A 55,909-nucleotide genomic window follows, 5' to 3' on the forward strand; every position below is an offset into this window, starting at 1 on the left:
CGGTAGTGCGATTGATGACCGTGATGACGGAGATGAACCCCTCGTCGCCGAGGATACGGCGGTCCTTGAGGTCGGCGTCGGTGATTTCGCCGACGCTTGATCCGTCAACGTACACGAAGCCCACTTCGACCTGGCCGACTAGCTCGGCCTTGTGGTCCCTCAGGTCGATGACGCTGCCGTTGTCGCCTTGGATGACACGGTCTGCAGAGATTCCGGACTCAATCGCCAGCTTTCCATTGGCAATGAGGTGCCGGGTCTCGCCGTGGACAGGCATGGCATTGAGCGGCTTGAGGATGTTGTAGCAGTACAACAGTTCGCCCGCTGCCGCGTGACCGGAAACATGGACCTTGGCGTTGCCCTTGTGGACGACGTCGGCTCCGAGCTTGAGCAGGCCGTTGATGACCCGGAAAACTGCGTTCTCGTTACCTGGGATCAGGCTCGAAGCGAGGATCACGGTGTCGCCCTCGCCGACGAGGACCCGGTGGTCGCCGGCGGCCATGCGCGAGAGTGCGGCCATGGGCTCGCCCTGGGAACCTGTAGACATGAGCACCACGCGGTGGTCAGGCAATTCCTCGATGTTCTTGATGTCCACCAGGATTCCCGGCGGGACGTCCAGGTATCCGAGCTTGGCGGCGATGGCCATGTTCCGGACCATCGACCGTCCCACGAAGGCGACGCTGCGGCCATGGGCCGCGGCGGCGTCGAGGACCTGCTGGACGCGGTGCACGTGCGAGGAAAAGGATGCGACGATGATGCGTTTCCTGGCCTGCCCAAACACGCGGTCGAGGGTGGGGCCAATTTCCTTCTCAGCCGTGGTGAAGCCGGGAACGTCGGCATTGGTGGAGTCTGCCATGAACAGGTCCACTCCTTCTTCGCCAAGCCGGGCAAAGTGGCGCAGGTCCGTGATCCGGCCGTCCAGGGGCAGCTGATCCATCTTGAAGTCGCCGGTATGCAGGACAGTGCCGCCCGCAGTGCGGATGAACACTGCCAAGGCGTCAGGAATGGAGTGGTTAACGGCCACGAACTCGCATTCGAACGGACCGAACTGTTCCACCTGCCCCTCTGTGACAGTGAGGGTGTACGGCTTGATGCGGTGCTCCTGGAGCTTCGCTTCAACCAGGGCAAGCGTCAGCTGGGAACCCACCAGCGGCAGGTCGGGGCGCAGCCGGAGGAGGTACGGCACTGCGCCGATGTGGTCCTCGTGTCCATGGGTCAGGACGATGGCGACGACGTCGTCCAACCGGTCCTCGATGTATGAGAAATCGGGCAGGATGAGATCAACGCCAGGCTGGGTCTCCTCAGGGAAGAGGACACCGCAGTCCACGACGAGCAGCTTGCCGTCGATCTCGAAGACGGCCATGTTGCGGCCGATCTCCCCCAGCCCTCCTAACGGCACGATCCGAAGGGTGCCTTTGGGCAGTTTCGGCGGAGTGACAAGTCCGGCAAGGGCGGTTTGGGTCATAGTGCGCTACTTTCCGGCGGATCCTTCTAGACAGTGAAGTCCATTCCGGCTTCCGCCAAGTCCTCGCGGATGGTTGCGATCTCGGCGTCGTCCGGCTCCACGAGGGGCAAACGGACAACCGAGTTGGGCAGGACTCCCTGCCATTTAAGAATCTGCTTGGCCGCGACGGCACCCTGGACACGGGTCATGGTGGCGCGGACTACCGGCTCCAGTTCGAAGTTGATCTTGCGGGCCGTTCCGAGGTCATTGGCATTGACGGCGTCGATGAGTCCGCGGAAACTGCGGGTTGCCACATGTGTGGTGACGCCTACCAGCCCGACCGCGCCGAGGGCCATCCACTGCAACGTCAGTCCGTCGTCGCCCGAATAGAACAGGAGATCGGTTTCGGCCATGACACGCGTGGCGGCGGCGAAATCTGCCTTGGCGTCCTTCACCGCGACAATGTTCGGGTGGTCAGCCAGGCGGATCATGGTTTCGGGGGCGATCTGGATGGAGGAGCGGCCCGGAATGTCGTACAGCATTACGGGGACGTCGGTGGACGAGGCGATCGTCTCGAAGTGCGCCCGGACGCCGGCCTGGCTGGGCTTGTTGTAGTAGGGGGTGACAATCAACAGGCCGTCAACGCCGAGTTCCGCGGCCCGCTGGGAAAGGTGCACCGAATGCGCGGTGTCGTTGGTTCCGGTTCCGGCGATGATTGCCGCACGGCCGCCGACGGCTTCCTTTACGGCGCGGAACATCCCGAGGTTTTCCTCATCGGTGAGGGTGGACGTCTCACCGGTAGTGCCGGTGACCACCAGGCCGTCACAGCCGTCATCCACCAGTTTGCTCGCCAGCTCCGCCGCCTGCTTATAGTCCACTTTGCCGTCCGTCGTGAACGGCGTGACCATCGCGGTCAGGAGCGTGCCAAAAGCAGGATTGTTCGAGGGAGTGTCAGCCATAGGAAAAACGTTACCTTGTCACCTGCTTGTTAGGACAATGGCAAGCGGGTGATTGTCGTCAAATTTGCGTCGCTTGGCTAGTTCCTTACTGACAGTTCCGCCACCACCATTCCCCGTCCGGTTCCGCCTACCCTGGCGATCCTTCGCCCATTCGGATCCCAGATTCCGCTGAGCCCGCAGGACCGGCCGAGCGTAGTGTCACCGGCGAGGTTCGCGAGAATGCTGTACATGGCATGGTCCATGGATCGCCCTGCCAAATGGAGCTCGAGCCGCTGCTCCTGGCCTTCGACGTACAGCGCCGACACAGCGTAGACGTCCGCACCGAGCCTGGCCGCTTCCACGGCATGGGCGGGGTGGGCGGCATCTGAGCATATGGCGAAGGCTATCTTCCATCCGTGGAGCTTCAGAAGCGCCGGCCCGTCGCCTGCCACGAAGAGCTCCTTTTCCTGTCCGTGCAGGTGCGTTTTATACACCGGTGTGACGTGCCCATCCGGATGAACGGCCAGGGAGGCAAGGCGTGGATTGCCTTGCGGATCGCGCCAGGGGGCACCGACGACGGCAGTGATGCCTGTGCGTCGGCAGATTTCGTGCAGGTCCGTGAGCCGGGCGTCCTCCGCCGACAGCCACTCGCCTGGCCCCTCGAGAAGCCGCAGGTCATAGCCGGTCAAGGAGAGTTCGGGAAACAGGACCAGTGATGCGCCGTGGGAGTCGGCGTCCTCGATGCACCGGACATGCTCGACGGCATTGGCAGCCACACCGCCGTCAAGCGCGTTGTACTGAACGGCTGCAACTGTCAGGACGGGGGCGACATACGGCTGGAGGGCGATCATCAAGCCATACTATGCAGGCCTGCCCCCGGGGAGGCGCCCCGGCGAACAGTACAGCTCAACGGCCGCTTCCCGCAGCCTTCCGGCCCACTCCTCCAGGCGCTGCGCAGCTCGAACATACTCAAACAGCTCCAGCGGCGTCAGTGCCTCGAGCTCCGTCTCCCCCAGCCGCCTGGCAAGTTCGGCCCCCGGCGGCTCCTCAGCCAGCGCGGGGCCCTCCCGCTGCCACTCGATATCTTCAGCAGGCTTGCCGGCCACCAACTGCCGGAAGAGATAATCCACCACCCCGGGACTCATCGCCTTCATAGGTCCATGCATGCCCGCCGGTGTTTGCTGCGGCGTACGAACGTGGGCCGCGCGAACATGCGCCGCGTAAACAGCTGGCGGTATGTGTCCTGATCCATTCTCCATCCCTTCATAATATTCGAACACATATTCGAAGACAACAGCAGGACAACAGGAGGACAGGAGCACAGCATGCCCACAGCTATCTGTGAGAACATCGGCTCATGACCTCCCCCGGCACGGCAGCAACCCGCCGATCCCCTGCCCTGCGTGAAGGCTCACAAAGGCTGACAGGCATCGATGCCGCACGGGGACTCGCACTACTGGGCATGATGGCAACCCACCTCATGGCAACGTTTGGGAGGGACCTCCTACTGACGCCCACCTGGGTGGGCCTTGCGTTTTCGGGAAGGGCAGCGGCGTTATTCGCCGTCCTGGCTGGCGTAGGACTAGCGTTGTCGACCGGACGGGAACAGCCGCGGACCGGCCCGGAGCTTTCGGCGGCCCGCAGGGGCATCGCGGCGAGAGCCCTCGTGATCGCGCTTGTGGGCCTGCTGCTGGGCGGCCTGGAAGTGAACATTGCCGTTATCCTGGTCCACTACGCTGTGCTGTTCCTCTGTGTGCTGCCGTTCATCGGCATTGGTGTTCGGGCGCTGTGCGCATGGGCGGCAGGCTGGGTGCTGCTTTCGCCCCTCCTGGCCTACCTCGTGCGTCCCTGGCTCCTCGAAACAGGAACGCCCCTGCGCCTGGGGCACAACCCGAACCTTGAGGATTTCCAGACTCCCGGAAAACTAGTGGCGGACCTGTTCTTCACTGGCTATTACCCGGTTTTCCAGTGGTTGTCGTATTTGCTGATTGGCCTGGTGATCGGCAGGCTCGCCCTGACGGCGTCGGCCGTGCAGCTCATCCTCCTGGCCGGCGGGATGGTTGTAGCCGCTGGCGCCAAAATCCTTGGCACGCTGGCCCTCGATGAGTGGGGAGGCAGGGAGGCGCTTCATGCCATCCAGGAAGATCCCTCATTTCCGCTGGACAGCCTGCTGCAGGTCAACCTGACAGGCGTCGAGCAGTCCGGATCGGGGTGGTGGCTTGCAACCAGCGCGCCGCACTCTGGCACCACACTGGACCTGCTTCACACGTCAGGAGTCGCCGCCGCCGTCATTGGGCTGTGCCTGCTGATCGCGCGGCTAGGCGAATGGCTCAACCTGAACCTGCTGCTGCCGTTCAGCGGACCGGGCGCCATGACCCTGTCCCTGTATTCGGCCCATGTCTGGCTGGTGGCTGCGATGTACGGGCAGCCCCTGCCGATCGGCTGGACTGAGGAAGGAATGTACCTCGCCCAGGCCCTGCCTGCAGTCGGAATTGGCATCCTGTTCGCCGTCCTGGGCTGGCGAGGTCCTCTAGAACAGCTGGCGCACTCTGCGTCGCAGCTTGCCCGCTACCGGCGCGTCGGCGTCGGCTGAGAGCGGAACAGGCGAACGGCGTCACGCATTGAGGCCCGGGCACGCTTACGGTCCCCGGAAGCGTCGTAGGCGCAGCTGAGGCGGAACCAGCTTCTCCAGTCTTCGGGGGCTGCCTCGGCTTCAATCCGGTATTTGTCGAATTCGGCGTCGGCGGCTTCCCGAACGATGCGGCCGCCGGGCGTGCGCGGCAGGGTATCCTCCGGCAGGCCCCCCTCGGCCTCCAGGACTTTGGCCATTTGCTCGGTCCGGGCGCCGAACAGCAGCTCCCGGATGAGCGCCCATGCGCCGATGACGGGCAGGACGAGGTAGGCGGCGCCGATGGCCTTGGCCACCGGCTCGGGGTCGCCGAGAAGCAGCACCGAACGCTGGAAGGACACCACAAGGTACAGCACCAGGAGCAGCGTCACAGCGCCCACCCAGATTTTGGTCCGGTTCTTTTTCAGGCCGGTCCAGAATTTTCCCATGGCCGTCAGATCCCGAGGTCCAGGTAGCCGTCGAGTCCGACGGTGAGGCCGGGGTGTGAGGCGACGTTTCGCAGGCCCAGCAGGACGCCGGGCATGAAGGAGGCGCGGTCGAAGGAGTCGTGCCGGAAGGTCAACTGCTCTCCGGGACCGCCCAAGAGGACCTCTTGGTGGGCCACAAGGCCGCGAAGGCGCACGCTGTGCACCCGAACGCCGTCGACGTCGCAGCCTCGAGCCCCGGCAAGGGACTTTTCCGTGGCGTCCGGGCTTGCGGGCATGCCCGCCTCCTGCCGTACGGCTGAAATCAGCTGCGCCGTCCGTACTGCCGTGCCCGAGGGAGCGTCCACCTTGCTGGGGTGGTGCAGTTCGATGATCTCGACCGATTCAAAGTACTTGGAGGCCTTGGCGGCGAAGGCGGAGGCGAGAACCGACCCCAGGGCGAAGTTGGGGGCGATGAGGACTCCGGTACCGGGGTTTGCGGCGAGGGTGGCCTCCAGCGAGGAGAGGCGTGCTGCATCCCAGCCCGTAGTGCCCACTACCGAGTGGATGCCATGTTCGACGGCGAACCGGACGTTGTCTTCAGTGCTGTCCGGAACAGTAAGGTCAACAATGTAGCGGGCGCCGGCGTCGAGGAGTCCTTCAAGGGAATCGCCGCGGCCAAGGGCGGCCACAAGCTTCATGTCTGCGGCAGCTTCCACAGCCTTGACGGCCTCGCTTCCCATGCGCCCGTTGGCGCCCAGCACTGCCACTGCAAGTTGTTCGGTCATGCCGTTAACCCTACCGCCGGGCCGGACCCGGGCCGGAACCGGGTCATCGGATGACGGCACCAGGACGAAAGTCACGGATGACGCGCAGCGCCTACTCCCCTGCGCCCACCCATTCGACCGTGCCGTCGCTGAAGAACTGTTCCTTCCAGATGGGCACCTCCGCCTTGATGAGGTCCACAAGTTCGGCGCAGACAGCGAAGGCCTGGCCGCGATGGGCGGCTGACACTGCGCAGACCAGCGCGGGATCGCCAATTTCGAGCATGCCGATGCGGTGGGCGGCCCAGATCCTTACCGGCTGGCTGGCCTCGCCGGAGTGCTCGTTCACCAGCCGGGTGACGACGTCGCTCATCACCTGGTGTGCGGTGGGGTGGGCGCTGTAGCTGAGCCGGTCCACTGCCTTTCCGGCGTCATGGTTGCGGACGACGCCGCTGAAGCTGACAACGGCGCCCGCCGTCTCGGATTCGACGGCTGCTATGGCCTGGTCGACAGAGATGGGTTCAGCGCTGAGCACTGCGCTGACCACCTCGAAATCGGTTCTAGTGCCCATGGCTTCCTTCCAGTTGCTCGCAGAGGTGCCCGATCACGGGATCCAGGACCGACAAGCCATCCATGACGCCTTTCGGTGACCCCGGCAGGTTGATGATGAAGGTTTTGCCGGATGCCCCGGCGTGGCCGCGGCTCAGCATGGCCAATGGTGTCTTGGCCGAGCCATGCCGCCGAATACCTTCCATGATCCCCGGTATTTCGCGGTCCAGGAGTGGTAGGGTCATTTCCGGCGTGCGGTCATCGGGACTCAGTCCGGTCCCGCCGCTGGTAATCACGACGGCGGGTTCCTGCGTCAGGAACGCACGGATGGCCGCTCCCACAGGTTCCCCGTCCGGCACCACCATGACGGGGAACGTTTCGTAGCCATGTTCGGTGAGCCAGTCCACGATCACCGGCCCGGTCTCGTCCTGATAGATCCCGGCCGCGGCCCGCGTAGAGGCGATGACGACGCCGGCCTTCCGGGGACTATGGGAGTGGGGTTCGCAGCCGGTCAATGCCTGTCGCCTTCGCCCAGGCTCCAGTCGCCACTCTTGCCGCCGCTCTTCGCGAGCACTTGCACGTCGTTGATAACGGCGTGCTTGTCCACGGCCTTGATCATGTCGTACACGCTCAGGGCGGCCACGGAAGCAGCGGTCAGGGCTTCCATCTCGACGCCGGTCACGCCCTTGGTCTTCACCGTGGCAAGGATTTCGACGGAGTCTGCGTCCACCCGAAAGTCGATGGTGACTTTGGACAGTGGCAGCGGGTGGCACAGCGGAATCAGCTCGGGAGTCTTCTTTGCGGCCATGATCCCGGCAACGCGCGCGACGGCCAGGGCATCGCCCTTCGGCAGCTCGCCGGAACCCAGGAGCGCCAGGACTTCGCGAGTGCTGCGTACAGTGGCGGTGGCCGTGGCTTCACGGGTAGTCACCGCCTTGCTCGAAACATCGACCATCTGGGCGGTACCGTCCTGGCGCAGGTGCGTGAGTCCACCCAGGGCTTTCTCGGAATTGTTCACAACATCCATACTTCCACTTCCGCGCCCGCAGGGAGGTCCGTGACGCCTTCCGGAACCTGAACGAAGGCGTTGGATCGTGCCAAGGCGTGCATCAGATGGGAACCTGCCCCGCCCTCAAGCTGGACAATGCCATCCGTCCGGAGCGTGGCCCGCCGCACTTGGTGCTTGCCGGCCGGCGAGGTCAGTGCCTCGGCCAGCCGTGCCCGGACTACGGGCCGGGGCGCAGGCGCTCCGAACAGGGCCCCGAGCGCCGGGCGCAGGAACATTTCAAAGGACACCAGGCAGCTGACGGGGTTGCCCGGAAAGCCAAGGAAGGGCAACCCGTCAAAGGTCCCGATGCCCTGGGGTCCGCCCGGCTGCATGGCGACGGACAGGAATTCAATGGCCTGGCCGTCCATGGCCTGGCGCACCACTTCATAGGCGCCTTTGCTGACGCCACCGGTGGTCACTACAAGGTCCGCGCTGTCCATCCTGCCGCGTACAAGTTCGAGGAAGACGTCGGGTTCGTCGCCCGAGATGTCCAGCCGCCGGACCTCCAGCCCCGCCTGGCGCATGGCCGCTTCAAGGAGCGTGCCGTTCGAGTCATAGATTTTGCCGGGGCCAAGGGGGTTTCCCGGCGGCACCACTTCGTCTCCGGTTGTCAGCAGCAGAACCCGCAGCGGCCTGTAGACCTCGACCTCGGTGAGGCCGAGGGCTGCCAGCAGTCCCAGCTGCCCTGGACCCAGCGCAGTTCCGGCCTCAAGCGCGACCGTACCTTCTGCAATGTCGCTCCCGGTGCGCCGCACGTAATCCCCTGCGTCTGTCTTCGGGAGCATCACGGACGACCTGGACTGAGGTGGCGGGAAGGCCGCGGGTACGGCCCGCTCCACAGGGACGACGGCGTCGGAACCCTTCGGAATCATGGCTCCAGTCATGATCGGGGCCGCCGTGCCGGGCTCGAGTGGCTGCGGGGCTGCACCGGCCGGCACCGGCGCGACGACGCGAAGGACTCCCCCGCCATGGGAGAGTTCCTTGCTGCGGACTGCGAAGCCGTCCATCTGTGAATTATCAAAGGGCGGCAGGCTGATGGGCGCTACGACGTCGACGGCGAGGGCGAGGCCCAGCGCATCCAGGAGCGGCAGCATCGTGGTCCTTGACGGCCCGCGAAGGTTCGACAGCAGGTCCTCCACTGCCTGGCGGTGGGCGGCTACGGATCGGGCCACGGTGTTCCTTCCGGCTTGGTTGCGCTCGGTCCCAGCCTAGTGTCAGTTCACCCTGACGCTGATCGTGTGGAATCCGGTGGCCCCGTCGGGAGCCACGGGACGACGTGTTTCGTCCTGGGCGGTGCCAGAGGAGTCGGTCGCGCGAACCTGGATTTCGTGTTCGCCAGGGGACAGATCGAGACCGAGCTGCCACTGGTACCACGTGTCTACCGAAATCCCCGGCGCCAGGTCCGCTTCCTGCCACGGCCCACGATCAACGCGCAGCTCGACGCGCCTGATCCCCGTATGCTGCGCCCAGGCCACTCCGCCAAACTGCACCCGTCCCGCGGGAACCGTCCGCCCAGGCCGCGGTACGTCGATGCGCGACTGGGTTTTGATTGGCCCCCGCTCGCTCCAACCCCTCGGAGTCCAATAAGCCGTGTCGTCAGCAAATCGCGTCACTTTGAGGGCAGTGAGCCATTTGGTGGCCGACACGAAGCCATACAGCCCCGGCACAACCAGTCGGACCGGAAAACCGTGCTCAAGCGGCAGCGCTTCCCCGTTCATGCCAACGGCAAGGATTGCATCCCTTTCGTCAGTAAGCGCCTCAAGCGGAGTGCTGGCAGTCCAGCCGTCGCTGCTGGTGGACAGCACCATGTCTGCGCCCGCCTGCGGCCCCGCCATGGCCAGGAGTTCCCGGACGGGCCACCCCAGCCACAGGGCGCTGCCGATCAGGTCCCCGCCCACTTCGTTGGAGACGCAAGCGATGGTGATGTGGCGCTCGATCATGGGCCTGGAAAGGAGCGTGTCAAAATCGATCTCGATTTCCCGGTCCACCAGTCCGGTGACCTTGAGCTTCCAGTCCGCAGGGTCCAGCGCCGGTACGGTCAAGGCGGTGTCGATCCGGTAGAAATCCCGATTGGACGTGACGAGGTCCGGCATGCCGTCAACGTCCACATCCGCACCGTCGGGAATAGGCGTTGCTGGCGATTCGGGCCGAGGCAGAGCCAGGTTGTCCCTGTAGGCGGCGACGGCGGAGGCCCCCCGGCGAACGAGCGCGGTAATGGCGCCGCCCACGCCAACGGCGAGCGCGCTTCCAGCCATGAGGCGCAGGAATCCACGCCTGGCAGGCAGCTTCGCTGCATCCGGGTTGTCCGGATTCCATTCGCCGAGACGGCGCATGAACAGCCGCAGCAGGAGCATGGAAAGCCCGACGGCGACGATCGGCGCCAATGCCGCCGCGTAGCTCGACTGGGCCCGCGTAAGCACGGCCGTGAGCCCGACAATTCCAGCGACAGCCATGAGTGTCATTCCCGCCGCGGCACGGCGGTACTCCAGGATTCCGGCGACCGCAGCCAGGACGGCAATAACCAGGCCGATACCGACAACCAGGGCAATCTTGTCCGCGGTGCCGAAGGCGGCGATGGCCCAGTCCTTGAGCCAGGGCGGGACCAAGTCGATGATTGCTCCGCCCACTCCGGTAACGGGCGAAACCGACGGGCTGAACAGTCCTGCCACCAACTCGCCGGCTACCGTGCCGGTGGCCGTCGCCGCGACGCCGGCAGTCGCTGCCCAGCCGGTGGTCCTGTTCATCATCCTGCTGGTAAGCCTGTTTGACACCCCATTTGACGTGCCGTTCGCCATCCTCGTCATGGCGCACCTGCCGGGAGCCTGAGCGTGAACTTGCAGCCGCCGTCGACGTTTTCCACGGCAACCGTACCCGCGTGGGCTTTGAGGATGCCGGCCACCATGCTCAGCCCCACTCCCGCCCCGCTGTAGCGGCGCGTTTCGTGACGCGCTTCCTCGTCCGCTGCGTCGGCCAGCTCAGTGCCTCCGCGTGTCCTCGCCGGGTCCTTTTGCCATCCAGTTTCGAAGATATGCGGCAGGTCCTCCTGGGGGATGCCGCCGCAGCCGTCCTGCACTGCTACCACCGCATCACTGTCTTCCCGGCCCACCGCGATGTGCACTGTCGTCCCCGGCCGACTGTAGACGACGGCGTTCAACAGTACGTTGCGGACGGCGCGGCCCAGGCTGGGACCATCGGCCACGGCCATGCACTCCCGCGTGCCGCCGCCGTCGAGGCTGATGTTCCGGCGTTCTGCCAGGGGCATGAGGTCGGCAATGGCGTCGCTCGCGAGATCGTACAGATCTACGGGCTCGGAGCGGAGGCGCAATGTTCCGGCCTGAATCTTGGACAGTTCCAGGAGGTCATTGACCATGCCCGCCATCTGGTCCGTTTGCCCGATGAGCTTCCGGTAGGAGCCGGGCACGTCCGAAACCATTCCGTCCTCCAGGGCTTCAGCCACCGCGCGAATGCTGGCCAGGGGCGTCCGGAGGTCGTGCGAGATCCAGGACACCAGCTCCCGGCGGGCGGTTTCGATGGCAGCCTCACGACGTCGCGATTCGGCAAGGCTCTTGCTGCTCGCCTCGAGTTCCTCCGCGAGTTTCGCCAGCTCGGAATTCATCCCGCGGGTTATCTGGCCGCTCGCCTCCCCCTGGCCGATAGCCTCACCGTGTCCGAGGCGCCTGGCGACGGACACGAGGGAAGCGGCGTTTCGGGAAACCCCGGCGCCGAGGATCAGGGAGATGGCGACGGCGACCACCGAGGCGATCGCCAGGATGTACCACATCACTTCCAGGTCCCGGGCGGAGATGAACATAGCGTTGAAGGCGCTGACCATTCCGGCCACCAGGACAGCGACCGTGGCGAGGACAACCAGGCACACCTGGACGAGGATCGAGGCACCACTCAGGGCCCGCAGCGCCGCCAGGGTAAGCACCCCGATAACCAGCGCCCACAAGAGCACCCAACCGACGATTGTGAAGAGTTCAGCGCTCTGCATGGCGGACCGTGTCCTTATCGCCGGATGGTTCGGCTACGTTCGCTTCAACGTCAGTGTCGAAGCGATATCCGACGCCCCACACGGTCTTCAACAGCTGCGGCCTCGTAGGATTGTCCTCGATCTTCTCCCGCAACCGCCTCACGTGTACGGTCACCGTGGAGAGATCACCAAAATCCCAGCCCCACACGGCCTTGATCAGCTCTTCCCGGCTGAAGACCTGGTTTGGCCGCCTCAGCAGGAAGGCCAGGAGGTCGAACTCGCGGAGGGTAAGCGTCAGTGGCTTGCCGTTGTGGATGACGGTTCGCGAGGCCGGATCGAGCGCGAAGCCTGCCAGCTCCACTGGCGGCTCGGGTGAAAATTCCCGGATGCTCCTGCGCAGCACGGACTTGACCCGCAGCACCAGTTCTCGTGGTGAGAACGGCTTGGTGACATAGTCGTCGGCCCCGGTTTCGAGGCCCAGGATCCTGTCGTCCTCCGTGCCGAGGGCGGTGACCATGATGACGGGTACGGCCATGGTTCGCCGGATCCGCCGGCACACCTCCACGCCGTCCAGTCCGGGCAGCATCCGGTCCAGGATGATCAGGTCGGGGTTCCGGGAAGCGGCCAACTGCAGCGCCGTGAAGCCGTCCCTGGCCAGGTCCACCTGGAACCCCGCCTGCAGCAGGTAATCGCGGACGACGTCGGCGATGGTCTGTTCGTCCTCGACCAGGAGGATCCGGCGGTTGCCGGGCTCAGCAGGAGCGGGAACGGGCTGCGTGTTCACACCTTCAGCATAGGTTCGCCGCCCCCGCCCGGCACCAGTTCCGCCGCCGTCGTCGCCATCCGTAGGGAATCCGTAATAACTGGCCGGCAACTCCAGTAACCGGCGAACAATTTTGGCCGATTGGCGTAGCCTGAATTCATGAGTGTTCAGCTAGGCATGCCACAGCTCCCTGTGGGCGCCGGCACCGGTTCAGGCCCGCTGGTGCCTCCACCGAGGCCTGCCGGAACGCCGGTGGGACTTTGGGACCGCTACGGTCGGCGTGCAACAGATATGCGGTTGTCCCTGACGGACAAGTGCAATCTTCGCTGCACCTACTGCATGCCGGCAGAAGGCCTCGAATGGCTCGCCAAGCAGGCCGTTATGACTGGTGACGAGATCATCCGGATCGTTCGAATCGGCGTCGCCGAACTGGGCGTGCGGGAGCTTCGGCTCACTGGCGGAGAACCCCTTGTCCGGGCGGACCTCGTGGACATCATTGCCGGTATCCGAGGCGAACACCCCGATCTTCCGATCTCCATTACCACCAACGGCATTGGCCTGGACAAGAAGGCTGCGCCGCTCAAGGCTGCTGGCCTGACCCGGATCAATGTTTCCCTGGATTCGCTGCATGAAGAGACCTTCGCCAAGCTCACCCGCAGGCCCTTCCTGGACCGTGTCCTGGCCGGCGTCGATGCCGCCTGGGCTGCGGGCCTGGGGCCTGTGAAGCTCAATGCCGTGCTCATGCGCGGCATCAACGACGAGGAGTCACCGGACCTGCTCGCGTGGGCGCTAGACCGCGGCTATGAACTCCGCTTCATCGAGCAGATGCCCCTCGACGCCGACCACGGCTGGACCCGCCGGAACATGATCACCGCTGCCGAGATTCGCGGGCTCCTGTCGCGGGACTTTGTCCTCGGACCGGATCCGAGGGCCCGCGACGGCGCCCCGGCAGAGCGTTTCCAGGTGCGCCGCCGCGACCCGAAGACAAGCGAAGCCGCCGGACCCGTGCTGGGAACGGTGGGGATCATCGCCTCCGTGACAGAACCCTTCTGCTCGGATTGTCGCCGCACACGGATCACTGCGGAGGGCAAGATCATGAGCTGCCTGTTCTCCCGGGAGGAGTTCGACCTCCTGGGGCTGCTGCGCCAGGGCGCCTCGGACGAGGAGCTGGCAGAACGCTGGCAGGATGCCATGTGGGCCAAGCCCAAGGCGCATGGCATGGACCATACAGGACTGGGAGCGCCGGACTTCGTCCAGCCCGACCGCAGCATGAGCGCCATCGGAGGCTAACCCTTGCTTGTACGTTACTTCGCTGCCGCACGCTCCGCCGCCGGAGTGGAAGAGGAAAACTACGCCTTGCCGGACGGAACGAGCCTGGCCGAATTGCTTGACTCAGTCCTCGCCGTGGAGCGGCCCGCTCCTCCCGCCGGTACCCCGCCGCTGGCACGGATCATCTCCCGCAGCAGCTTCCTGCGGAACGAGGTGGCGGTGAGGGATCGGTCCGCTGGCCTCAAGACCGATGACGTCGTGGATGTGCTGCCGCCCTTCGCCGGCGGATAACTCCCTGGCTTTTTCCGGCTGAGACTCTGCCTGCGCTCGCCTATTGCCCTAGGCTCGCCTATGCCCTAGGCTCGCCTAGACCGTACGCCCGCCTGCAGGTAGACCGGAGGACCGGGCTGAAGGCCCGGGCCTCTCCGAGCCGTAGTTCGGTAGTGTGCGTCAGGACGTCATCCTCCACCCGGAACGTGTGCCGCGCTATGCCCCTGTCCGCCTGGCGCTCGACTGTCAACGTGCCCTTGTGCCATGTGCCCCGGGACGGCACTTCCGGCGTCCCGCCCAGGCTGTCGACGTAGTACCACAGGGTGCCGCCACGCCCGGGGTCCGCGCTGAAGATCCCGTGGCCCTCAAAGTGGGAACCGTCCTCCTCAACGTGCCGGTAGCTCTGGACGACGGCATGGCCTCCCGCCACAGCCGTGAACGTCATCTCGGCCTCGGCCGTGCGCGCCGGGCCCAAGTGCGAGTCCACCAGCTCTGTATGTCCTACCCAGTGGCCCAGGAAGGCCTCGAGCGCCTGCCGGGCAGTTGCTTTCGGCGGCGCAGTGATTTTCGGCTGCCCTTCCATGGCATCATCATCTGCCTGCCCGGCAGGGGTGTCTAGGCCAGCCTGGTGGCAGGCTGGCCTAGACAGCAGCGGCGGCGGCTAAAGCCCGAACGTCTCGGTTTCCTCGAAGGGGCCGACGACGGTCACGGTGCGTGGTGCCGCGGCCAGCTCACGGGCAAGTTCCTGCACCTCGTCCACGGTGACGGCCTTGATCTGGCGAAGGGTTTCGTCGATGTCCTGGAATTCCCCGGACACGAGTTCGGCCCTGCCCAGCCTGGACATGCGCGAGCCGGTGTCCTCCAGGGCCAGCACGATCCCGCCGCACAACTGGCCGACGGCCTTCCGGAGTTCCTCGTCCGTGATGCCGTGGGCGGCGAGCTTGTCCAGCTCCACGCCCAGCAGTTCCAGGACCTGGCGCACCTTAGTCGGGGTGCACCCGGCGTACATTCCGAAGTAGCCGGCATCCGCATACGAGGACGCGAACGAGTACGTGGAGTAGACAAGGCCTCGCTTTTCCCGGATCTCCTGGAACAGGCGGGAGGACATGCCCCCGCCCAGGACCGCGTTGAGGACGCTCATCACGTAGCGCCGCTCGTCAGTCGCCACAATCGTAGGACAGCCCATGATGATGTTGGCCTGCTCCACGGGTCGGGTCACTACATGCAGGCCCGCTGTGCCGGTGATGTCAGCGCGGACTGTCGAGCGCCGCCCCACGGGGGCGGCATCCTCGGTCAGCTCCCAGCCGGCGTTCCGAAGCGCGTCCAGGACAAGGTGGCAGACGACGTCGTGATCCAGTCCCCCGGCAGCGGTAATCACCAGCTCCTCCGGCCGGTAGTACCTCTGGTAGTGTTCCCAGACCGAGTCCCGCGGCACTGCCCTGATGGCTTCAGGGGTTCCGCCGATGGGCCGTCCGAGGGGGTGCTGCCCCAGTACGGCGGCCACGAAGTTCTCGTGGGCAACGTCAGTTGGATCATCGCTGTCCATGGCGATTTCCTCGAGGATGACGTCGCGTTCCTGCTCAAGTTCGGCGGGATCGAGGACGGCTCCGGTGATCATGTCAGCAATGACGTCGATCGCCATGGGCAGGTCCGTGTCCAGTACCCGCGCGAAGTAGCACGTGCTCTCCTTGGCGGTAGCCGCGTTGGATTCGCCGCCCACTTCGTCGAATGCGGAAGCGATCTCCAGCGCAGTACGCCGCCTGGTCCCCTTGAAGAGCAGATGCTCCAGGAAGTGCGTGGAACCATGCTGTCCGGGGGCCTCGTCCCGCGAGCCCACTGCAACCCAGAATCCGACGGTCGCGGATCGCTGCCCTGGCATTTCCTCGGTCAGCACCCTAACGCCGCCAGGCAGGACGGATCGGCGGACGACGGAGCCGCCTTCCGCTCCATGGATGAGTTGGCCACCGGGCAGGGTCTGCACCAACGGCAGGGGTACGACAGTCATCTAGGCCTTCCGATTTTGGGAAAATTCAGCGCGAAATCTGCCTGCCATGCTATCAGCGGACAGCTTTGTTAAAGCCCGGCGGGGCCGGTGGAAAACCCACCGGCCCCGCCGTTATTGCAGTTGTTGAGGCTACTCTGCCGAGTCCTCGGACGCAGCTTCCTCGGATGCTGCCTCTTCGGGAGCGGCTTCCTCGGCTACTACCGGGGCCAGGGACAGCTTGCCACGGTCGTCGATCTTGGTGATCTCGACCTGCAGCTTCTGGCCAACCGAGACGACGTCGTCGACGTTGTCCACGCGCTTGCCGTTGGCCAGCTTGCGCAGTTCGGAGATGTGCAGGAGGCCGTCCTTGCCCGGGGTGAGGGAAACGAAGGCGCCGAACGTGGTGGTCTTCACAACCGTGCCCAGGTAGCGCTCGCCGATTTCCGGAACCTGTGGGTTCGCGATCGCGTTGATGGCCGAGCGTGCTGCGTCAGCAGAAGGGCCATCAGTAGCGCCAATGTAGACTGTGCCGTCGTCCTCGATGGAGATGTCGGCTCCCGTGTCTTCCTGGATCTGGTTGATCATCTTGCCCTTGGGGCCGATGACCTCGCCGATCTTGTCCACGGGGATCTTCACGGCAATGACGCGGGGAGCGAACTCGGAGAGCTCGTCCGGAGTGTCGATTGCCGCGTTGATGACGTCCAGGATGTGCAAGCGGGCTTCGCGGGCCTGCTTCAGGGCCGCGGCCAGCACGGAGGCCGGGATGCCGTCGAGCTTGGTGTCCAGCTGGATGGCCGTGACGAACTCGGAGGTACCGGCAACCTTGAAGTCCATGTCACCGAAGGCATCTTCAGCGCCAAGGATGTCGGTCAGGGCGGCGTAGCGGGTCTGGCCGTCGACTTCGTCGGAGACGAGGCCCATGGCGATGCCGGCTACGGCAGCCTTCAGCGGCACGCCTGCGTTGAGCAGGGACAGGGTGGAGGCGCAGACGGAACCCATCGACGTCGAACCGTTGGAGCTGAGGGCCTCGGACACCTGGCGGATGGCGTACGGGAACTCCTCGCGGGACGGCAGCACCGGCACCAGGGCGCGCTCGGCCAGGGCACCGTGGCCGATTTCGCGGCGCTTGGGGGAACCGACGCGGCCGGTCTCACCAGTGGAGTACGGCGGGAAGTTGTAGTTGTGCATGTAGCGCTTGGTCTTCTCCGGCGAGAGGGAGTCGATCTGCTGCTCCATCTTGAGCATGTTCAACGTGGTGACACCCATGATCTGGGTTTCACCACGCTCGAAGATGGCGGAACCGTGAACGCGGGGAAGGACCTCGACCTCGGCGGTGAGCTGACGGATGTCCGTCAGGCCTCGGCCGTCGATGCGGACCTGGTCCTTGAGGATGCGCTGGCGCACTACGTGCTTGGTGACCGAACGGAAAGCTGCGGACAGCTCCTTTTCGCGGCCCTCAAACTGGGCGGCGAGGGAGGAGATGACTTCATCCTTCAACGCGTCCGAAGCGTCATTGCGCTCCTGCTTGTCGGCGATCTGGAACACCGCGGTGAGCTTGTCGGCAGCGGCCGCTTCCACGGCTGCGTAGACGTCGTCTTCGTAGTCAAGGAAGATCGGGAATTCAACTGTCGGCTTTGCGGCGCGGGCGGCAAGGTCGGCCTGTGCTTCGCAAAGTGCCTTGATGAACGGCTTGGCGGCCTCGAGGCCCTCGGACACGATCTCCTCGGTGGGAGCGGTGGCACCCTGTTCCTTGATGAGGTTCCAGGAGTTGTCCGTGGCTTCGGCTTCCACCATCATGATGGCGACGTCGTCACCGGCGACCCTTCCGGCAACAACCATGTCGAACACGGCGTTCTCAAGCTGGGAGTGCTTGGGGAAGGCAACCCACTGCGAACCCTGCTCGTCGGCGATGAGGGCAACGCGGACGCCGCCGATCGGGCCGGAGAACGGCAGGCCGGACAGCTGGGTGGAGATGGAGGACGCATTGATGGCGACGACGTCGTACAGCTCGTCCGGGTTGATGGCGAGGACAGTCACGACGATCTGGACCTCGTTGCGCAGGCCCTTGACGAAGGCCGGACGCAGCGGACGGTCCATAAGGCGGCAGGCCAGGATGGCCTCGGTGGACGGGCGGCCTTCGCGGCGGAAGAACGAGCCCGGGATGCGGCCGGCTGCGTACATGCGCTCTTCGACGTCGACCGTCAGCGGGAAGAAGTCAAAGCCTTCGCGCGGCTGCTTGCCCGCGGTGGTTGCCGACAGCAGTGCCGTGTCGTCGTCGATGTAAACCATCGCGGCGCCGGCTGCCTGCTTGGCAAGGCGGCCGGTTTCGAAGCGGATGACCCGCTTGCCGAAGCGGCCGTTGTCAATGATGGCTTCTGAGAACTGGATTTCGGGACCCTCCATGAGAGTCACCTCCGTTTCCTGATTGCGGAAGTCCTCCGCATCAACCCAGGCCTTCGTCTGTTCCGGCCTGTACGGCACCCGGTCATCGATCGAGACCCTCGGGCATGCCTTCGTCGCCGAAGCCTGCTCCCGGGGATCACTACCGAGGACCGCGAATGCGTGATGCGGTTGATCTTCCTGATTTAGTTTTTAGAAGTAGGCGGCCCGGTCCGCGAGGGAACGGGCCGCCCGAAGTCAAACTAGCGGCGCAGGCCGAGGCGCTCGATGAGCGAACGGTAGCGGGCGATGTCAGTCTTCTTGAGGTAGGTCAGCATGCGCTTGCGACGACCGACCATGGCCAGAAGGCCACGCTGGGTGTGGAAGTCGTGCTTGTGCTCCTTCATGTGCTCAGTCAGATCCTTGATCCGCTGAGTCAGGACCGCAATCTGAACCTCGGGGGAACCGGTGTCGCCCTCGGAGGTTGCGTATTCCTTGATGATGGACTGCTTGACAGCGGCTTCAAGTGCCACATGAACTCCTAGAGTTGTGCCGTGCGTCCCGATCAGCACTTCGCTGCCGGGTATGACTACGAACAGGGAGCTTTCTGCAAAGCCCCAACGTAGAGCAGGTCCAGCCACCACGGACTGCAGCCGGAACCACCGACCAGTTTACCGTCAGTGCTGTGATGTTGTCGAAACGGCGCTCTGCCGAATTAACCCTCGACGGAAAGGCGCTGAAGCAGCTGCTCCCTGATGGCGGCTACGCCATGCAGCACTTCGCTGAAGCTCGTGCTCAGCGGTGACAGGCCGATCCTGATGCCGTGTGGGGCGCGGAAATCTGGAATCACATCCAGATCCCACAAAGCTGCCGTTACGTCCCGGAAGGACGGGTGGTTGAGCGTGACATGGCTCCCTCGCAGCTCCGGGTTCCGTGGCGTCGCGGGTTCGACGCCGAGAGGCGCCAGCAGTGCGTCGTGCAGTTCGAAGGCAAACTCGGTGAGCTTGGTGGCTTTGGCGCGGATGGGGCCCATGCCGGCTTCTTCGATGAGGTCCAGCGTGCCCTTCATGGCGATCATTCCGAAGATTGCCGGAGTGCCGCTCAGGAATCGCCGGATTCCCTCGGCGGGTTCGTAGCCCGGGCACATTTCGAAAGCATCCCGCCGTCCCATCCAGCCCCAGATCGGCTGGTGAAGATCGGGCAGGTGGCGGCGGTTGACGTAGGCGAACGCCGGGGAGCCGGGTCCGCCGTTCAGGTATTTGTAGGTGCATCCTGCGGCGAAGTCTACGTCGCATTCGTCAACCGCCAGCTCCACCGATCCCGCGGAATGGCACAGGTCCCACACCATGAGGGCGCCGGCCTCGTGGGCGGCGGCGGTAATGCCCCGCATATCCGCCAGGTAGCCCGAGCGGTAGGCCACATGACTAAGGAGTACGACGGCGGTGGCGGGGCCCGCGGCCTCCCTCACCTGCCCTTCTGTCACCCCGGAGGCAGGATCGGCGTCGATCCAGCGGAGCGTGAGCCTGAGCTCCTCGGCGATGCCCTCGACTAGATAGCGGTCGGTCGGGAAGTTGTCGGTATCAAGCAGGATTTCGGTCCGTCGGGGATCCTTCACGGCGGCCAGCGCGGCCCTCACGATCTTGTAGAGAACCACGGTTGTCGAATCGGCAATAACGGTCTGGCCGGCCGCGGCGCCCAGCACCGCCCTACCCAGCTGGCCTCCGATAGCCTCCGGCAGTTCAAGCCATTCTTCGTCCCAGCCACGAATCAGGCGTCCGCCCCAGGCCTCATGGATGAAGCGGTTGATCTCCTCTGCTGTGCGCTTGAGTGGCCGCCCGAGGGAGTTGCCGTCGAGATAGCCCAACGGGGTGTCTGTTCCCACGAACAGTTCCCGGTACCCTGCCAGGGGATCATTGGCATCCAGTTCGCGGGCGCGGGCGGCAAAGTCCGGAAGGTCCGGGAGGCCGGCAAGGTTCGGAAACTTGGAACCGGGAGCGGAGGTGGTCATTTGCCGATCTCCGTCCGCACGGCAAACAATTCGGGGAAGAACGTCAGCTCCAGTGCCTTTTGCAGGAACGCGGCGCCCGTGGAGCCGCCTGTACCGGTTTTCATCCCGATGGTGCGCTGTACGGTCCTCAAATGCCGGAACCGCCAGAGCTGGAAGTTGTCTTCCAGGTCCACGAGTTCCTCGCAGGCCTCGTAGGCTCCCCAGTTGTCGGCGGCGTTTTCATAGATGTCCTTGAACAGCGGCACGAGTTCCGGAGTGAACTCATGGGCGAGCGTAACGTCCCGCTCCAGCACCGCCGCGGGTACCGCATGTCCATGGCGGCTGAGGTAGGCAAGGAATTCGTCATAGATGCTCGGGGCATGGAGGACCTCGTCGAGCAGGGCGTAGGCCTCAGGATCGGAGTGGAATACCTGCAGCATGCCGCTGTTCTTGTTTCCCAGGACGAACTCAACGGCGCGGTATTGGCTTGATTGGAAGCCTGAGGAATTTCCCAGGAATCCGCGGAACTGGGCGTATTCGGTGGGAGTCAGGGTAGCCAGCACAGACCATTGTTCCGTGAGGGTCTTCTGGATGTGCTTGACCCGGGCGATCCCCTTCAGGGCGGCCCCCAGGTCATCCTCCCGCAGCCAGATGGCAGCGCTGCGCAACTCGTGCAACACGAGCTTGAGCCAGAGTTCCGTGGTCTGGTGCTGGATGATGAAGAGCAGCTCATCGTGATGCTCGGGCACGCTGACGGGCTTCTGGGCACTCAGCAAAATAGGCAACTGCAGATAGGATGCGTAGCTCATCCTTGAGCTGAAATCCTTGACGATTCCTTCGTCCAGCTTCCGGGTGTTTCTCTCGATCGACACGGTGTTGCCTTCCTCGCCTTGAAATCCCCGAATCTAGCGGCGGAGCAGGATCTCGTGCGCTTTGATGACGTCGAGGCGCATCTGTTCCACCAGCGCCTCCGGCCCACGGTAGGCGACCATGCCCCGCAACCTGGCCGTGAATTCCACTATTACTGTCTGGCCATACAGATTGAAGGCGTCAACGTCCTCTTCCGGGCGGTCGATGACGTGTGCTTCCACCTGGCGGCTCACGCCGTCAAAAGTGGGATTCGAGCCGACCGAAATTGCTGCTGGCCAGCGTGTTCCGGACTCGTCGATGAGCCAGCCGGCGTAGATGCCGTCAGCGGGTATGTACCCGGTGGCCTCGTGCGCGAGGTTCGCGGTGGGGAAGCCAAGTGCCCGTCCCCGCGCCGCACCATGCACCACTTCCCCCCGCATGCGGTGGGGACGTCCAAGCACTGCCGCAGCAGTCGCAACATCGCCCTCAGCGAGGGCCTCGCGAACCCAGGTGGATGAGCAGCGCCGGTCTCCGCCGTCGTCCGTATGCAGCGGAAAGCCTTCCGCACCGAATTCGCTGATGACCTGCACTTCGAAGCCGAGCTGTTCGCCGAGTTCCTGCATGGTGACCACATCGCCGGAATTTCCCTTGCCGAAGCGCAGGTCATGGCCGACAACTACGTGGGCAGCGTGGAGGCAGTCAACCAGGATGGCCTGGGTAAATTCCTCCGGAGTCATCCCCGCGAGCTGATGGGTGTACTTCAGGACGAGCACGGCATCAAGGCCGGTTTCCGCCAGGGCGTCCAGCTTGTCCTGCAGTCCCATGATCAGTTCGGGAGCAAATTCGGGGCGGTGCAGCTGGGCGGGGTGGGGATCGAAGGTTACTGCGACGGACTGCGCCTTGTTGCGCCTGGAAATCCGGATCACTTGTGACAGTACCTGCTGGTGTCCCCGGTGGACGCCGTCGAAATTACCGATGGTAACTACTGACGGACCGAAGTCCACGGGGACTTCAGTGGGATCGTTCCAAACGTGGACCATCAACCTCGCCTCTTGCCGCGTACGCTCTGTCAGCTCCAGGACCTTGTCCGGGCCTGGAACTCTCTAAGGTTACCCGCAAAAACCCCGGCAGCCCGACGGCGTCAGCCCACCCAGGGCTCTCTGGGTGACCGAGGCTCGTCACGTTGCAGGGACAGGCACCAGACGTTCCGCAACTCACCTCGATGTTCTGCCGCACCGCGCAGTTCGCCGTCGAAGGCGAAGCCGCATTTCCAGGCCAGTTTCCGGCTGCCCCAATTTCCTGTGATGGCGCGCCAAGCGACGTACTCAAGGTTGAGATGGTCAAAGGCGTAGTCCAGGATCAGGCGAACGGCGCGTTCGGCTGCTCCAGTGCCACGCGCCTCCGCGCCGAACGCCAGCCCGATCTCGGCCCTTCCGAAGGCAAAGGCATGCAGGTTGATGCTCCCGAGGTACTTGGATGGGGAGCCGCTTTCGGCAGCGGTCTCTGTCGTGGCCACGACCGCCCAGACCTGTTTGGTGCCGTCGCGCCACCAGCCCGGAACCACCTGGTGGATATGCCTGCGGGCCATGTCCAGCGTGTAGTCGTCCGGGACGTTGGTCCAGCGCCTGACCTCCTCGTCCCGGCACACCGCTACCAGTCCCGCCGCGTCCGACTCCTGGAAGGCACGAACCGTGACAAGGCCGTCGCTAAGCAACGGGACTACGGACCGCTGGTGCGCGGAGCCCGCCCTGGCGTGGTCGTCGTCCGGCACGCGAATGGTCATTCGTCGGTTTTAGCCGGACGCCGTCGATAAAGCCAGACGAGGCCCAGGACGGGCAGCACCAGCGGCACAAAACCGTAGCCCCGGCCAAACATCGACCAGACGGTGTCGTGCGGGAAGGCCACGGGGTCGAAAATGCTTATCGCTCCCACCACGATGACGCCGAACAGCTCCACCAGCACGGCAGCCAATGAGATCTTGAACCATGTAGCTCCGGGCTTGGCCAGTGAGACCGTTGCTACGACATAAACGAGGGCGGCGAAGGCGGAGAGGATGTGTGCCAACGGCGCTTCGGAGAACTTGGTGAGGATCTGGTACCCGGCCCGCGCGGTGGCCGAGATGGCGAACACTGCGTAGACCGCAATCAGGAGCCGGCCGGGGCCTGTGTTGCGGGTGTTACGAGTCGGCTGCGTGGTCTTGGCACTCACCTTGTGTGATTCCTTCATTTCAGTACCAGATCTGGTTCATGCGGGCGGCCATGACCAGGGCTGTGACCCCCACGGCGCCCAGGACAAAGTTGCTCCAGCGGGTGCGTTCCAGGACTGACCAGTACACCGCCGCTGGGGGCAGGAGGAGCGCCGTTGCCAGATAGCCCCAGAACTCCCAAGCTGCACCGGCAATGTGTTCACCCACGGCAACGCGCACGATCGACCCGATGAAGTACACCAACAGGACAAGTTCGACGGCGGCCACGGACAGGATGGTGACATCGTTGGGAGCCTTCTTCAGGATCCCTGCGACCACGCAAATAATCGTCGAGAGCAGGCCCACCGCAAGGATCGCGTAGAAATAGCCGTCCACGCCTAGGAGCCCTGCCCTTCGGCTTTGGCCCGGACGGCTTCAGCGGCCGGGGCCGCTTCCTTGATGGTGCCGCCGGTATCAGGCGTGAAGACCAGCACAGGCTTTGCGTGGCTCCCGGAATCGGCCAGCAGCGCCACCAGGGTTCCGTCCGGCGAGAAAGCGGCGGCCGGTTTCTCCGGCGTCGGCGCCTGCGGAGTTCCCGCCAACGGCCCGGCAGGGATACGGCGACCAAAGGAGAGTTCGGCGGTCTCCTCCTCAGTGAGTTCCCTGTTGGGCATTAGCGCCCGCGCGGCCTCCGAAATCTCAAGCACTTCAAGCTCTTCGGCGAGCTGTTCGAGGGTGCGTGCCTGCTCGAGCGTGTAAGGCCCCACCTGCGTCCGCCGTAACGCGGTCAGGTGGCCGCCGACGCCAAGAGCCTCTCCGAGGTCCCGGGCAAGGGCTCGAATATAGGTTCCGGAAGAACATTCCACGGTAACGTCGACGTCGACCACCTCGCCGTTGCGTTCCCGGCGGACCTCGTGCACATCGAAGCGGTGGATGGTGACGGGCCTGGCGGCAAGCTTCACGTCCTCCCCTGACCTGACCCGGGCATAGGAACGTTCTCCATTTACCTTGATGGCGCTAACGCTGCTGGGAACCTGGCTGATTTCGCCCTTAAGCTCCGCGACCCCATGGCGGATCTGTTGCTCGTCGATTTGTCCCGCGCTGCGACTGAGGATCACTTCGCCCTCGGCGTCATCAGTGATGGTGGACTCGCCGAGCCTGATGGTGGCCGTATACGTCTTGGACGTTCCGACGATGTACGTAAGCAGGCGGGTTGCCTTGTTGATGCCGAGCACCAGGACCCCTGTTGCCATGGGGTCGAGCGTGCCCGCATGACCGACTTTCCGTGTACTGGCAAGCCGCCGCATTCGGCCAACCACATCATGGCTGGTCCATCCCTGCGGCTTGTCAACGATCACCAGTCCAGAAAGCACGCCTCCCAGTATATCTGTGCGGCCTTCCCTCCCTGTTCGCCCCTCCGAAGGCATCCCTTGGGCCTCGGGGAGGGCTAGTATGCTGCCATGCCTGTACTAGCCCGCCACATCCACGAAGTTCCCGTGAACCAGATCCGTGAGATTACTGAGGCAGCGTGGCGGACGCCGGGCGCCATTGTGCTCAGCATCGGTGAGCCTGGTTTCCCGTTGCCGCGACATGTCCTCGAGGCAGGCATCGACTGCTTGGACAGGGACGAGACCAACTACACGCCCAACGCCGGCCTTCCGGCACTTAGGGAGGCCTTTGCCACACGCTTCCGCTCCCACAACAGCGTGGAAATGGGTCCTGAACGCGTGTATGTGGTTGCCGGGGCCCAGCAGGGCCTCCACATGGCCATGAGCCTCCTGCTCTCCCCCGGCGACGAGATCCTGATCCCGAATCCGGGCTATCCCACCTTCGCCATGACCAGTCGGCTGCTGCACGGTGTGCCAGTGCGCTACCCCCTGTACCCGGAATATGACTTCCAGCCACGAATCGAAGACGTCGAGGCCCTCATTACACCCCGGACGCGCGTGCTCATGCTGAATTCGCCGTCGAATCCCCTGGGCGCCGTGATCAGTCATGACCTGATGCGGGAACTCGTCGAGCTCGCACGACGATATGACCTGTGGATCATTTCGGACGAATGCTACGAGGCCTTCACCTTCGATGTACCTCATGTGAGCGCCGCCTCCTTCGACGCAGATGTTCCAGGCGAAGCGAGGGTCTTCACCTCCCTGACGCTCTCCAAGACGTACGGACTGACAGGACTGCGAATCGGTGCCCTGGTCTGCCCCCCGGGCTTTGAGAAGACCATGAACAACGTGATGGAATCCATCGTGTCCTGCGTTGCCTCGCCATCTCAGTACGCGGCGCTGGCCGCGTTGACCGGACCGCAGGACTATGTGCGGGAAGCCCATGCACACTATCGGTCCAATCGGGACACCGCGTCGGACATCCTGGGAGGCAAGGGCATCCCTTACCTGGGCGCCCAGGGAGCGTTCTATCTGTGGGCCGACGTTTCACACCTCACCGGAGGCGACGTCCGCAGCTGGGTCCATAGCTTCCTCGCCGATTCTGGCGTATCGTTCGCGCCCGGTACGGCGTTTGGGTCGATCGGAGAAGGCTGGATCCGGATCTCGCTGTGCGCTGAACAGCCGGCGCTCGTGGAGGGGCTGAGCAAGCTGCCTGCACGGGCTGCGCTTCTCCAGCAGGCAGGTTCCTAGCAGCTGGTTCGGTTACTAATAGTCGGTCCGTCCGGAATTGTTCCGCCACAGCTGGAACGGAATGTCCGACGTCGGAATGGCGGCCTGGCGTACGGGCAGCAGTTCCGGGCGCCTGCCTGAAAAGTACTCATAGAAGAGGGCGTCATCGAATCCTGCTGCCGCCGCTCCATGCCGATCGGCTGCGAAGTACACTTCGTCGATCCTGGCCCACAATGATGCTGCCAGACAGAGGGGGCAGGGCTCGCAGCTGGCGTAGAGTACCGAGCCACTGAGATTGAAGTTGCCCAAGTCAGCCGCTGCCCGGCGTATCGCCACCACCTCGGCATGGGCAGTGGGGTCGTTGTCCCGTGTGACGCGGTTGACTCCTGCATGGACCTGCCCGTCCGGCGTGACCACCAGCGCGCTGAAAGGTCCCCCACCGTCGGCCACGTTCTGCGCGGCCAGGCGCACCGCGATCTCCAAGTACCCTTCAGGTGATGTCTCTGCTTCTGACGCCATGTCCCGATCTTAGCCACGGCACGCGGCTTATACAGGTAATGCTGTGCGTACTTTCCCGGGGACCTGTTTCCCCCCCATTGGCCTTTGTGCCTCCCCAAATAGTAAGTAGGCTTATCTGTGCAGGCCGTAGCGAGGAAAGGACGACTCAATGAGTGAGCAAAACAAGGGCGAGGATGAGTTTGTCACTCCGGACCCTTCAACCGTGCGCGAAGACGTGCCGGGCGACGCCGGGGACGAAGGCAACGAGATCCGCTTTAGCGAAGAACAGGCGTTGATCCAGGAACAGGCCCGCGGCATCCGACCGGAGCGTCATGATGTTCCCAGCGGCGGTCCTACCCTGGACGAGGCCCGCGGAAATCTGGATATTTCCGACCCCACCGGCGCCGATGCCGCCGATGACAGCAGCGATGATCCCATGCATGGCGGCGCAATGCAGTGAGGCGCTTAGGTTGGCGCGGACGACACCATCCACTGCAAGAGAGCTCCGGCCGGGGATTTCCGAACGGAGCTCTTTTGTGCGTGGTTCATGAAGCGGCAGTTAGCTGGATTCTATGGACTCACCCCAAGGTCAGTACTAGCGTGAGTCGCGGGGGTTGAAGCACATTCCGCCACACACCAAGGTCTCGCACAGCTAATGTCCGCACCGTCACCTTGGAGCCAAAATGTTCAGGAGATCCAACCTTGCTGCGTGTGCTGCCGTAGCCGGCATGCTTCTCGCGTCCGGACCCGCAGCCCTTGCCACGTCCCCGTCGACCCCGCAACTACTGGCCGATAACCTTGTTAGTCCCTTGCATCTTGCCATCGGACGCGAAGGCACTGTCCTCGTCACCCAACAATTCGCCGGGCTGATTAGCAAAATCAACGACGACGGCAGCGCCAGTACCGTGTACGACTCCCAAGGCTGGAACGTTGCGGGGCTGCACAGAAGTGGGGATTCCCTCTACTTTGTGGAAAGCCTGGGCGCCGGTGAGGGCCGCCTAACGGATCTGGCAGGCCGGCTCAAAGTTATCGGGGACGCTACGGCGGAGGTGCCCGGCCCCATCCGCGAGATTGCTGATCTTGCGACCATCGAAATAAGCACGAATCCGGATTCGGTCAACCATTACGGCTTCGCCCCCGAAGTCGCCGCCGATTGCCTGGCCCAGGTCCCGCCGATGGTCCGACCCAGTTATGACGGCGAAGTTGACTCGCACCCGTACGCCCTCACCGTTTCCGGAGACAACGTCTTCATCGCGGATGCAGGCTCGAACACCATCCTGAAGGTCAATGAATCCACAGGTGCGGTGTCTACACTGGCCGTGCTCCCGCCGCAGCCGGTTGTCGTGACAGCAGAGGCAGCCGCTGCAGTTGGCCTGCCGCCATGCACGGTGGGCCACAGCTACGCTTTCGAGCCCGTACCCACGGACATCGAGCTTGGCCGGGACGGTTGGCTCTACGTGAGCCTGCTTCCGGGCGGCCCGGAGGATCCCTCGCTGGGAGACCGCGGCTCAATTGTCCGTGTGAATCCGGAGACCGGGGACGTGCAGACGTGGGCCGAGGAGATCCTGAGCCCGACCGGTCTTGCCATCGCGCGCAACGGCGATGTGTACGTCGCCTCCCTCTTCGGCGAAGGCATCTTCCGGTTCGATGCGAAGACACAGGATCGCTCGCTGTTCTTGCCAACGTCCATGGCCGCCGACGTCGAAATCAAGGGTTCCACACTGTACGCCACCGTGGATGCAATCAGCTTCGACCCGGCCGCGCCGCCGGCGGGCAAAGTCATCTCGGTTCCTTTGAAGGGAGACCGGGACGACGAGCACGACGACAGTAGCGACAGTTAGCCGCTAGCGGCGACGGCGGCTACTTGTTGCTGTCCTCTTCAATGTCGCCGTCGCCGCCGAGGTCAAGGTCCTCTTCGTCGAAGTCGTCCTCGTCAATCTCGGACCCTTCGATCCCAGCATGCGGCGAGTCGGACTTGTACGGGTCAGCTTCCCCCGCAGGTTGGGCATTGGCCGCAAGAGCGGCCACCTCTGCATCACGCTGTTTCGCGACGCGAAGAAGCTCTTCCAGGTTCGAGGCATTGACGGGGATCTGGTCCGCCACAAACTCAAGGGTGGGGGTCAGGCGCACCGTGATATTGCGGCCGACTTCCTGCCGAAGCACGCCCTTGGCCTTCTCAAGTGCCTTGGCGGCATCCGTCTGGGCAACGCCGTCACCAAACACGGTGTAGTAGACAGTCGCGTGCTGCAGGTCGTTGGTAACGCGGGCATCGGTAACAGTGATGGCCTCAACCCGCGGATCCTTGACCCGCCGACCCAACGCCTCGGCAACGACAACCTTAATTCGCTGCGCCAACTTGGCAGCCCGTGCGGGATCAGCCATGACATCCTCCTGGATAACAAATTAGAAAAATGGGGGCGCTAACGTGCTCAGCAACGTCAGCGCGTAGCGATTGAGGGGGCCCGGGAGTGGCATTGGGGCTGCCGGAGACGGACGGCCACGATCGTAGATCGTTGCCGTCCGTCATAGGGGCGGGGCCCCCTCAATCGCGAAGTGTGGTGCAGGGCCGCCGGAAAAATCCAACGGCCCCGCCAGAGCTGCCAGCCCTACGTTAGACGCGCGGCTTTTCGCGCATCTCGAAGGTCTCGATGATGTCGCCTTCGGTGAGGTCGTTGTAGGACCCCAGGCCGATACCGCACTCGAAGCCTTCGCGGACTTCGGTGGCATCGTCCTTGAACCGCTTGAGCGAGTCGACGGTGAGGTTTTCACCGATGACCTTGCTGTCGCGCATGACGCGGGCCTTGGCGTTACGGCGGATGATGCCGGACCGAACGATGGAACCAGCAATGTTGCCGAACTTGGAGGAACGGAACACTTCACGGACCTCGGCGGTGCCCAGCTGGACTTCCTCGTACTCCGGCTTGAGCATGCCCTTGAGGGCCAGCTCGATGTCATCGATTGCTGCGTAGATGACGGAGTAGAAGCGCATGTCCACGCCTTCGCGGTCGGCCAGTTCGGCAACGCGCTCAGCCGGCTTGACGTTGAAGCCGATGATGATCGCGTTGTCCACCGTTGCGAGGTTGACGTCGTTCTGCGTGATGGCACCCACACCGCGGTGGATGACACGCAGCTGAACGTCGTCGTCGCCGACGTCGATCTTGAGCAGGGCGTCCTCGAGGGCTTCCACGGCACCGGAGACGTCACCCTTGAGGATGAGGTTGAGGGTGTCGATCTTGCCTTCGGCCACTGCCTGGTCGAAGTCTTCCAGGCTGATGCGCTTGCGGCGCTTGGCGAGCTGGGCGTTGCGCTCCGCGGCCTCACGCTTTTCGGCGATCTGGCGGGCAGTGCGCTCGTCCGGGGTCACCAGGAAGGTGTCACCTGCACGCGGCACGTTGGACAGGCCGAGGACCTGGACCGGGCGTGACGGCAGCGCGACGTCGAGGGCTTGGCCGTCTTCGTCGAACATTGCACGGACGCGGCCATGAGCCGTACCGGCCACGATCGTGTCACCAACAGCCAAGGTACCGGACTGCACCAGCACGGTGGCCACTGAGCCGCGGCCCTTGTCAAGGTTGGCTTCAATGGCAATGCCTCGAGCGTCCTTGTCCGGGTTGGCACGCAGGTCCAGCGCGGCGTCGGCCGTCAGGAGCACGGCGTCGATCAGTTCGTCGATGTTGAGGTTCTGGCGCGCAGAGACCTCCACGAACATGGTGTCGCCACCGTATTCCTCGGGAACCAGGCCGTACTCGGTGAGCTGGCCCTTGACCTTGTCCGGGTTCGCGCCGTCCTTGTCGATCTTGTTCACTGCGACGACGATCGGCACGTTGGCTGCCTGGGCGTGGTTGAGTGCTTCCACCGTCTGGGGCATAACGCCGTCGTCGGCTGCCACAACCAGGATGGCGATGTCGGTGACCTTGGCACCACGGGCACGCATGGCGGTGAACGCCTCGTGACCGGGGGTGTCAATGAAGGTGATGTCGCGCAGGGCGCCTTCGTGCTCGTGGCTGATCTGGTACGCACCGATGTGCTGGGTAATACCGCCGTGCTCGCCCGCCATAACGTCCGAGTTACGGATGGCATCCAGCAGTCGGGTCTTACCGTGGTCAACGTGGCCCATGACGGTGACTACCGGCGGACGGGGCTCGAGGACGTCGTCGCCTTCGGCTTCGAGTTCGGCGTCGAGGTCGATGTCGAACGAATCCAGCAGCTCGCGCTCTTCGTCCTCCGGAGAGACGACCTGCAGCTTGTAGCCAAGCTCGGCGCCCAGCAGGCCGAAGGTGTCCTCGTCCAGCGACTGGGTAGCCGTAGCCATTTCACCGAGGTGGAACAGCACGGTTACCAGCGAGGCGGGGTTCGCATCGATCTTCTCGGCAAAGTCCGTGATCGAGGAGCCGCGACGCAAGCGGATGATGGTCTCGCCGTCGCCGCGGGGAACGGTCACGCCGCCCAGCGACGGAGCGCTCATCTGCTCGAGTTCCTGGCGCTTCGCGCGCTTGGACTTGCGCTGCTTGCCGCGGCCTGCGCCGCCCTTGCCAAACGCGCCCTGGGTGCCGCCGCGACCGCGACCGCCCTTGCCAAAGCCACCGCCGGCGGGAGCTCCGCCGCCAGCACCAGGAGCGCCGGTGCCGGGAGCGCCACCGGGACGTCCGGGACCCCGACCGCCGCCGCCGCCGGGGCGGGCCGCGGTACCGGGAGCAGGACGCTCGGTACGGTTGGGCATCATGCCCGGGCTGGGCCGGTTTCCACCTGCGCCGCCACCCGGACGGGGTGCACCGCCAGGACGCGCTGTGCCGCCCGGACGGGGTGCGCCCGGACGGGGACCGCCCGAGCCTGCGGCAGGACGGGGACCGCCGGCGCCGGCCGCGGGACGGGGACCGCCGGGACGCTCACCTTCAGTGCGGCCGCCGCCGGGACGGGGCATGCCTTGGGAGGTGGCAAACGGGTTGTTGCCAGGACGGGGAGGACGTTCGCCGTCGCCGCGACCACGGGGCATGCCCTGGGACGTGGCGAAAGGATTGTTGCCCGGGCGGGGACCGCCGGGACGGGGTGCCTGGCCGCCCGGACGGGTCGGGGCAGGAGCCTCGGCCTTCGGGGCGGGACGCGCACCGGGCTTGGCCGAGAACTGTGCTGCGGGCGCGGCCGGAGCTGCAGGGGCAGCAGGAGCCGGAGCGGGCGCTTCAGCCTTGGGTGCTTCAGCTTTGGGTGCCTCTGTCCTGGGTGCTTCAGCCTTGGGTGCTTGGGCAGGGGCAGGTGCCTTGGGGGCAGCAGGACCGGGTGCCGGGGCGGCAGGTCGGGAAGCTGCCGGGGCGGCAGGTCGGGAAGCTGCCGGGGCGGCGGGCGCCTTCGGAGCGGCTGCTGGGGCCTCGGACTTCGAAGCGCCGGCAGCGGGAAAGGCGTTGCGCAGTTTCCGCACAACGGGGGCCTCGATAGTTGACGAGGCGGAGCGAACGAATTCGCCCAGTTCCTGCAGTTTGGTCACTGCATCTTTGGAAGTGATACCGAGCTCTTTGGCGAGCTCATGTACGCGGACCTTGGCCACATTTCTCCTGTCTCGGTCCGCACCGAGCCAGGCACGAACCGTCTACTTCTTACTGCGGACCTCCGCCGCGAGTGCAGCTGAAAGGTCCATTGCTGAGCGCAACAAAGTTGTCATCGTTACGCACTCATCGCTGGGAACTCATCGGGTTTCCATCAGTTTTCTGACCCGCTTTCAGGTTTGGACGGTTTTCCTGCATCTACCGGGGCATCAGCAGGGGGCATGCCCGCCGCTATGTAGCGTTCGACGGCGGCGATTTCCGTTGCGCCCGCAAGGGCCCTTCCGAAAGCGCGCCGCTTGATCGCAAGCGCCAGGCACGTATCACTGGGGTGCAGCCAGGCACCCCTGCCAGCCATCCGACGTCGTTCGTCTACCACAACGGTTGACCCGCCGTTTCGGGCGACAAGCCGGATAAGCTGCGACCGGGAGCCTTGCTTCCGGCATCCGATGCAGGTGCGCACGGGCTCATGCCCATGCCGAAGCGGTTCAGCCACTGTGTGTCTTTACCTGCCTCTGTCACTCTGCTTTCCCGGGGCCGGAAGTACGGCGCGGGGGCCGACTCAGGCGCCAAGGCGCACGGATACCGGCCGTAAGCCCGGTCTGTTCCATTCTAGCCCATGGGCACCGCCAACCGAATCAGGCACGCCCATGGCTCCGGCCCGGAGCTATCCCTCCGCGCCGGGTGCTTCCTTGCTTGTTTGCTACTTTGCCGCGGCGTCGGACACGATGTCGATGCGCCAGCCGGTCAGCTTGGCAGCGAGGCGGGCATTCTGCCCTTCCTTGCCGATGGCCAGCGAAAGCTGGTAGTCCGGAACGACCACTCGGGCGGACCTGGTGGCCTCGTCGGTAATGGTGACCGAATTCACGCGGGACGGCGAGAGCGAGTTGGCGATGAACGTGGCGGGGTCGTCGCTGTAATCGACGATGTCAATCTTTTCGTCGTTCAGTTCCGTCATGACCGCCCGGACGCGCGAGCCCATTTCCCCGATGCAGGCACCCTTGGCGTTGATGCCAGGGGCGTTGGCCTTGACGGCGATCTTGGTCCGGTGCCCTGCTTCGCGCGCCAAGGCCACGATCTCGACCGACCTGTCCGCGATCTCGGGAACCTCGAGTTCGAAAAGCTTGCGCACAAGGCCCGGGTGCGAACGGGACAGCGTGATGGAGGGTCCCTTCATGCCGCGGTGGACGTCCACCACATATGCACGGAGGCGGTTTCCATGGGTGTACTTCTCCCCCGGAACCTGCTCGGGCGGCGGCAGCAGTGCCTCCACTGAACCCAGGTTCACCTGGATCATGTGCGGGTTGTTGCCCTGCTGGATCAGCCCGGCCACCAGTTCACCTTCGCGGCCCTTGAACTCGCCAAGGACGTTGTCGTCCTCGACGTCCCGGAGCCGTTGCAGGATGATCTGGCGCGCAGTGCTGGCCGCGATCCGGCCGAAGCCGGCGGGGGTGTCCTCGAATTCACCAATGGGCTGGCCGTCGTCGTCGATCTCCGTTGCCCAGATGGTCACGTGTCCGCTCTTGCGATCAAGCTCCGCCCGGGCCTTCTCGAAGGCTCCGGGCGTCTTGTGATAAGCCACCAGGAGCGCCTGCTCAATGGTGGGGATCAGGAGGTCCAGCGGGATTTCACGCTCACGCTCCAGGAGTCTCAGTGCGCTCATGTCAATATCCATTAGGCCTCCTCGGAAGGTCCATTGTGCTCGTTTTCCAGCCCGGCCTCGTCGAGGTGGCTGAATTCAATTTCGACTTTTCCTTGCCGGATCTTGTCGAAAGGAAGTTTCACGGGGTCACCCTGCTTGGGCTTCATCCCTTTTTTGGCCTCAAGTTCGGGGATGAGGTTTACCCCGGTGTCGTCGACGGCCTTGATCCTGCCCGTAATGTTCTCGCCCTGGATGACCTTGACGGTAACCATGCGGCCGCGGGCACGGTGCCAGTGCCGGGGTTCAGTAAGGGGACGTCCGACGCCGGGCGAAGAGACCTCGAGGTCGTAGGGCCGGGAATCGCCGCCGGGATCATTGTCCAGGACCGTGGAAAGTGCGCGTGAGATGTCCGCAATGACATCTAGGCTGACCCCGCCGGTTTCTTCCTGCGGCAGGTCTACCACCACATGCACCGTTCGGTGCGAACCGGCAACGTGAATGGAAACATCTTCAAGGTAAAGGCGGTTGGCGAGGACAGTCGGTTCCAGCAGGGCCCTGAGCCGGGCCGCCTCCGGGTTGTGGAGTTCCGTGACGCCCGTGTCCGTCCTTGTCCGGCCTGATGAAGTCGTGGCTTCCGAAGAGCTCATGATGCCAGCCGCCTCCCGATAGATGATGTTGTGTGTACTAGCCTATCGACATTCCAGGCGGCTTGGTGCACGCACTTCCCGCCATGCATGACAACATGGACTGTTGTGATTGAGGACAGCGGGGACAAACAGCGGCCTGGGCGGACAGCGAGGACCATCCTTGTGTCCTTGGTCGCAGTGCTGGCCCTTGGCGTCGGGGTTGTGCTGACGCCGCACCCCGAACAGGACCCGCAACCGACCTTCTCGGAAGCCGCCCTGGCCGCGGCCTATGAGGACGCGATGTCCCTCGGCAACAGCGCACGACTGCTGCAGGCATCCGCAGCTGAATCCGGGACCACCTCGGAGTTGCTCACGACACAGGCCCGTGCCCTCCAGGAACCCGGGACCTCCCAGGAATCCGGGACCTCCCAGGAACCGGGGACATCGTCACCTTCCGCCGCGAGCGCCGGTACAGCAGCTCCTGCCTCCTCGACGTCGTCCCCGGATGCCGCGCCCGGTATGCAGGGCCGTGGAGTGGCGCGGGAGGACCTGGTGACCGGCCTGTCCTCCAGCGCTGCCCGACGGCTGGCTGATGCTGCCCAGGCCGACGGCGGCACCGGCCGCCTGCTGGCCGCCGTCGGAACCGCGCAGTTCCTGGAGGCATCCCGACTGGCCAATGCATGGGGGCTGGCCGCACCTACCGAACCCGCATCGCCAACCACGACCCCGATCGCTCCTGACCCGCAGGCAACTCCGGAAGCCCAGGAGTTGGCGGCCGCCGGGGCACCAGCCACCTCTGGTGGGACGCCGGAGGCTTGTCCTTCCGAGGGTTCAGTCGCAGAGGGTCCAGTCGACGAGGGTTCATCAAACGCCACCACCCCGACGGCGACTCCGGCGACCCTTGGCACGGCACTGTCCGCCGCCGTCGGTGCCGAGCTTGAAGCCGTGTATGTGTACCAGGTGGCAGTGACGCGGCTCGACCCGAAGGCCGGGGCCGTCGCAGGCGAGCTGCTTGCCAGGCATCAGGACGCCCTGCGGACGGCGGAAGCAAACAGTGTGCTGCACTGCGCGACCATTCCTCCACGTGAAGCCGGCTACCGCCTCCCGGCCGCCTTTGCTTCGGAACCTGCCGCCGCGCTCGGTGACCTTGAATCTGAGATGCTCGCCGTCTATGGAGACCTAATTGCCGTAAGCGACGGCGACACCCGCGCCTGGGCGATTTCCGAGCTCCTGGCCACAGCACGCCGGGCAGTCGCCTGGGCTATCCCCCCAGTTGCCCTGCCCGGCATCGACGTCGACCCAACAGCACTTCCGCCGCTTCCTTCCCCCTCAACCCCCACTCCCCTCCCCAAGTAACCAGCATTTGTTGTCGTCATTCGCCCTCTTGGCGACCACAACTGCGACTCAGTTTGCTGCTGTTAGCTGGAAGGCGACGCCGCTTGGTGGTTGGCTGGAGGCATGACCACCGCCGAAGCCGCTTCGCTCCATGAGAATGAGCCGCACGGAAATGACCTCGCCCACCGCCTGAACTGGCTTCGTGCTGGCGTCCTTGGCGCAAACGACGGCATCGTCTCCGTCGCCGCCATCGTGGTGGGCGTTGCCGGTGCTACCGCCAGCACCGGGCCCATCCTGGCTGCAGGTGCTGCCGGAATGGTGGGCGGAGCGGTCTCAATGGCGCTTGGTGAATACGTGTCCGTGAGCAGCCAAAGCGACAGCCAGAAAGCCATGATCGAAAAGGAGCGGCGGGAGCTGGCCGAGCAGCCTAAAGAGGAACTTGCCGAACTCACTGCGATCTTCCAGGAAAAGGGCCTGACGGCGGAAACTGCCCACAAAGTGGCTCTTGAACTGACCGAACACGATGCCCTGGCGGCCCACTTGTCCGCCGAGCTGAACATCGACCAGGACGATATCGTCAGTCCCTGGAATGCGGCCTTCGCCTCGGCCATAGCGTTTACCCTGGGCGCGATCCTTCCGATGCTGTCCATCCTGCTGCCTCCTGTGGAAATCCGGGTACCCTTGACCTTCGCGGCCGTCCTTATAGCCCTCGCGCTGACTGGAGCGGTCGGTGCCTGGATCGGCGGAGGCTCGAGAATCCGAGCCGCTGTACGCGTGGTGGTGGGCGGCGCCGTGGCTCTCGCCGCGACATTCACCATCGGTAACCTGCTTGGTGCCAGCGGGATCGTGTAGTGCCTGAGTACCCTTGGGTTAATGAGCCTGCTCGCCGATGTACCCATTCCCGCGGACCTCGCCGCACGCTATAGCCGGTCATCCGGTGGACGCGCGTGGCTCGTCAGCCTGCCTGCACTGCTGAGGGGCTGCCTGGAACGCTGGGACCTCACGGTTGACCTGGCGCCGGGCGCCCTGCCGTGGAACGGTCACGGCGCACTGGTGGTTCCTGTGCTGCTGCCCACCGGAAGGCCGGCGGCACTCAAGGTGGCCTATCCGCACGACGAAGCTCGTGTGGAACGGAACGCCCTGATGCTGTGGAACGGCAGGGGTGCGGTGCGGCTGCTGGACTCCGACGCCGGAAGTTGCGCCATGCTCCTGGAACGCCTGGACGCAGTGCACTCCCTTCAGGATGAAGCGATGGATCGTGCCGCCGAAGTCTGGGGGCGACTCATGCAGGAACTGTCCCTTAGGCCGGATGGACGCTTCGAGTGGGTGGAGTTGGACCATGTGGCTGCCCGCGCTGAGCAGTGGAGTGATGACCTGCCTGCAGAATGGGAACAACTCGGCCGGCCCTTCCCCCGCTGGCTGCTTGAGGCAGCCCTGGAGGTTTGCCAGACCCGCGGTGCCGTAGGGCGGCGGGCTGCCAACGACGTCCTGGTCCACACCGATTTCCATTTCCTGAACATCCTCGCCCGACTGGACAGCGCTCCGGACGCCGGAGGAATTCAGGACCACTTCGCCGCCATCGATCCCCAGCCCCTGGTCGGGGAAGCCGAGTTCGCCGTCGCGCCCGTGCTCTGGAACCGCATCTCCGAGCTTTCCCTGCGGGATCCGGAGGGCGCACTGCGCGAGCGCTGCAGGGACTTCAGCCTCGCGGCCGGGCTGGACGCTGAGGTGGCCCGGCAATGGAGTGTGGCTCGCGAAGTGGACAATGCACTGTGGTATGCCTCCCATCAGGGGCACAGCGGTGACCTGGCCCGTTCGCTCTGGGTGGCCAGCACGCTGGCTGGGCGCACCCTCGACGGGCTGCCCGCAGCACATGCCCTCCCTGCGCCGGGAGAAGGTGCCTTCAGCTAAGCAGTCCCGGCAAGGGCATCACGGACGACGGCGACAGCAACGTCGACGTCCGCGGCATCGGTTGACCAGTTGGTCACCGAGACACGCAGGATGTCGCGGCCCTTCCACCGCGAGCCGGACATCCAGATCCGGCCGTCGGCCATGATGTGCTCCGTCACAGCCCTGGTGCGTGCATCCGTTCCGAAGGCCAGGGAGATCTGGGTATACACGACGTCGTTGAGTACTTCGACGCCGGGGACCGCTGTGAGGCGCCGGGCAAGCTCCATGGCAAGGACGGCGCGGCCCTCCACGAGAGATGCCACGCCGTCCCGTCCAAGCGAACGCAGGGCGGCCCAGACCGGGACGCCCCGGGCGCGACGCGAGAGCTCAGGTACCTTTTCCATCGGGTCCCCGGGTCCGTGGTTCTCCTGCGGAAGGTATTCGGCATGCATGCCGATGGCGGATCGCAGGGCGGGAACATCGCGGGAGATGACAATGCCGGCGTCGTAGGGCACGTTCAGGGTCTTATGCGCGTCGGTGCCCCAGGAATCGGCCTGCTCGATCCCTTCGCACAGGTGCCTCAGCGCCGGAGAGGCGGCCGCCCACAGCCCGAAGGCGCCGTCGATGTGCACCCAGGCACCCTGTTCCCTGGCCGCTTCGATGGCCTGGGGAAAAGGATCGAAGGCACCGGAGTGGAGGTTGCCGGCCTGCAAGCACACAATGGCCGGGCCGGGCTTTGAGGCCAGGGCCTTCCGCAGCTCCCTGGCATCGATGCGGCCCTCGGAATCAGCGGGAATGAGTTCGGGCCGGCCGAGTCCCAGGTAGCGGAGCCCCATGTCCAATGATTCGTGACGCTCTGCTCCGGCGATGACCCGGACACGAGGGGCGCCGCCCAGGCCATCGACATTCACATCCCATCCCGCATCGGCCAACAAACGCCAGCGTGCCGCAGTCAGCGCCGTGAAGTTGGCCATGGTAGCGCCGGTGGCGAAGCCGACGTCGCTGTCTTCCGGCAGCCCCAGGAGCTCAAGGAGCCACTGCCCGGCGGCCTGTTCGATGGCCGCCGTCGCCGGAGTGGCGAAGCGCAGGCCGGTGTTCTGGTCCCAGGCCGTCACCAGCCAGTCGGCCGCCATTGCCGCCGGGAGGGTACCGCCGATGACCCAGCCGAAGAAGCGGCCGGACTGCATGGACATCAGCCCTGGCTCGGCGTGTTCGGCCAGGAAGTCGATCACCTCGACTGGCGGGATTCCTGTTGCGGGCAGCGGCCCACCAAACTTGCGAGCGACGTCTTCGACGGCGGCCGAGGGCTTTACGGGGCGGTCAGGAAGCTCCTGGAGCCACCTCCTAGCGTGCAGTGATGCCCGGTCCAACGCTTGCTCAAATTCACGCGAATTGGCCCACATGGGTGCATGCTACGCCGATCCGAGAAGGCCTTCCATAGCGGCGGGACTAGCTGAAATTGTCCTGCCAGACGTCGTAGCCGAGCTTGATGATTAGCGCCGCGACGACGAGGAGGAACACCACCCGGACGAAGCCGCTCCCCTGCCTCACCGCCGTCCTCGCGCCAAGGTAGCCTCCGGCCATGTTCGCGAGGCCGAGGACCAGGCCGACGCCCCATAGCAGTGAGCCGTGGGGCAGGAAGAACAGCAGCGCACCCGCGTTCGTGGCCATGTTCACAATCTTGGCCTTGGCGCTGGCTTCGAGGAATGCATAACCCATGACGGAGACCAGGGCGATGACGAGGAAGGAGCCGGTACCCGGGCCGATGAGGCCGTCGTAGAAACCGATGACCGCGCCGATCACGCACGCCACCACATAGTGTTTGTGCCCGTCGTGGCGCAGGGCGGTGAGCTCGCCGGCGCTCGGCCGAAGCGCCGTGAAAAGCGCGACGGCAACCAGCGCCACAACGATGATGGGTTTGAACACGCTGGCTGGCAGGCTGGCCGCCAGGAGCGCCCCGCCAAAACTGCCGGCCAGGGCGATCAGGGCCATCGGCACGGCCGTCTTCAGGTCCGGTCCCACACGCCGGTAATAGGTGGCCGCGCTGGTGGCTGTCCCGAAAATGGAACCCATCTTGTTCGTGGCCAGGGCCTGGACCGGCGAGATCCCGGGGACCAGCAGCAGCGCCGGGAGCTGGATCAGCCCGCCGCCGCCAACTACCGCATCAACCCAGCCGGCGGCGAAGCCCGCCACAACAATGAGGATCAGGGTTGTGAGCTGGATTGACTCAAATCCCGAGATCACCGTGAGCGGGCGGCGTTCACCACGAAGTCCACTGCCTTTTCTACGGGGACGTTTTCGGCATCTCCGCTGCGGCGGTCCTTGATCTCGACGACGCCGTCAACCAGGCCGCGGCCGACGGCCAGGATGGTGGGAACGCCGACGAGCTCAGCATCGCCAAACTTCACGCCCGGTGAGACCTTGGGGCGGTCGTCGTAGATGACGTCCAAACCAGCGGCTTCAAGCTCAATGGCGAGCTTTTCGGCGGTCTGGAAAATTTCTTCTCCACGGCCGACGGCAACCACATGCACATCGGCCGGCGCGACGGAGCGGGGCCAGACCAGGCCCTTGTCGTCGTGGTTGGATTCAGCGAGCGCGGCGACCGCACGTGTGACACCGACGCCATACGAGCCCATGGTCACGACGACCTGCTTGCCGTTCTGGTCCAGGACCTTCAGGTCCAGGGCTTCTGCGTACTTACGTCCGAGCTGGAAGATGTGGCCCATTTCGATGCCGCGGGCCGTTTCCAGCAGGCCGGAGCCGTCCGGTGCTTCGTCGCCGGCACGGACCTCGGTGCATTCGATGACCCCGTCCCAGGTGAAATCGCGTCCGGCGACAAGACCGTAGACGTGCTTGCCGTCCTCGTTCGCGCCGGTGATCCAGCTGGTGCCGGAGACAATACGGGGGTCCACGAGGTAGAGCAGCTTGCTGGCGCCTTCCAGGCCCAGCAGCGGCTTGCCTGCCTCGACCCCGGGGCCGATGTAGCCCTTGACCAGAAGCGGGTTCTTCTTGAGGTCGTCCTCGTTAGCGGCTTCGAGACCAATCTCACCGGCGATCGGCAGGAAGGAACCGATGTTCGCCTCCACTCGCTTGAGGTCCACCGCACGGTCGCCGGGCAGGCCGATGACGACGAGTTGCCGTTCGCCCGTGGGAAGCGTGACTGCGAGGACCACGTTCTTCAGGGTGTCAGCGGCAGTCCAGGGACCGCCGTCGGCCTCGCTGCGGGGCGCGAGCTGGTTGGAGGCGTCCACGAGCGTCTCAATGGTTGGGGTGTTCGGAGTATCGAGGACGCGTGCCGGGGGTGCGGTGCTGTAGTCGATTTCCGGAGGCGCAATCGTGGTGACGGCCTCGACATTGGCAGCGTAGCCGCCGGGCGAGCGAACGAACGTGTCTTCACCGATTTCTGTCGGGTGCAGGAATTCCTCGCTCTTGGAACCGCCCATTGCTCCGGCAGTCGCGGCGACCGGAATCACGTCCAGGCCCAGCCGCGCGAAGATCTTCAGGTAGGCCTCGCGGTGGGCGGCATAGCTGGCGTCCAGTCCGGCGTCGTCGGCATCGAAGGAATAGGAGTCCTTCATGATGAATTCGCGTCCGCGAAGGAGGCCGGCGCGCGGGCGGGCTTCGTCACGGTACTTGTTCTGGATCTGGTAGATGCTCAGCGGCAGGTCCTTGTAGGACGAGTACAGATCCTTGACCAGGAGGGTGAACATTTCTTCGTGCGTGGGGGCAAGGAGGTAGTCCGCGCCCTTGCGGTCCTTGAGCCGGAAGATCCCCTCGCCATACTCGGTCCAGCGATTGCTGGCCTCATAGGGATCCTTGGGCAGCAGCGCCGGGAAGTGAACCTCCTGGGCCCCGATGGCTGTCATTTCCTCTCGGATGATCTGTTCTACCTTGCGCAGCACGCTCAGTCCCAGCGGAAGCCAGGTGTAGATTCCCGGGGCCGCCCGGCGAATGTAGCCTGCCCGGACCAGGAGTTTGTGGCTGGCGACTTCGGCGTCGGCGGGATCTTCACGCAGGGTGCGCAGGAACAGCTGGGAGAGTCGAAGGACCACGGGCAGGTATCCGTTTCTATGGCAAATGCGGCAAAAACTACTGTTACTAATCTACCGGCTGCCGGAGACCGGTCCTGCCGCTTGGCTCTCCCGGGGGAACACAGAAGAGCCACGCCGCTGTTGAAGGAAGCCCCTGGCCGTTTACGACTGGTCATCCTGCAGTGACGTGGCTTCACGGCCAAAACGGCCGGAGGCTCTTTTTACATCCCCCTGAATCAGCCGTGCCCCAGCGGCACGGTAATCAAGAACTTATGTGATGGACACCACGATTCAAGCGGTCGACAGGGCGTTTCGGGCTATTGACCGCCGGGGTGGAGGGGTCTACTTTAAATTCATCAGCTGATGAATTAGCTGATGAGTTAGTGGTTGACAAGGACCGATGAGGCGGCCATGACCCACATCGCCAAACATAAAGCAGAATTCGGCACGCAAGCGGAAATCGGTACGCAGGACGCGGAGCCGTCCCTCACAGTTGCCATCGAAGTCGTTGGACTGCACATCACGCGGGGTCGCACCGCTATCCTGCGCGGCATCGACTGTACAGTCAACCAGGGGAAAATTACGGGTCTCCTAGGCCCTTCCGGCAGCGGCAAGACCACCCTCATGCGCGCCATCGTCGGCGTCCAGCGAATCACTCGAGGCAGTGTGAAAGTGCTCGGGCGACCTGCGGGCAGCCCTTCACTGAGGCACGAGGTCGGGTACGTCACCCAGGACCCCAGCGTCTATCCGGATCTCAGCGTGGAGTCGAACGTGCGCTATTTCGGCGCCATGTACGGCGCGACGGCGGCCGACATCACCGAGGCGATCGCCGCCGTCGGGCTTGAGCAGTTTGCCCGGCAAAAAGCCGCGGATCTCTCCGGCGGTCAATTCAGCCGCGTATCGCTGGCATGCGCCCTTGTCTCCCGGCCGCGGCTCCTGATCCTCGACGAACCCACGGTCGGCCTCGACCCCGTCCTGAGGGCCGAGCTGTGGGATAGGTTCGCAGGAATGGCGGACGCGGGAACCACGCTGCTCATCTCCAGCCATGTTATGGAGGAAGCCGGCCACTGCTCGTCGCTACTCCTGTTGCGCGAAGGCCGGCTCATGGCCCAGCTTTCTCCGGCAGAGCTAAGCCGACGAGGCCGCAGCGACGACCTTGAGAGGGCCTTCCTCCACGTCATTCGGGAGGCCGAATCAGGCGAAAGAGAGGCCGAATCCGGCGAAAGGGAGGTCCGGCCATGAATCCCCTCATGATGCTTGCCACTACACGGCGAGTCCTCGGCGAGCTCAGGCATGACCATCGCAGCATCGCCATGATCCTGGTAGTTCCGGCCCTGCTGCTCACGGCCGTCTACTTCCTCTTCGAAAACGAAACCCTTCCTCCCGGAGTCCCGCGAACGTTCGACCGGGTAGGACTCATGATGCTGGCCATCTTCCCCTTTGTGGTGATGTTCCTGGTCACCTCCATCACGATGCTTCGGGAACGGACTTCGGGAACCCTTGAGCGGCTGATGACGACGCCGATCCACAAGGCGGACCTGCTGTTCGGCTATGCCCTGGCGTTTTCCATCATGGCCGCGCTGCAGTCGCTCGTGGCGACGGCCGTGGCCTACCTGGTCTTCGACCTCGATATCCAAGGACCGCCTGGCTATGTGGTGATGATCGCTGTGATCAACGCCGTGCTGGGCGTGGCGCTGGGGCTGCTGTGCTCGGCGTTTGCGCGGACGGAATTCCAGGCCGTCCAGTTCATGCCAGTTGTTGTGGTGCCCCAGATCCTGCTCTGCGGGCTCTTCGTCGCCCGGGACCGCATGAACGACGTCCTCGAAGCGATCTCCAACGTCCTGCCGCTTACATTCTCCGTCGATGCCTTGCAGGAGATTGCGGCAAACACCGAAGCTACGCCCGCTTTGTGGGAGAACGCCGGCATCATGGCTGCGATTGTGCTGGGTGTACTGGTGCTCGCCTCGCTCACGCTGCGGCGGCAAACGGCGTGAGCGGCGTCCTTCCATCCCGTCGCGGACGGCGCTCGGGCGGTGCGGATTCCCGGGAGCAGATCCTCAACACGGCCCGGCGGCTTTTCGCTGAGCATGGCTTCGAAGGCACGAGCCTGCGGCAGGTTGCCCGCGAGGCGGAGGTGGATCCGGCCATGATCCACCATTTCTTCAAAGGAAAGGACGAGCTTTTCGCCTTGAGCGTGGAGCTTCCGGCAGATCCCGAACTAGTCCTCGCCGGCGTTGAGACCCAGCCTCCGGCCCAGCGGGCGGAGGCGATCATCCGCGCTGTCCTCCGGCTCTGGGAAAGCCCCGCCCAGCACGGGCTCGTGGCCTTCGTCCGCGGCACCATTGGCTCCAAGGCCAAGACGGCGCTCCTCAGGGAAATGGTCAGTCGGACCATCCTCAGCAGGATCATGGCCGGAGTTCCCGGCCCGGCCCAGGAGGTGGCACTTCGCGGAAACCTTATTGCGACCCAGATGGTCGGACTCATGCTGGTGCGCTATGTGGTCAGGCTCGAACCCCTGGCGTCTGCCTCGCCGGACGAAGTGGTGAGGCTGGTCGCGCCGAATGTGCAGAGGTACCTGACTGGAGACCTCGGCACATTCGGCACAGACTAGCTGTTTCTTCTGCGCGTGTTACCCAGAGACGTGTTACTTAACGAGTGCGGCGGCCTGGTCCAGCAGTGCACCGGCCCTGGAAACCGCGTCGGCTTCACTGGCGCCTCCCGAAGACACTGCGCCAAGGCACACCGCCCTTCACTACCTGACCCACAATTAGGGACTGTTTCCTGCCATCGGGCAAGGCTGTTTCCGTCTTCAGGCCCAGGGTCCCCGGCAGTGAACCAATCCCCTCCACGGGAGTGAGTGTCACGTTAGCTGTGACTCCCTTGACGCTCATGGACATGTTGCCGCACTTCTCCAGCTGAACGGACTGGCTGTCCAAACTCCTGGAAAGTAGTTCAGGGTCAAGTCCGGATGTCAGGGTAAGGGCAATGCTTGATCCCGCTGCCGCATCGAGGCTTACGGCTGCCGCCCAACAGTGCGCAGCATGACCTTATTCATTTATTCCCCCAGAGGATAGGAGTGAGGGCGGGCCTTTGCTCCGCTAGAAGAGAACTGTAGCGAACGTGCCCAATTGCCTGAAACCGACCCGTTCATAAGTCGCACGGGCACGCTTGTTGTAGTCATTGACGTACAGGCTGGTCACCGGAGCGTACGTCTGTGCCAGCTGCACGACGGCGGCCATGTACCCGGCGCTGAGGCCCAGGCCACGATATTCGGGATTCATCCAGACCCCCTGCACCTGGGTGGCGGCGGAGGTCACGGCTCCCAACTCCGCCTTGAAAACCACGGCTCCACTGCCGTCCACGTGAACAAGGGAGTGGCGCTGGCGGATGAGTCCTGCCACCCTGCGGCTGTAGTAGTCCTGTCCCCCGAGGAACGGGGAATAGCCCACTTCCTCCTCGAACATGGCGGCGCAGGCCGGGAGGATCCGGTCAAAGTCCGCCATCTGACCGAAGGCCAGCTGGGGGTTGGCCGGGATAGCGGGGGCGCCGGAAATGGCCAGCAGCGGCTGGCGGGAACGTACTTCGTGAGCGAAGTGGCCCAGTTGTTCAAGCCTGGAATAGAGCGAGAGCACTGCGTCAGCGGGCCCGAAGATGGACGCGTAGCGGCGACCGGAGCGGTGTGCCGCCATGGCCACGAAGCCCGCCAGGTCGGGATCCAGCTGTACCGGTACCAGGTTGGCGCCGGCCCAGCACGCACCCAGCAGGGTGCCGCCGTCGAACACGCCGAAAATACTCGCCCCGCTGCTGGTGGGCGCGGCGGTGCCTGCCCCGTCGAGGTGGGCGAGGAGGAAGATATTTGCGACCTCGTCCTCCATCGCCAACTCACGGAGTGCGTGCGTATCGGCAGCACCGAGTACCCGCACCGAGACGGCGGCGTAGGTGCCGTTCTCGTTACGAGACGCTAACCACGGGGCTACCCTTGACAGCATCTTCGCCATCGGCCTCCCCCATCTCTTCGGCTATGCGCATGGCCTCTTCGATCAGTGTCTCAACAATCTCGCTTTCGGGAACAGTCTTGATGACCTCCCCCTTCACGAAGATCTGTCCCTTGCCGTTACCGGAGGCAACGCCGAGGTCAGCTTCGCGGGCTTCCCCGGGTCCGTTGACCACGCAGCCCATGACTGCCACGCGCAGGGGAATCTCCATTCCCTCGAGCCCTGCAGTCACCTGCTCGGCCAGAGTGTAGACATCCACCTGGGCACGTCCGCAGGACGGGCAGGAGACGATTTCCAGCTTCCGGGGGCGGAGATTGAGCGACTGGAGGATCTGGTTGCCCACCTTGATCTCCTCCACCGGGGGCGCCGACAGCGAGACGCGGATGGTGTCGCCGATGCCCCGGGAGAGGAGCGCACCGAAGGCGGTGGCGGATTTGATGGTTCCCTGGAAAGCTGGCCCGGCCTCAGTCACGCCAAGGTGCAGGGGCCAGTCGCCCTTCTCTGCCAGCATTTCATAAGCAGCAACCATGATCACGGGGTCGTTGTGCTTGACCGAGATCTTGAAGTCGTGGAAGCCATGCTCCTCGAACAGCGAGGCCTCCCAGACGGCGGACTCCACTAGTGCCTCGGGGGTGGCCTTGCCGTACTTCTTCAGGATGCCAGGCTCCAGCGAACCGGCGTTGACGCCGATGCGGATGGACGTGCCGTGATCGCGGGCTGCGGCGGCGATTTCTTTGACCTGGTCGTCGAACTTACGGATGTTTCCCGGGTTGACTCGAACGGCGGCGCAGCCGGCTTCGATAGCTGCAAACACATACTTGGGCTGGAAGTGGATATCCGCAATCACAGGGATCTGAGACTTGCGCGCAATGATGGGCAGCGCCTCGGCATCGTCGGCCGACGGGCAGGCTACGCGTACGATATCGCAGCCGGACGCCGTGAGCTCGGCGATCTGCTGCAGGGTTGCATTGATGTCCGTAGTGGGCGTGGTGGTCATCGACTGCACGCTGATGGGCGAATCGGAGCCGACGCCGACCGAACCGACCTTGATCTGGCGGGTCTTCCTGCGCGGGGCGAGAACGGGGGGTGGTGCTGACGGCATTCCCAGGCTGACCGAGGTCACGTGGACTCCTTGAATTGAAGAGGTGGTTCTAGCGGTGATCCTGGCCTACGCGGAGTGGGCAGCCAGGAGTCCGATGATGGGGTTCCATTCGGTGGTACGGATTCCCGCGATGACGCCTGCCGCTGCGAAGGGGTCCTGCTTCAGGGTCTCATTCAGCTGCGCTTCATCCGCTGCCTTGAAAAGCAGCAATGCGCCCGCTCCATCGCCGTAGGGCCCGCTGGCGAGGAGCGTGCCATCCTCAGCGAGCCCGCCGAGCCATTCACGGTGCGCGGGGCGGAATTCGTTGCGGGCGTCGTCGGAATCGGCAGCATACACGTACTCAACAGCGAAAACAGTCATAGGGCTACCCTATCCAGTTTTAACCGAACAGGTTGACCGGCTTGACGATATCGGCGTAGATGAGGAGGGCGCCCATCGCCATCAGCAAGGCGGCCACCACGTAGGTGGCAGGGAGCAGCTTGGCGATGTCGAAGGCACCGGGGTCCGGCTTGCCGAACAGCTTGGCAACGCGTCGCCTCACGCCCTCATACAGTGCTCCGGCAACGTGTCCGCCGTCGAGCGGAAGCAACGGGATCAAGTTAAAGACGGCGAGCGCGAAGTTCAGGCCAGCCAGCAGGCCAATAAGCGCCCCGGTCCTGGACTGGAGCGGAATCTCTTCCATCGCAGCCACCTCGCCGGCCACGCGTCCGACTCCCACTACGCTGATAGGCCCATTGGGGTCGCGGGGTTCGGAGCTGAAGGCTGCCTGGGCAACGCCGGCCACCCGGGCCGGGAGGTTGAGGATCACGCCGGCCACCTGGGCGATATTGTCACCGGCCATGGGCAGCACGCTCGACGCCGGCTGGGGCACGAGCTTTGTCTGTGAGCCGACTCCGAGGAAGCCGACCTCCTGGTACTTGTTTTTGCCGTCGGCGTCCTTCTCCGGACGGCCGTCGCTTCCGATCACGGGTCGGGCCGACAGCACAGGGGTGACCGTGGCGGCCACGGTGGCGCCGTCGCGCTCCACCGTCAGGTTCACTTCCCGGCCCGCGGACGCCCGGATCCAGCCGGTGAGCTCATCCCAACTGGTCACGGCTTTCCCGTCGAAGGTCTTGATCACGTCATTTGGCTTCAACCCGGCAGCGGCAGCCGGGGTCAGCTTGCAGTCGGTCGAATCAGGATCCACGGTCTCCCCCGCAGCGACCTGGCACTTGGAGACGTCGGCGATGGTGGTAGTAGGGGTGGCAATGCCAAAGCCTATGAGCAGCACGGCTGTGAGGATCACGCCAATCAGCAGGTTCATGGCGGGCCCGCCGAGCATAATGGTGATCTTCTTCCACACAGGGAGCTTGTAGAAGACCCTGTTTTCGTCGCCCGGGCCGACCTCCTCATGCGCCATGGAGCGGGCTTCGGTGGCGAGGGTCTGGAACATTCCGGTGCTTGAGGGCCGCACGCCGCCGTCGTCCTTGTTTGGCGGATACATGCCGATCATGGCGACGAAGCCGCCCAACGGTATCGCCTTGAAGCCGTACTCCGTTTCGCCTTTCCGGCGTGACCAGAGGGTGGGGCCGAAGCCGATCATGTACTTGGTCACCCGGACCTTGAACAGCTTGGCGGGCACCAGGTGCCCCACTTCATGCAGCGCGATGGATGCCGCAACGCCAATTGCGACAAAGACGACGCCGAGAATGAAGAGGATGATGGAGTTCATGCTTGGTCTGCTGCTTCCTGGAGGGTCCTGCTGGCTAAACGTTCGTGGGTGCGGGTGCGTGCCCACCGTTCAGCATCCAATACCGACTCAAGCGTCAGCTCGGAAGATCCTGAATGCTCACTGAGGACGGCTTCCACCGTCTCAACGATGTCAGTGAAGCGGATGCGCCCTGCATGGAACGCATCCACTGCTTCCTCATTGGCGGCATTAAAGACGGCAGGGAACGTGCTTCCCTGTTTCGCGGCATCCTTGGCAAGCTCGACGGCGGGGAACGCGTCGGAGTCCAGGGGTTCGAAGGTCCAACTGGTCGCCTGGCTCCAGTCACAGGCGCTCGCTGCGCCTGGAACACGGTCCGGCCAGCCGAGCCCCAAGGCGATGGGCAGCCGCATGTTCGGCGGAGAGGCCTGGGCAATGATGGAACCGTCCACGAACTGCACCATGGAGTGCACTACGGACTGTGGGTGGACAACGACGTCGATCCTGTCCAGCGGAACATCGAACAGAAGGTGCGCCTCAATCACCTCAAGGCCCTTGTTTACCAGGCTCGCGGAGTTGGTGGTTACAACGCGGCCCATGTCCCACGTCGGGTGGTCCAGGGCTTCCTCCGGCGTGACATGCCGCAACTGTTCCCTGGACCGTCCCCGGAAGGGGCCCCCGGACGCGGTGAGGATGAGCTTGTCCACCTCGCGCTCGTTTCCGGAGCGGAGGCATTGGGCGATCGCGGAGTGTTCGGAATCAACGGGGACGATCTGACCGTCGGCGGCTGCGGCTTTGACCAAGGCACCACCAACGATCAGGGACTCTTTGTTGGCCAATGCAAGGGTTGCGCCTGACTTCAGCGCGGCCAGTGTAGGCGCGAGGCCGATCGATCCCGTGATGCCGTTCAGCACAACATCGGCCTCGATCCCGGCGATTCGGGTTGATGCATCCGGCCCAGTAATGATCTCCGGGCGATAGTTCCGCAGTCCCTCGGCAGCGGCTGCGGAATCAATCAGCTCCTGCAACACCGACGCATCGCCCTGGGCAATGCCCACCGCCTGGGCCCTGGTATGGACAGCCTGCCTGGCAAGGAGTTCAAGGTTGCCGCCTGCGCTCAGGGCCACGACCTCGAAGAGGTGGGGCGCGCCGTCGACGACATCAATCGCCTGTGTGCCGATGGAACCGGTGGACCCGAGAAGGACGATTTTGCGCGGCTGCATTGCTTAAGTATCCCGCACCGCAGGCGTACCGTTGTTGGCGTGGACTGGGTTGCGTGGTTTGACGCTACGGACTATGAGTTCGCCAGACTGGTGCTGCAACGAGGGGTGGCGGCTCTCTACTTCATCGCGTTCCTGTCATGCCTGAACCAGTTCCCCGCACTTCTTGGTGAGCGCGGACTGCTTCCCGTCCCGGAGTTCCTCGCCGTTTTCCGGCTGCGCCAGCCGGCGCTGTTCCGCTGGCGCTACTCCGACAGGCTCCTCCGGCTGGTGTGCATCGCGGGCATGCTGATCGCGTTGTTGCTGGTGCTCGGCCTGCCCCAGACGGGCCCGCCCTGGGTGCCGATGCTGGCGTTCCTGGCCTTGTGGCTGCTGTACATGTCGATCGTCAACGTGGGGCAGACCTTCTATGGTTTCGGGTGGGAAATCCTGCTCCTGGAAATGGGCTTCACTGTGGCGTTCCTGGGCTCGGACCAGACTGCCCCGCCCCAAACCATCCTGATCCTGCTGGTCTGGCTCCTGTTCAGGCTGGAATTCGGCGCCGGGATGATCAAGATTCACGGAGGAAGTGAATGGCGCGACCTGACTGCGTTGTACTACCACCATGAAACCCAGCCAATGCCTGGCCCCTTCAGCCGCCAGGCACATTTGCTGCCAAAGTTCTTTCACCGAGGGGAGGTCCTGGGCAATCATTTCGCCCAGCTTGCGGTGCCCTTCTTCCTGTTCGCACCGCAGCCCCTGGCGAGCATCGCCGCGGGTATCGTCATTTTCACGCAGCTCTGGCTTGTCGTCACGGGTAACTTCGCCTGGCTGAACTGGTCGGCGATCATCCTCGCCTTTGCAGCCGTCAGCGACCCGGTGGCCCATGCCGTGCTGCCGTTCCTGCCGCTGGACTGGCACGGCCACGAGGCAGCCGCAGCGGCCGGCAACGCCGTCGAAACCCCGATCTATTGGCTTGTCATTGTCCTCGCCGTGACGGTTCTCCTGCTGGTGCTCAGCTATTGGCCCATCCGCAACCTCTTCTCGCGGCATCAATTGATGAACGCCAGTTTCAACCGCTGGCGCCTGGTCAATACCTACGGCGCGTTCGGAACCGTGACCAAGCACCGCATCGAGATTGTGGTGGAAGGGTCCATGGAGCAGATGCCGGAGTCCGACGGCGACTGGCAGGAATACGGCTTCAAGGGAAAGCCGGGCGAGGTTCGCCGGATTCCGCGGCAGTGGGCGCCCTACCACCTGAGGCTGGACTGGCTCATGTGGTTCCTGCCGCTGCGGACCGTCCATGAGGACTGGTTCTACATGTTCCTTCGAAAGCTGCTGGAGGCGGACCCGGCGATCCTTCGGCTGCTGCGGCATGACCCGTTCGACGGCGAGCGGCCGCGTTGGGTGCGGGTCCGGCGGTATCTGTACCGCTTTGCGACACGGAAGGAATTCCGCGAGTCCGGGCAGCGCTGGGTGCGGACGCTGCTGTCCGAGGCGATTCCGCCGTCGGGCCTGCCCCGCGGCGAGCAGAAGCAGTCCGGGCGTTAGCCCTGGGTCCTCAGTTAGGGTGGGACCTCAGTTAGGCTGGGCCCTCAACTAGCCTTGGGCCCTCCGCAGGATGGATTCTGCGTGCTTCAGGATTGGCCCGTCGATCATCCTGCCGTTGAACTGGAAGACTCCGCTGCCAGCGGCACCCGCGGCCTGAAGGAGCTCCGCGGCCGCCACCACTTCATCCTCAGACGGCGCATACGCCCCCCGCACCACCGGGACCTGGTTGGGATGAATGCATGCTTTGGACCCAAAGCCGCTGGCCACGGCGTCCCGTGATTCCAGGGCGAGGCCCTCGAGGTCGGGAATGTTGACGTAGACGGCGTCAATGGCTTCCTTGCCGTGAGCCCGTGCTGCCATAAGCACGGTGGAGCGGGCGTGCTGGGCAACAGCCCGGTAGGCGCCGTCGTCGTTGCGGCTGGAGGTTCCGCCAAGGGAGGCGAGGAGATCTTCGGCGCCCCACATCAGCGCGACGACGTTCGGAGCGGCAGCGATCGCGGCGGCATTCAAGACCCCGGCCGCCGTTTCGCACAGGGCAATGACCTTATAGCCTTCTAGCGCGGCGAGCTGCTCCGCGCTTTCGGCCTTCGCCAGCATCACTGTCCGGTACGGGCTATGCGCCAGGCAGTGCAGGTCCTTTTCGAAGTCCTCGCTGCCTACAGGATTGACCCTGACGATGGTGCGGCTCGGTTCGAGCTCGGGGATCTCGGCGTCGGCTCCGATCTGGGCCAGGATGGCGCCCCTTGCCCTCTGTTTGTCGGCCGGAGCCACGGCGTCTTCAAGGTCCAGGATCACGGCGTCCGAACGCTCGGCGGCCTTGTTGTACCGCTCCGGCCTGTCCGCGGGGCAAAAGAGGAGGGCGGGGCCCATCGTGAAAACGAGATCGCTGTGCAATGCGGGCATCCTGGTTCCTTGGTCGTCGCTGGCGGACCGGTGCCTGTTCACGGCCCTGCGGCATCCGTGCTGACGGAGGCCTCATGGGCCTCCCTCAGCCACATCAGGCACGTCCTGGTGACCAGCGCCACCACCACCCCGTCCTGGTTGCGGCCGCTGTGCTGCATGATGACGATGCCCTGTCCGGGCCGAGATGACGAGGGCCGCTTGCCGGTAACCACCGTTTCCGTATACAGCGTATCGCCGTGGTAGAGCGGATGTGGAAAGGTCACGTCGCTCAGGGCGAGTTGGGCAACGATCGTGCCCTGTGTGAGTTGCGGAACCGACTGGCCCACCACCGTGGCGAGGGTGAACATGGAGTTGACCAGCCGCTGGCCGAAGGGCTGCGTTGCGCTCCATGCGGCGTCCAGGTGGAGCCCTTGGGTGTTCATGGTCATGGTGGTAAAGAGCACGTTGTCGGCCTCGGTGACGGTGCGGCCGGGTCTGTGGACGTAGACAACCCCTTCCTCAAGCTCGTCGAAATACAGTCCTCGCTGCTTGATCAGGCGTTGGCCTGTCTCCCGTTCCCCCGGGCCATTCGCCGTCATACGGTCAGTTCCTGGTCTTCCTCGAAGAGCTCGACGCCGGTCGCGGCGGCAACGTCCTCGACCAAAACATTGGGGGCCAGTTCGCGAAGTACCAGCCTGGGTTCACCGTCCCCGGTGACGACGTCGATGACGGCGAGGTCGGTGATGATGCGGTCCACGCACGCCTTTCCGGTCACTGGCAGGGTGCACTCTTTGACAATCTTCGGCCTGCCGTTCCGGTCCACGTGCTCCATCATCACGATGACCTTTTTGGCTCCGAAGACCAGGTCCATGGCCCCGCCCATTCCCTTTACCATCTTGCCCGGAATCATCCAGTTGGCCAGGTCCCCGTTTGCTGCGACCTCCATGGCCCCGAGGACGGCCACGTCAACATGCCCTCCCCGGATCATCCCAAATGAGGTCGCGGAATCGAAGAATGCGGCGCCGGGGTTGACCGTGACCGTCTCCTTGCCTGCATTGATCAGGTCGGGATCCACCTGATCCTCAGCCGGGTAGGGACCGACGCCCAGGATGCCGTTCTCCGAATGCAGGATCACCTCTACACCTGCCGGGATGTAGTTGGGGATGAGGGTGGGCATTCCAATACCCAGGTTGACGTACTGCCCGTTGCTCAGTTCCTGTGCCACACGGGCGGCCAGTTCATTGCGCGTCCACCCTTTGCCGTGATGCTCCACGGCGGCACCCCGATATTCGTGGCGCACCGACTCGGGGCGGGGAGGGATGTCCGGCGAGCTGTTCGATTCCATGGCTAGGCTCCTTCTTGGCTGCTGGCGATCCGGGTGCTGCCGGTTCCGGTGGCACCCGGATCGGTGGTGCCCGTTCCAGTGGCGCCGGTGACTCCGGCTCCTGCCGCCGGGGAGGAGGACGCCAGCGCGACGGTCCGCTTTTCGATGCGCTTCTCGACCGCCGGTGCGTGGACAATCCTTTGGACGAAGATGCCAGGAGTGTGGATATGCTCCGGGTCCAGCTCCCCCGGTTCAACAAGCTCCTCAACTTCCGCAATGGTGATTCGTCCGGCCATGGCGCACAGGGGGTTGAAGTTCATGGCGGTTGCGTGGAAGACCAGGTTGCCATGCCGGTCCCCCTTCCAGGCATGGACAAGTCCGAAGTCGGGAGTCAGGGACTCCTCGAGCACATAGTCGGCCCCGTTGAAGTTCCGGACTTCCTTGGGCGATGAGGCGACGGCGATGGCACCGTTAGAGTCGTACTTTTGCGGCAATCCGCCCTCCGACACCTGCGTTCCGACACCGGCTTTGGTGTAGAAGGCTGGAATACCGGCGCCACCGGCCCTCAGCTTCTCCGCCAGCGTCCCTTGGGGCGTCAGCACCACTTCCAGCTCGCCGGCGAGGTACTGGCGGGCGAACTCCTTGTTCTCCCCCACATAGGAGCTGACGGTGCGGCGGATGCGGCCGTCCTTGAGCAGGATCCCAAGGCCCCAGTCATCCACGCCGCAGTTGTTGCTGACCGTTTCCAGGTCCCTGGTTCCCTGCGCGTGGAGCGCATCGATCAGGGCCACCGGGATGCCGCAGAGTCCAAAACCGCCGACGGCGAGGGAGGCGCCGTCGGGAATGTCCTTGACCGCTTCAGCGGCAGTGGCCACCACTTTGTTGATCATCGTCGATCCTTCCGGCGTTGTGGGACTAAAGTCCCAGCTCACGGGCGATGAGCATCAGCTGTACCTCGGTGGTGCCTTCCCCGATTTCCAGGATCTTGGAATCGCGGTAATGGCGCGCCACTGTGGATTCGTTGATGAAGCCATAGCCGCCGAACACCTGGGTGGCGTCCCGCGCGTTGTCCATGGCTGCCTCGCCTGCGACCATCTTAGCGATGGCCGCCTGGGTCTTGAACGGCTTCCCGGCCAGCATTCTGGCGCCCGCATCGTAGTAGGCAAGCCGGGCAGTGTGCGCCCGTGCCTGCATCCGTGCGATCTTGAACTGGATGCCCTGGTACTTGCCGATCATGGTGCCGAACGCATGCCGTTCCTTGGCATATTTCACGGAGAGGTCCACGCACGCCTGGGCCGCTCCGGTGCCCAGGGCCGCGATGGCGATCCTGCCCTCATCCAGGACAGTCAGGAAGTTCGCGTATCCCCGGCCCTGCTCGCCCAGCAGGTTCTCCTCGGGCACATGGACGTCCTTGAGCGTCAGCGGATGCGTGTCCGAGGCGTTCCAACCCACTTTGTTGTAGGCCTTCTCTGCTTTGAAACCCGGAGTGGAGGTGGGCACCAGGATGGTGGAGATCTCCTTCTTGGTTGACCCGTCCTCCCGGTCAGTGAGCCCGGTGACCGCCGTAACCGTGACCAGAGTGCTGATGTCCGTGCCCGAGTTGGTGATGAACTCCTTTGTGCCGTTGATGACCCATTCGCCGTCGACGAGCCGTGCACGGGTCTTGGTGCCGCCGGCGTCGGAGCCTGCTTCCGGCTCCGTCAGGCCGAACCCGGCCAGCGCCTGCCCGGAGGCCAGCGGCGGAAGCCACTGTTCCTTTTGAGCCTGGGTGCCAAAGCGGTAGATGGGCATGGCACCAAGGGACACACCAGCCTCTAGGGTGATGGCCACCGACTGGTCCACCCGGCCAAGCTGCTCGAGTGCAAGCGCCAAAGCGAAGAGGTCACCACCCATGCCGCCGAACTCTTCCGGGAACGGCAGCCCGAAGAGCCCCATCTCCCCCATCTGCTTCACGATTTCGTAGGGGAAACTGTGCTCTTCGTCGTGCTTCGCGGAGACCGGCGCAACAACTTCATCGGCGAACTCGCGCACGGTGTTGCTGAGGTCCTGGTACTCCTCGCTGAGCTCGAAACTGGCCATGGTCAGGCCTCCTTGCCTTTCGTTGTTCGGTCTTTCGTTGTTCGGTCTTCCGTTGAACGCTCTTGTGGTGCGCTGTTGGCTTCTTCGATGACATGGATGGTGGCGAGGACCTGGTCGGCCTTGACCAGGTCGCCCTTCCTGACGCCCAGGTGCAGCTTGCCGGCGACCGAGGCCGTGAGCTGGTGCTCCATTTTCATTGCCTCTACGGAGAGCAGCGCCTGCCCGGCCGCAACGCTTTCACCGTCGGTGGCCAGAACGGCAACAACGGTGCCCGGCATCGGAGATCGGATCTCCGGATCCGCGATGTCTTCCTCCCGCTGGATGCCGGCCAGGATTCGCTGCAGCCGCGCCTCCCGGTCAACGACCTCAAGACTGCAAGACCAGCCTTCATTGCCAATCCAAAGTTTGGAAGGCGAGCCTTCGCCGAACGCAAAACGACGCGCCACGCCGTCGACTTCCGCCACAATCCATGGCGAAGGCGCCT

The 55,909-nt window shown here is 64.4% G+C and carries 57 protein-coding genes (2 of these 57 cut by a window edge); 13 read left to right on the forward strand and 44 right to left on the reverse strand.

The window, feature by feature from the left end:
* From J7E82_RS12100 to J7E82_RS12115, 4 genes are all read right to left on the reverse strand, one after another.
* Positions 1-1,462: the 5' portion of a ribonuclease J gene (locus tag J7E82_RS12100; protein ID WP_214862925.1), read on the reverse strand. It extends 230 nt beyond the left edge of the window; only the first 1,462 of its 1,692 coding nucleotides appear in the window; it begins with the start codon at positions 1,460-1,462; the stop codon falls past the left edge of the window.
* A 26-nt stretch (positions 1,463-1,488) separates the two neighbouring features.
* Positions 1,489-2,400 carry a 4-hydroxy-tetrahydrodipicolinate synthase gene (gene dapA, locus J7E82_RS12105; protein WP_214862927.1) on the reverse strand — a complete coding sequence of 304 codons (912 nt, stop codon included), beginning with the start codon at positions 2,398-2,400 and terminating at the stop codon, positions 1,489-1,491.
* Between the two features lie 77 nt (positions 2,401-2,477).
* Positions 2,478-3,230 (reverse strand): carbon-nitrogen hydrolase family protein, encoded by a 753-nt coding sequence (locus J7E82_RS12110; protein ID WP_214862929.1) that lies wholly within the window; start codon positions 3,228-3,230, stop codon positions 2,478-2,480.
* A 9-nt stretch (positions 3,231-3,239) separates the two neighbouring features.
* Positions 3,240-3,524, reverse strand: a complete 285-nt coding sequence (locus J7E82_RS12115; RefSeq protein ID WP_251041816.1) for a hypothetical protein — start codon at positions 3,522-3,524, stop codon at positions 3,240-3,242.
* 212 nt (positions 3,525-3,736) lie between these two features.
* Here J7E82_RS12115 and J7E82_RS12120 point away from each other — a divergent pair, with 212 nt between their 5' ends.
* Entirely contained in the window at positions 3,737-4,972 is a 1,236-nt protein-coding gene (locus tag J7E82_RS12120; RefSeq protein WP_214862932.1) for a heparan-alpha-glucosaminide N-acetyltransferase domain-containing protein, read from the forward strand.
* On the opposite strand, the gene J7E82_RS12125 is transcribed toward J7E82_RS12120, so the two are convergent.
* From J7E82_RS12125 to J7E82_RS12165, 9 genes are all read right to left on the reverse strand, one after another.
* Positions 4,948-5,436 (reverse strand): hypothetical protein, encoded by a 489-nt coding sequence (locus tag J7E82_RS12125; protein WP_214862935.1) that lies wholly within the window; start codon positions 5,434-5,436, stop codon positions 4,948-4,950. The genes J7E82_RS12120 and J7E82_RS12125 overlap by 25 nt on opposite strands.
* A 5-nt stretch (positions 5,437-5,441) precedes the next feature.
* Complete coding sequence (dapB, locus tag J7E82_RS12130) at positions 5,442-6,200, reverse strand: 4-hydroxy-tetrahydrodipicolinate reductase (RefSeq protein WP_214862937.1); 759 nt, start codon at positions 6,198-6,200, stop codon at positions 5,442-5,444.
* 91 nt (positions 6,201-6,291) lie between these two features.
* Positions 6,292-6,747, reverse strand: coding sequence for a molybdenum cofactor biosynthesis protein MoaE (locus J7E82_RS12135; protein WP_214862939.1), 456 nt, complete (start codon positions 6,745-6,747; stop codon positions 6,292-6,294).
* Entirely contained in the window at positions 6,737-7,240 is a 504-nt protein-coding gene (locus tag J7E82_RS12140) for a molybdenum cofactor biosynthesis protein B (protein WP_214862942.1), read from the reverse strand. The genes J7E82_RS12135 and J7E82_RS12140 overlap by 11 nt, the downstream gene beginning before the upstream one ends.
* Positions 7,237-7,752, reverse strand: a complete 516-nt coding sequence (moaC, locus tag J7E82_RS12145) for a cyclic pyranopterin monophosphate synthase MoaC (RefSeq protein WP_214862943.1) — start codon at positions 7,750-7,752, stop codon at positions 7,237-7,239. Before moaC ends, J7E82_RS12140 begins: the two co-directional genes overlap by 4 nt.
* Positions 7,740-8,945, reverse strand: coding sequence for a gephyrin-like molybdotransferase Glp (gene glp / locus J7E82_RS12150; protein ID WP_214862945.1), 1,206 nt, complete (start codon positions 8,943-8,945; stop codon positions 7,740-7,742). The genes moaC and glp overlap by 13 nt, the downstream gene beginning before the upstream one ends.
* 42 nt (positions 8,946-8,987) lie before the next feature.
* Positions 8,988-10,517, reverse strand: a complete 1,530-nt coding sequence (locus J7E82_RS12155) for a molybdopterin-dependent oxidoreductase (protein WP_214862952.1) — start codon at positions 10,515-10,517, stop codon at positions 8,988-8,990.
* A 56-nt stretch (positions 10,518-10,573) separates the two neighbouring features.
* The gene (locus J7E82_RS12160) at positions 10,574-11,767 is read right to left on the reverse strand and encodes a cell wall metabolism sensor histidine kinase WalK (RefSeq protein WP_214862953.1); all 1,194 of its coding nucleotides are present in this window, start codon (positions 11,765-11,767) and stop codon (positions 10,574-10,576) included.
* Positions 11,754-12,530 carry a response regulator transcription factor gene (locus J7E82_RS12165; protein WP_214862955.1) on the reverse strand — a complete coding sequence of 259 codons (777 nt, stop codon included), beginning with the start codon at positions 12,528-12,530 and terminating at the stop codon, positions 11,754-11,756. The genes J7E82_RS12160 and J7E82_RS12165 overlap by 14 nt, the downstream gene beginning before the upstream one ends.
* Positions 12,531-12,668: 138 nt before the next feature.
* Between J7E82_RS12165 and moaA the strand changes: the two genes are divergently transcribed.
* Positions 12,669-13,799 (forward strand): GTP 3',8-cyclase MoaA, encoded by a 1,131-nt coding sequence (gene moaA / locus J7E82_RS12170; RefSeq protein WP_214862957.1) that lies wholly within the window; start codon positions 12,669-12,671, stop codon positions 13,797-13,799.
* 3 nt (positions 13,800-13,802) lie between these two features.
* Positions 13,803-14,069: a MoaD/ThiS family protein gene (locus J7E82_RS12175; protein ID WP_214862959.1), complete on the forward strand. Its 267-nt coding sequence runs from the start codon at positions 13,803-13,805 to the stop codon at positions 14,067-14,069.
* A 58-nt stretch (positions 14,070-14,127) separates the two neighbouring features.
* On the opposite strand, the gene J7E82_RS12180 is transcribed toward J7E82_RS12175, so the two are convergent.
* The 11 genes from J7E82_RS12180 to truB form a co-directional block, all read right to left on the reverse strand.
* Entirely contained in the window at positions 14,128-14,631 is a 504-nt protein-coding gene (locus tag J7E82_RS12180; RefSeq protein ID WP_214862961.1) for a DUF1579 family protein, read from the reverse strand.
* A gap of 78 nt (positions 14,632-14,709) precedes the next feature.
* A complete protein-coding gene (locus tag J7E82_RS12185; RefSeq protein ID WP_214862963.1) occupies positions 14,710-16,053 on the reverse strand; it encodes a pitrilysin family protein in 1,344 nt (447 codons plus the stop codon).
* A gap of 129 nt (positions 16,054-16,182) precedes the next feature.
* Positions 16,183-18,435, reverse strand: coding sequence for a polyribonucleotide nucleotidyltransferase (locus J7E82_RS12190; protein WP_214863055.1), 2,253 nt, complete (start codon positions 18,433-18,435; stop codon positions 16,183-16,185).
* 239 nt (positions 18,436-18,674) lie between these two features.
* The gene (rpsO, locus tag J7E82_RS12195; RefSeq protein ID WP_214862965.1) at positions 18,675-18,944 is read right to left on the reverse strand and encodes a 30S ribosomal protein S15; all 270 of its coding nucleotides are present in this window, start codon (positions 18,942-18,944) and stop codon (positions 18,675-18,677) included.
* Positions 18,945-19,126: 182 nt separating this feature from the next.
* Positions 19,127-20,419 (reverse strand): kynureninase, encoded by a 1,293-nt coding sequence (locus J7E82_RS12200; protein ID WP_214862967.1) that lies wholly within the window; start codon positions 20,417-20,419, stop codon positions 19,127-19,129.
* Entirely contained in the window at positions 20,416-21,270 is an 855-nt protein-coding gene (locus J7E82_RS12205; protein ID WP_214862969.1) for a tryptophan 2,3-dioxygenase, read from the reverse strand. Before J7E82_RS12205 ends, J7E82_RS12200 begins: the two co-directional genes overlap by 4 nt.
* Before the next feature lie 33 nt (positions 21,271-21,303).
* On the reverse strand, positions 21,304-22,287 hold the full coding sequence (locus J7E82_RS12210) for a bifunctional riboflavin kinase/FAD synthetase (protein WP_214862971.1): 984 nt from the start codon (positions 22,285-22,287) through the stop codon (positions 21,304-21,306).
* A gap of 101 nt (positions 22,288-22,388) precedes the next feature.
* Positions 22,389-23,030 (reverse strand): GNAT family N-acetyltransferase, encoded by a 642-nt coding sequence (locus J7E82_RS12215; RefSeq protein ID WP_214862972.1) that lies wholly within the window; start codon positions 23,028-23,030, stop codon positions 22,389-22,391.
* Positions 23,027-23,473, reverse strand: coding sequence for a hypothetical protein (locus J7E82_RS12220; protein ID WP_214862980.1), 447 nt, complete (start codon positions 23,471-23,473; stop codon positions 23,027-23,029). Before J7E82_RS12220 ends, J7E82_RS12215 begins: the two co-directional genes overlap by 4 nt.
* Before the next feature lies 1 nt (position 23,474).
* A complete protein-coding gene (locus tag J7E82_RS12225; RefSeq protein WP_214862982.1) occupies positions 23,475-23,828 on the reverse strand; it encodes a hypothetical protein in 354 nt (117 codons plus the stop codon).
* A 2-nt stretch (positions 23,829-23,830) separates the two neighbouring features.
* Positions 23,831-24,805: a tRNA pseudouridine(55) synthase TruB gene (truB, locus tag J7E82_RS12230; RefSeq protein ID WP_308113790.1), complete on the reverse strand. Its 975-nt coding sequence runs from the start codon at positions 24,803-24,805 to the stop codon at positions 23,831-23,833.
* 87 nt (positions 24,806-24,892) lie between these two features.
* Here truB and J7E82_RS12235 point away from each other — a divergent pair, with 87 nt between their 5' ends.
* Complete coding sequence (locus tag J7E82_RS12235) at positions 24,893-26,071, forward strand: pyridoxal phosphate-dependent aminotransferase (RefSeq protein ID WP_214862986.1); 1,179 nt, start codon at positions 24,893-24,895, stop codon at positions 26,069-26,071.
* A gap of 15 nt (positions 26,072-26,086) precedes the next feature.
* Here the strand turns inward: J7E82_RS12235 and J7E82_RS12240 are convergent, their stop codons facing one another.
* Entirely contained in the window at positions 26,087-26,569 is a 483-nt protein-coding gene (locus J7E82_RS12240; protein WP_214862988.1) for a nucleoside deaminase, read from the reverse strand.
* Positions 26,570-26,717: 148 nt separating this feature from the next.
* Between J7E82_RS12240 and J7E82_RS12245 the strand changes: the two genes are divergently transcribed.
* Both J7E82_RS12245 and J7E82_RS12250 read left to right on the forward strand, forming a co-directional pair.
* Entirely contained in the window at positions 26,718-27,008 is a 291-nt protein-coding gene (locus J7E82_RS12245; RefSeq protein ID WP_214862990.1) for a hypothetical protein, read from the forward strand.
* 223 nt (positions 27,009-27,231) lie between these two features.
* Positions 27,232-28,389, forward strand: a complete 1,158-nt coding sequence (locus tag J7E82_RS12250) for a ScyD/ScyE family protein (RefSeq protein WP_214862992.1) — start codon at positions 27,232-27,234, stop codon at positions 28,387-28,389.
* A gap of 19 nt (positions 28,390-28,408) precedes the next feature.
* Here J7E82_RS12250 and rbfA read toward each other — a convergent pair whose 3' ends face one another.
* From rbfA to rimP, 5 genes are all read right to left on the reverse strand, one after another.
* Positions 28,409-28,930, reverse strand: coding sequence for a 30S ribosome-binding factor RbfA (rbfA, locus tag J7E82_RS12255; RefSeq protein WP_214862994.1), 522 nt, complete (start codon positions 28,928-28,930; stop codon positions 28,409-28,411).
* A gap of 229 nt (positions 28,931-29,159) precedes the next feature.
* Positions 29,160-32,087, reverse strand: a complete 2,928-nt coding sequence (infB, locus tag J7E82_RS12260; protein WP_214862995.1) for a translation initiation factor IF-2 — start codon at positions 32,085-32,087, stop codon at positions 29,160-29,162.
* 152 nt (positions 32,088-32,239) lie between these two features.
* Positions 32,240-32,578 carry a YlxR family protein gene (locus tag J7E82_RS12265; protein WP_214862998.1) on the reverse strand — a complete coding sequence of 113 codons (339 nt, stop codon included), beginning with the start codon at positions 32,576-32,578 and terminating at the stop codon, positions 32,240-32,242.
* A 207-nt stretch (positions 32,579-32,785) separates the two neighbouring features.
* On the reverse strand, positions 32,786-33,757 hold the full coding sequence (gene nusA, locus J7E82_RS12270) for a transcription termination factor NusA (protein ID WP_214862999.1): 972 nt from the start codon (positions 33,755-33,757) through the stop codon (positions 32,786-32,788).
* Complete coding sequence (gene rimP, locus J7E82_RS12275) at positions 33,757-34,371, reverse strand: ribosome maturation factor RimP (RefSeq protein ID WP_214863001.1); 615 nt, start codon at positions 34,369-34,371, stop codon at positions 33,757-33,759. The genes nusA and rimP overlap by 1 nt, the downstream gene beginning before the upstream one ends.
* 87 nt (positions 34,372-34,458) lie before the next feature.
* Between rimP and J7E82_RS12280 the strand changes: the two genes are divergently transcribed.
* The 3 genes from J7E82_RS12280 (at position 34,459) to J7E82_RS12290 (ending at position 37,596) form a co-directional block, all read left to right on the forward strand.
* Positions 34,459-35,706, forward strand: a complete 1,248-nt coding sequence (locus J7E82_RS12280; protein ID WP_214863003.1) for a DUF4439 domain-containing protein — start codon at positions 34,459-34,461, stop codon at positions 35,704-35,706.
* A gap of 102 nt (positions 35,707-35,808) precedes the next feature.
* Complete coding sequence (locus tag J7E82_RS12285; RefSeq protein ID WP_214863005.1) at positions 35,809-36,537, forward strand: VIT family protein; 729 nt, start codon at positions 35,809-35,811, stop codon at positions 36,535-36,537.
* Between the two features lie 21 nt (positions 36,538-36,558).
* Positions 36,559-37,596 carry an aminoglycoside phosphotransferase family protein gene (locus J7E82_RS12290; protein ID WP_214863007.1) on the forward strand — a complete coding sequence of 346 codons (1,038 nt, stop codon included), beginning with the start codon at positions 36,559-36,561 and terminating at the stop codon, positions 37,594-37,596.
* Here J7E82_RS12290 and J7E82_RS12295 read toward each other — a convergent pair.
* The 3 genes from J7E82_RS12295 to J7E82_RS12305 are packed head-to-tail and all read right to left on the reverse strand — an operon-like array spanning position 37,593 to position 41,627.
* The gene (locus J7E82_RS12295; RefSeq protein WP_214863009.1) at positions 37,593-38,978 is read right to left on the reverse strand and encodes an aminotransferase class V-fold PLP-dependent enzyme; all 1,386 of its coding nucleotides are present in this window, start codon (positions 38,976-38,978) and stop codon (positions 37,593-37,595) included. The genes J7E82_RS12290 and J7E82_RS12295 overlap by 4 nt on opposite strands.
* 46 nt (positions 38,979-39,024) lie before the next feature.
* A complete protein-coding gene (locus J7E82_RS12300; RefSeq protein ID WP_214863011.1) occupies positions 39,025-39,819 on the reverse strand; it encodes a TSUP family transporter in 795 nt (264 codons plus the stop codon).
* The gene (locus J7E82_RS12305) at positions 39,816-41,627 is read right to left on the reverse strand and encodes a proline--tRNA ligase (protein WP_214863013.1); all 1,812 of its coding nucleotides are present in this window, start codon (positions 41,625-41,627) and stop codon (positions 39,816-39,818) included. The genes J7E82_RS12300 and J7E82_RS12305 overlap by 4 nt, the downstream gene beginning before the upstream one ends.
* 390 nt (positions 41,628-42,017) lie before the next feature.
* Between J7E82_RS12305 and J7E82_RS12310 the strand changes: the two genes are divergently transcribed.
* From J7E82_RS12310 to J7E82_RS12320, 3 genes are read left to right on the forward strand one after another with little or no spacing between them, the layout of a single operon-like run.
* Positions 42,018-42,848, forward strand: coding sequence for an ABC transporter ATP-binding protein (locus tag J7E82_RS12310; RefSeq protein ID WP_214863021.1), 831 nt, complete (start codon positions 42,018-42,020; stop codon positions 42,846-42,848).
* A gap of 8 nt (positions 42,849-42,856) precedes the next feature.
* Positions 42,857-43,600 (forward strand): ABC transporter permease, encoded by a 744-nt coding sequence (locus J7E82_RS12315; protein WP_214863057.1) that lies wholly within the window; start codon positions 42,857-42,859, stop codon positions 43,598-43,600.
* Positions 43,597-44,217 carry a TetR family transcriptional regulator gene (locus J7E82_RS12320; RefSeq protein ID WP_214863023.1) on the forward strand — a complete coding sequence of 207 codons (621 nt, stop codon included), beginning with the start codon at positions 43,597-43,599 and terminating at the stop codon, positions 44,215-44,217. The genes J7E82_RS12315 and J7E82_RS12320 overlap by 4 nt, the downstream gene beginning before the upstream one ends.
* 487 nt (positions 44,218-44,704) lie before the next feature.
* On the opposite strand, the gene J7E82_RS12325 is transcribed toward J7E82_RS12320, so the two are convergent.
* The 5 genes from J7E82_RS12325 to dxr are packed head-to-tail and all read right to left on the reverse strand — an operon-like array spanning position 44,705 to position 49,613.
* A complete protein-coding gene (locus J7E82_RS12325) occupies positions 44,705-45,595 on the reverse strand; it encodes a DUF4081 domain-containing GNAT family N-acetyltransferase (protein WP_214863058.1) in 891 nt (296 codons plus the stop codon).
* Positions 45,558-46,724 (reverse strand): flavodoxin-dependent (E)-4-hydroxy-3-methylbut-2-enyl-diphosphate synthase, encoded by a 1,167-nt coding sequence (gene ispG, locus J7E82_RS12330; protein WP_214863025.1) that lies wholly within the window; start codon positions 46,722-46,724, stop codon positions 45,558-45,560. Before ispG ends, J7E82_RS12325 begins: the two co-directional genes overlap by 38 nt.
* Positions 46,725-46,769: 45 nt before the next feature.
* Positions 46,770-47,063 carry a YciI family protein gene (locus J7E82_RS12335; protein WP_214863026.1) on the reverse strand — a complete coding sequence of 98 codons (294 nt, stop codon included), beginning with the start codon at positions 47,061-47,063 and terminating at the stop codon, positions 46,770-46,772.
* A gap of 19 nt (positions 47,064-47,082) precedes the next feature.
* A complete protein-coding gene (locus tag J7E82_RS12340) occupies positions 47,083-48,414 on the reverse strand; it encodes an RIP metalloprotease (protein ID WP_214863028.1) in 1,332 nt (443 codons plus the stop codon).
* The gene (dxr, locus tag J7E82_RS12345; RefSeq protein ID WP_214863030.1) at positions 48,411-49,613 is read right to left on the reverse strand and encodes a 1-deoxy-D-xylulose-5-phosphate reductoisomerase; all 1,203 of its coding nucleotides are present in this window, start codon (positions 49,611-49,613) and stop codon (positions 48,411-48,413) included. The genes J7E82_RS12340 and dxr overlap by 4 nt, the downstream gene beginning before the upstream one ends.
* A 39-nt stretch (positions 49,614-49,652) precedes the next feature.
* On the opposite strand from dxr, the gene J7E82_RS12350 reads away from it, so the two are divergent.
* Complete coding sequence (locus J7E82_RS12350; protein ID WP_214863032.1) at positions 49,653-51,140, forward strand: lipase maturation factor family protein; 1,488 nt, start codon at positions 49,653-49,655, stop codon at positions 51,138-51,140.
* Between the two features lie 48 nt (positions 51,141-51,188).
* Here the strand turns inward: J7E82_RS12350 and J7E82_RS12355 are convergent, their stop codons facing one another.
* The 6 genes in view from J7E82_RS12355 to J7E82_RS12380 are tightly spaced (at most 38 nt apart) and all read right to left on the reverse strand, a layout consistent with a single transcriptional unit that may run on beyond the window.
* Positions 51,189-52,043, reverse strand: coding sequence for a CoA ester lyase (locus tag J7E82_RS12355; protein ID WP_214863034.1), 855 nt, complete (start codon positions 52,041-52,043; stop codon positions 51,189-51,191).
* Between the two features lie 38 nt (positions 52,044-52,081).
* On the reverse strand, positions 52,082-52,621 hold the full coding sequence (locus J7E82_RS12360) for a MaoC family dehydratase (RefSeq protein WP_214863036.1): 540 nt from the start codon (positions 52,619-52,621) through the stop codon (positions 52,082-52,084).
* Positions 52,618-53,367 carry a CoA transferase subunit B gene (locus J7E82_RS12365; protein WP_214863038.1) on the reverse strand — a complete coding sequence of 250 codons (750 nt, stop codon included), beginning with the start codon at positions 53,365-53,367 and terminating at the stop codon, positions 52,618-52,620. The genes J7E82_RS12360 and J7E82_RS12365 overlap by 4 nt, the downstream gene beginning before the upstream one ends.
* Positions 53,368-53,369: 2 nt before the next feature.
* Entirely contained in the window at positions 53,370-54,236 is an 867-nt protein-coding gene (locus J7E82_RS12370) for a CoA transferase subunit A (protein ID WP_214863041.1), read from the reverse strand.
* A gap of 25 nt (positions 54,237-54,261) precedes the next feature.
* On the reverse strand, positions 54,262-55,425 hold the full coding sequence (locus tag J7E82_RS12375) for an acyl-CoA dehydrogenase family protein (RefSeq protein WP_214863043.1): 1,164 nt from the start codon (positions 55,423-55,425) through the stop codon (positions 54,262-54,264).
* Positions 55,426-55,427: 2 nt separating this feature from the next.
* Positions 55,428-55,909, reverse strand: the end of a protein-coding gene (locus J7E82_RS12380; protein ID WP_214863045.1) for a biotin carboxylase N-terminal domain-containing protein. It continues 1,702 nt past the right edge of the window; only the last 482 of its 2,184 coding nucleotides appear in the window; the start codon falls outside the window, past its right edge; the stop codon is at positions 55,428-55,430.

This window comes from Arthrobacter sp. ISL-30 (assembly GCF_018613855.1).
In the GTDB taxonomy this organism is placed as follows: Bacteria; Actinomycetota; Actinomycetes; order Actinomycetales; family Micrococcaceae; genus Arthrobacter.

What these genes read in the sequence shown, in the direction of transcription:
- dapA (WP_214862927.1), bottom strand. Translation starts at nt 2,400, where the DNA reads ATGGCTGACACTCCCTCGAACAATCCTGCTTTTGGCACGCTCCTGACC.
- J7E82_RS12110 (WP_214862929.1), bottom strand. Translation starts at nt 3,230, where the DNA reads ATGATCGCCCTCCAGCCGTATGTCGCCCCCGTCCTGACAGTTGCAGCC.
- J7E82_RS12115 (WP_251041816.1), bottom strand. Translation starts at nt 3,524, where the DNA reads ATGAGTCCCGGGGTGGTGGATTATCTCTTCCGGCAGTTGGTGGCCGGC.
- J7E82_RS12120 (WP_214862932.1), top strand. Translation starts at nt 3,737, where the DNA reads ATGACCTCCCCCGGCACGGCAGCAACCCGCCGATCCCCTGCCCTGCGT.
- J7E82_RS12125 (WP_214862935.1), bottom strand. Translation starts at nt 5,436, where the DNA reads ATGGGAAAATTCTGGACCGGCCTGAAAAAGAACCGGACCAAAATCTGG.
- dapB (WP_214862937.1), bottom strand. Translation starts at nt 6,200, where the DNA reads ATGACCGAACAACTTGCAGTGGCAGTGCTGGGCGCCAACGGGCGCATG.
- J7E82_RS12135 (WP_214862939.1), bottom strand. Translation starts at nt 6,747, where the DNA reads ATGGGCACTAGAACCGATTTCGAGGTGGTCAGCGCAGTGCTCAGCGCT.
- moaC (WP_214862943.1), bottom strand. Translation starts at nt 7,752, where the DNA reads ATGGATGTTGTGAACAATTCCGAGAAAGCCCTGGGTGGACTCACGCAC.
- J7E82_RS12155 (WP_214862952.1), bottom strand. Translation starts at nt 10,517, where the DNA reads ATGAACAGGACCACCGGCTGGGCAGCGACTGCCGGCGTCGCGGCGACG.
- J7E82_RS12160 (WP_214862953.1), bottom strand. Translation starts at nt 11,767, where the DNA reads ATGCAGAGCGCTGAACTCTTCACAATCGTCGGTTGGGTGCTCTTGTGG.
- moaA (WP_214862957.1), top strand. Translation starts at nt 12,669, where the DNA reads ATGAGTGTTCAGCTAGGCATGCCACAGCTCCCTGTGGGCGCCGGCACC.
- J7E82_RS12180 (WP_214862961.1), bottom strand. Translation starts at nt 14,631, where the DNA reads ATGGAAGGGCAGCCGAAAATCACTGCGCCGCCGAAAGCAACTGCCCGG.
- J7E82_RS12185 (WP_214862963.1), bottom strand. Translation starts at nt 16,053, where the DNA reads ATGACTGTCGTACCCCTGCCGTTGGTGCAGACCCTGCCCGGTGGCCAA.
- J7E82_RS12190 (WP_214863055.1), bottom strand. Translation starts at nt 18,435, where the DNA reads ATGGAGGGTCCCGAAATCCAGTTCTCAGAAGCCATCATTGACAACGGC.
- J7E82_RS12200 (WP_214862967.1), bottom strand. Translation starts at nt 20,419, where the DNA reads ATGACCACCTCCGCTCCCGGTTCCAAGTTTCCGAACCTTGCCGGCCTC.
- J7E82_RS12210 (WP_214862971.1), bottom strand. Translation starts at nt 22,287, where the DNA reads ATGGTCCACGTTTGGAACGATCCCACTGAAGTCCCCGTGGACTTCGGT.
- J7E82_RS12215 (WP_214862972.1), bottom strand. Translation starts at nt 23,030, where the DNA reads ATGACCATTCGCGTGCCGGACGACGACCACGCCAGGGCGGGCTCCGCG.
- J7E82_RS12220 (WP_214862980.1), bottom strand. Translation starts at nt 23,473, where the DNA reads ATGAAGGAATCACACAAGGTGAGTGCCAAGACCACGCAGCCGACTCGT.
- J7E82_RS12235 (WP_214862986.1), top strand. Translation starts at nt 24,893, where the DNA reads ATGCCTGTACTAGCCCGCCACATCCACGAAGTTCCCGTGAACCAGATC.
- J7E82_RS12240 (WP_214862988.1), bottom strand. Translation starts at nt 26,569, where the DNA reads ATGGCGTCAGAAGCAGAGACATCACCTGAAGGGTACTTGGAGATCGCG.
- J7E82_RS12245 (WP_214862990.1), top strand. Translation starts at nt 26,718, where the DNA reads ATGAGTGAGCAAAACAAGGGCGAGGATGAGTTTGTCACTCCGGACCCT.
- J7E82_RS12250 (WP_214862992.1), top strand. Translation starts at nt 27,232, where the DNA reads ATGTTCAGGAGATCCAACCTTGCTGCGTGTGCTGCCGTAGCCGGCATG.
- rbfA (WP_214862994.1), bottom strand. Translation starts at nt 28,930, where the DNA reads ATGGCTGATCCCGCACGGGCTGCCAAGTTGGCGCAGCGAATTAAGGTT.
- nusA (WP_214862999.1), bottom strand. Translation starts at nt 33,757, where the DNA reads ATGGATATTGACATGAGCGCACTGAGACTCCTGGAGCGTGAGCGTGAA.
- rimP (WP_214863001.1), bottom strand. Translation starts at nt 34,371, where the DNA reads ATGAGCTCTTCGGAAGCCACGACTTCATCAGGCCGGACAAGGACGGAC.
- J7E82_RS12280 (WP_214863003.1), top strand. Translation starts at nt 34,459, where the DNA reads ATGACAACATGGACTGTTGTGATTGAGGACAGCGGGGACAAACAGCGG.
- J7E82_RS12285 (WP_214863005.1), top strand. Translation starts at nt 35,809, where the DNA reads ATGACCACCGCCGAAGCCGCTTCGCTCCATGAGAATGAGCCGCACGGA.
- J7E82_RS12290 (WP_214863007.1), top strand. Translation starts at nt 36,559, where the DNA reads ATGAGCCTGCTCGCCGATGTACCCATTCCCGCGGACCTCGCCGCACGC.
- J7E82_RS12295 (WP_214863009.1), bottom strand. Translation starts at nt 38,978, where the DNA reads ATGTGGGCCAATTCGCGTGAATTTGAGCAAGCGTTGGACCGGGCATCA.
- J7E82_RS12310 (WP_214863021.1), top strand. Translation starts at nt 42,018, where the DNA reads ATGACCCACATCGCCAAACATAAAGCAGAATTCGGCACGCAAGCGGAA.
- J7E82_RS12315 (WP_214863057.1), top strand. Translation starts at nt 42,857, where the DNA reads ATGATGCTTGCCACTACACGGCGAGTCCTCGGCGAGCTCAGGCATGAC.
- J7E82_RS12325 (WP_214863058.1), bottom strand. Translation starts at nt 45,595, where the DNA reads ATGCTGTCAAGGGTAGCCCCGTGGTTAGCGTCTCGTAACGAGAACGGC.
- J7E82_RS12335 (WP_214863026.1), bottom strand. Translation starts at nt 47,063, where the DNA reads ATGACTGTTTTCGCTGTTGAGTACGTGTATGCTGCCGATTCCGACGAC.
- J7E82_RS12340 (WP_214863028.1), bottom strand. Translation starts at nt 48,414, where the DNA reads ATGAACTCCATCATCCTCTTCATTCTCGGCGTCGTCTTTGTCGCAATT.
- dxr (WP_214863030.1), bottom strand. Translation starts at nt 49,613, where the DNA reads ATGCAGCCGCGCAAAATCGTCCTTCTCGGGTCCACCGGTTCCATCGGC.
- J7E82_RS12355 (WP_214863034.1), bottom strand. Translation starts at nt 52,043, where the DNA reads ATGCCCGCATTGCACAGCGATCTCGTTTTCACGATGGGCCCCGCCCTC.
- J7E82_RS12360 (WP_214863036.1), bottom strand. Translation starts at nt 52,621, where the DNA reads ATGACGGCGAATGGCCCGGGGGAACGGGAGACAGGCCAACGCCTGATC.
- J7E82_RS12365 (WP_214863038.1), bottom strand. Translation starts at nt 53,367, where the DNA reads ATGGAATCGAACAGCTCGCCGGACATCCCTCCCCGCCCCGAGTCGGTG.
- J7E82_RS12370 (WP_214863041.1), bottom strand. Translation starts at nt 54,236, where the DNA reads ATGATCAACAAAGTGGTGGCCACTGCCGCTGAAGCGGTCAAGGACATT.
- J7E82_RS12375 (WP_214863043.1), bottom strand. Translation starts at nt 55,425, where the DNA reads ATGGCCAGTTTCGAGCTCAGCGAGGAGTACCAGGACCTCAGCAACACC.